The organism is Streptomyces sp. H27-H5, from assembly GCF_026627505.1.
In the GTDB taxonomy this organism is placed as follows: Bacteria; Actinomycetota; Actinomycetes; order Streptomycetales; family Streptomycetaceae; genus Streptomyces.
This window is the reverse complement of record NZ_JAPNLK010000027.1, coordinates 1-57,671: the sequence shown is the minus strand read 5'-3', so window position 1 is coordinate 57,671 and position 57,671 is coordinate 1. Positions and strand designations below refer to the sequence as shown.

38 protein-coding genes (1 of these 38 running past the window's edge) are annotated in these 57,671 nt (G+C 72.9%); 7 read left to right on the top strand and 31 right to left on the bottom strand.

What is annotated here, in order from left to right:
* The 6 genes from OTB19_RS15950 to eccD all read right to left on the bottom strand — a co-directional run.
* Nucleotides 1–1,324, bottom strand: partial view of an AAWKG family protein gene (locus OTB19_RS15950; RefSeq protein ID WP_267798870.1) — the start only. It extends 2,117 nt beyond the left edge of the window; 1,324 of the gene's 3,441 nt are visible here — the first part of the coding sequence; it begins with the start codon at nucleotides 1,322–1,324; its stop codon lies off the left edge, out of view.
* A gap of 92 nt (nucleotides 1,325–1,416) precedes the next feature.
* Nucleotides 1,417–1,884: a type VII secretion system-associated protein gene (locus tag OTB19_RS15945; protein WP_267798868.1), complete on the bottom strand. Its 468-nt coding sequence runs from the start codon at nucleotides 1,882–1,884 to the stop codon at nucleotides 1,417–1,419.
* A gap of 173 nt (nucleotides 1,885–2,057) precedes the next feature.
* On the bottom strand, nucleotides 2,058–2,378 hold the full coding sequence (locus tag OTB19_RS15940) for a WXG100 family type VII secretion target (RefSeq protein WP_150521411.1): 321 nt from the start codon (nucleotides 2,376–2,378) through the stop codon (nucleotides 2,058–2,060).
* A 100-nt stretch (nucleotides 2,379–2,478) separates the two neighbouring features.
* Nucleotides 2,479–2,814 carry a hypothetical protein gene (locus OTB19_RS15935; RefSeq protein ID WP_150521410.1) on the bottom strand — a complete coding sequence of 112 codons (336 nt, stop codon included), beginning with the start codon at nucleotides 2,812–2,814 and terminating at the stop codon, nucleotides 2,479–2,481.
* Between the two features lie 262 nt (nucleotides 2,815–3,076).
* On the bottom strand, nucleotides 3,077–4,552 hold the full coding sequence (eccB, locus tag OTB19_RS15930) for a type VII secretion protein EccB (RefSeq protein WP_267798865.1): 1,476 nt from the start codon (nucleotides 4,550–4,552) through the stop codon (nucleotides 3,077–3,079).
* A 17-nt stretch (nucleotides 4,553–4,569) separates the two neighbouring features.
* Complete coding sequence (gene eccD, locus OTB19_RS15925; protein WP_267798864.1) at nucleotides 4,570–5,970, bottom strand: type VII secretion integral membrane protein EccD; 1,401 nt, start codon at nucleotides 5,968–5,970, stop codon at nucleotides 4,570–4,572.
* Between the two features lie 180 nt (nucleotides 5,971–6,150).
* Here eccD and eccCa point away from each other — a divergent pair, with 180 nt between their 5' ends.
* Nucleotides 6,151–10,107, top strand: coding sequence for a type VII secretion protein EccCa (gene eccCa / locus OTB19_RS15920; RefSeq protein ID WP_267798890.1), 3,957 nt, complete (start codon nucleotides 6,151–6,153; stop codon nucleotides 10,105–10,107).
* Between the two features lie 13 nt (nucleotides 10,108–10,120).
* Here eccCa and OTB19_RS15915 read toward each other — a convergent pair whose 3' ends face one another.
* Nucleotides 10,121–11,302: a S8 family serine peptidase gene (locus OTB19_RS15915; RefSeq protein WP_267798862.1), complete on the bottom strand. Its 1,182-nt coding sequence runs from the start codon at nucleotides 11,300–11,302 to the stop codon at nucleotides 10,121–10,123.
* A gap of 196 nt (nucleotides 11,303–11,498) precedes the next feature.
* Here OTB19_RS15915 and OTB19_RS15910 point away from each other — a divergent pair, with 196 nt between their 5' ends.
* On the top strand, nucleotides 11,499–14,798 hold the full coding sequence (locus OTB19_RS15910) for a right-handed parallel beta-helix repeat-containing protein (protein ID WP_267798860.1): 3,300 nt from the start codon (nucleotides 11,499–11,501) through the stop codon (nucleotides 14,796–14,798).
* Between the two features lie 42 nt (nucleotides 14,799–14,840).
* Here OTB19_RS15910 and OTB19_RS15905 read toward each other — a convergent pair whose 3' ends face one another.
* From OTB19_RS15905 to OTB19_RS15875, 7 genes are all read right to left on the bottom strand, one after another.
* Nucleotides 14,841–15,383 carry a DoxX family protein gene (locus OTB19_RS15905; protein WP_267798858.1) on the bottom strand — a complete coding sequence of 181 codons (543 nt, stop codon included), beginning with the start codon at nucleotides 15,381–15,383 and terminating at the stop codon, nucleotides 14,841–14,843.
* 148 nt (nucleotides 15,384–15,531) lie between these two features.
* Nucleotides 15,532–16,557: a pyridoxal-phosphate dependent enzyme gene (locus tag OTB19_RS15900; protein WP_267798856.1), complete on the bottom strand. Its 1,026-nt coding sequence runs from the start codon at nucleotides 16,555–16,557 to the stop codon at nucleotides 15,532–15,534.
* On the bottom strand, nucleotides 16,478–17,542 hold the full coding sequence (locus OTB19_RS15895; RefSeq protein ID WP_267798855.1) for a GHMP kinase: 1,065 nt from the start codon (nucleotides 17,540–17,542) through the stop codon (nucleotides 16,478–16,480). The genes OTB19_RS15900 and OTB19_RS15895 overlap by 80 nt, the downstream gene beginning before the upstream one ends.
* On the bottom strand, nucleotides 17,539–18,387 hold the full coding sequence (locus OTB19_RS15890; RefSeq protein ID WP_267798889.1) for a Rossmann-like domain-containing protein: 849 nt from the start codon (nucleotides 18,385–18,387) through the stop codon (nucleotides 17,539–17,541). Before OTB19_RS15890 ends, OTB19_RS15895 begins: the two co-directional genes overlap by 4 nt.
* Before the next feature lie 38 nt (nucleotides 18,388–18,425).
* Nucleotides 18,426–19,217, bottom strand: coding sequence for an ABC transporter ATP-binding protein (locus OTB19_RS15885; RefSeq protein WP_267798853.1), 792 nt, complete (start codon nucleotides 19,215–19,217; stop codon nucleotides 18,426–18,428).
* Nucleotides 19,214–20,374, bottom strand: coding sequence for a FecCD family ABC transporter permease (locus tag OTB19_RS15880; protein ID WP_267798851.1), 1,161 nt, complete (start codon nucleotides 20,372–20,374; stop codon nucleotides 19,214–19,216). Before OTB19_RS15880 ends, OTB19_RS15885 begins: the two co-directional genes overlap by 4 nt.
* Nucleotides 20,364–21,404 (bottom strand): ABC transporter substrate-binding protein, encoded by a 1,041-nt coding sequence (locus OTB19_RS15875; RefSeq protein ID WP_267798850.1) that lies wholly within the window; start codon nucleotides 21,402–21,404, stop codon nucleotides 20,364–20,366. The genes OTB19_RS15880 and OTB19_RS15875 overlap by 11 nt, the downstream gene beginning before the upstream one ends.
* Nucleotides 21,405–21,602: 198 nt before the next feature.
* Between OTB19_RS15875 and OTB19_RS15870 the strand changes: the two genes are divergently transcribed.
* Complete coding sequence (locus OTB19_RS15870; protein ID WP_267798887.1) at nucleotides 21,603–22,838, top strand: MFS transporter; 1,236 nt, start codon at nucleotides 21,603–21,605, stop codon at nucleotides 22,836–22,838.
* Between the two features lie 290 nt (nucleotides 22,839–23,128).
* On the opposite strand, the gene OTB19_RS15865 is transcribed toward OTB19_RS15870, so the two are convergent.
* The 3 genes from OTB19_RS15865 to OTB19_RS15855 all read right to left on the bottom strand — a co-directional run bounded on the left by OTB19_RS15865 (nucleotide 23,129) and on the right by OTB19_RS15855 (nucleotide 25,504).
* Nucleotides 23,129–23,491, bottom strand: a complete 363-nt coding sequence (locus tag OTB19_RS15865; protein WP_324289631.1) for a transglycosylase family protein — start codon at nucleotides 23,489–23,491, stop codon at nucleotides 23,129–23,131.
* A 253-nt stretch (nucleotides 23,492–23,744) separates the two neighbouring features.
* Nucleotides 23,745–24,707, bottom strand: coding sequence for a sensor histidine kinase (locus tag OTB19_RS15860; RefSeq protein ID WP_267798848.1), 963 nt, complete (start codon nucleotides 24,705–24,707; stop codon nucleotides 23,745–23,747).
* Nucleotides 24,704–25,504: an MEDS domain-containing protein gene (locus OTB19_RS15855; protein ID WP_267798847.1), complete on the bottom strand. Its 801-nt coding sequence runs from the start codon at nucleotides 25,502–25,504 to the stop codon at nucleotides 24,704–24,706. The genes OTB19_RS15860 and OTB19_RS15855 overlap by 4 nt, the downstream gene beginning before the upstream one ends.
* A 496-nt stretch (nucleotides 25,505–26,000) precedes the next feature.
* On the opposite strand from OTB19_RS15855, the gene OTB19_RS15850 reads away from it, so the two are divergent.
* Nucleotides 26,001–26,471, top strand: coding sequence for a hypothetical protein (locus OTB19_RS15850; RefSeq protein WP_267798846.1), 471 nt, complete (start codon nucleotides 26,001–26,003; stop codon nucleotides 26,469–26,471).
* A gap of 60 nt (nucleotides 26,472–26,531) precedes the next feature.
* Here OTB19_RS15850 and OTB19_RS15845 read toward each other — a convergent pair whose 3' ends face one another.
* Nucleotides 26,532–27,758 (bottom strand): PP2C family protein-serine/threonine phosphatase, encoded by a 1,227-nt coding sequence (locus tag OTB19_RS15845; protein WP_267798845.1) that lies wholly within the window; start codon nucleotides 27,756–27,758, stop codon nucleotides 26,532–26,534.
* A gap of 127 nt (nucleotides 27,759–27,885) precedes the next feature.
* Between OTB19_RS15845 and OTB19_RS15840 the strand changes: the two genes are divergently transcribed.
* A complete protein-coding gene (locus tag OTB19_RS15840; RefSeq protein WP_267798844.1) occupies nucleotides 27,886–28,140 on the top strand; it encodes a LapA family protein in 255 nt (84 codons plus the stop codon).
* Between the two features lie 91 nt (nucleotides 28,141–28,231).
* Here the strand turns inward: OTB19_RS15840 and OTB19_RS15835 are convergent, their stop codons facing one another.
* Nucleotides 28,232–28,993 carry a maleylpyruvate isomerase family mycothiol-dependent enzyme gene (locus tag OTB19_RS15835; protein WP_267798843.1) on the bottom strand — a complete coding sequence of 254 codons (762 nt, stop codon included), beginning with the start codon at nucleotides 28,991–28,993 and terminating at the stop codon, nucleotides 28,232–28,234.
* A 290-nt stretch (nucleotides 28,994–29,283) separates the two neighbouring features.
* Between OTB19_RS15835 and OTB19_RS15830 the strand changes: the two genes are divergently transcribed.
* Nucleotides 29,284–29,874, top strand: coding sequence for a TetR/AcrR family transcriptional regulator (locus OTB19_RS15830; RefSeq protein WP_267798884.1), 591 nt, complete (start codon nucleotides 29,284–29,286; stop codon nucleotides 29,872–29,874).
* A 102-nt stretch (nucleotides 29,875–29,976) separates the two neighbouring features.
* Here the strand turns inward: OTB19_RS15830 and OTB19_RS15825 are convergent, their stop codons facing one another.
* The 3 genes from OTB19_RS15825 to OTB19_RS15815 all read right to left on the bottom strand — a co-directional run bounded on the left by OTB19_RS15825 (nucleotide 29,977) and on the right by OTB19_RS15815 (nucleotide 31,776).
* Nucleotides 29,977–30,561, bottom strand: a complete 585-nt coding sequence (locus OTB19_RS15825) for a hypothetical protein (RefSeq protein ID WP_267798841.1) — start codon at nucleotides 30,559–30,561, stop codon at nucleotides 29,977–29,979.
* 47 nt (nucleotides 30,562–30,608) lie between these two features.
* A complete protein-coding gene (locus OTB19_RS15820; protein ID WP_267798840.1) occupies nucleotides 30,609–30,956 on the bottom strand; it encodes a VOC family protein in 348 nt (115 codons plus the stop codon).
* Between the two features lie 79 nt (nucleotides 30,957–31,035).
* Nucleotides 31,036–31,776, bottom strand: coding sequence for a 4'-phosphopantetheinyl transferase family protein (locus OTB19_RS15815; protein WP_267798839.1), 741 nt, complete (start codon nucleotides 31,774–31,776; stop codon nucleotides 31,036–31,038).
* A 92-nt stretch (nucleotides 31,777–31,868) separates the two neighbouring features.
* Here OTB19_RS15815 and OTB19_RS15810 point away from each other — a divergent pair, with 92 nt between their 5' ends.
* Nucleotides 31,869–32,309, top strand: a complete 441-nt coding sequence (locus tag OTB19_RS15810) for a VOC family protein (protein WP_267798838.1) — start codon at nucleotides 31,869–31,871, stop codon at nucleotides 32,307–32,309.
* Between the two features lie 79 nt (nucleotides 32,310–32,388).
* Here the strand turns inward: OTB19_RS15810 and OTB19_RS15805 are convergent, their stop codons facing one another.
* The 9 genes from OTB19_RS15805 to OTB19_RS15765 all read right to left on the bottom strand — a co-directional run.
* Nucleotides 32,389–33,969, bottom strand: a complete 1,581-nt coding sequence (locus tag OTB19_RS15805; RefSeq protein WP_267798837.1) for an MFS transporter — start codon at nucleotides 33,967–33,969, stop codon at nucleotides 32,389–32,391.
* A gap of 42 nt (nucleotides 33,970–34,011) precedes the next feature.
* A complete protein-coding gene (locus OTB19_RS15800) occupies nucleotides 34,012–34,827 on the bottom strand; it encodes a thioesterase II family protein (RefSeq protein WP_267798836.1) in 816 nt (271 codons plus the stop codon).
* The gene (locus tag OTB19_RS15795; protein ID WP_267798835.1) at nucleotides 34,824–35,996 is read right to left on the bottom strand and encodes a class II histone deacetylase; all 1,173 of its coding nucleotides are present in this window, start codon (nucleotides 35,994–35,996) and stop codon (nucleotides 34,824–34,826) included. Before OTB19_RS15795 ends, OTB19_RS15800 begins: the two co-directional genes overlap by 4 nt.
* On the bottom strand, nucleotides 35,993–36,301 hold the full coding sequence (locus OTB19_RS15790; protein ID WP_267798834.1) for a hypothetical protein: 309 nt from the start codon (nucleotides 36,299–36,301) through the stop codon (nucleotides 35,993–35,995). Before OTB19_RS15790 ends, OTB19_RS15795 begins: the two co-directional genes overlap by 4 nt.
* Before the next feature lie 85 nt (nucleotides 36,302–36,386).
* Nucleotides 36,387–40,415, bottom strand: a complete 4,029-nt coding sequence (locus OTB19_RS15785; RefSeq protein ID WP_267798833.1) for a bifunctional SDR family oxidoreductase/pyridoxal phosphate-dependent aminotransferase family protein — start codon at nucleotides 40,413–40,415, stop codon at nucleotides 36,387–36,389.
* Nucleotides 40,412–41,533: a DNA alkylation repair protein gene (locus tag OTB19_RS15780; RefSeq protein ID WP_267798832.1), complete on the bottom strand. Its 1,122-nt coding sequence runs from the start codon at nucleotides 41,531–41,533 to the stop codon at nucleotides 40,412–40,414. The genes OTB19_RS15785 and OTB19_RS15780 overlap by 4 nt, the downstream gene beginning before the upstream one ends.
* A complete protein-coding gene (locus tag OTB19_RS15775; RefSeq protein WP_267798831.1) occupies nucleotides 41,523–47,825 on the bottom strand; it encodes a type I polyketide synthase in 6,303 nt (2,100 codons plus the stop codon). Before OTB19_RS15775 ends, OTB19_RS15780 begins: the two co-directional genes overlap by 11 nt.
* Before the next feature lie 41 nt (nucleotides 47,826–47,866).
* The gene (locus tag OTB19_RS15770) at nucleotides 47,867–57,100 is read right to left on the bottom strand and encodes an SDR family NAD(P)-dependent oxidoreductase (RefSeq protein ID WP_267798830.1); all 9,234 of its coding nucleotides are present in this window, start codon (nucleotides 57,098–57,100) and stop codon (nucleotides 47,867–47,869) included.
* The coding region (locus tag OTB19_RS15765; protein ID WP_267798829.1) for an acyltransferase domain-containing protein at nucleotides 57,097–57,671 on the bottom strand (575 nt) is incomplete at its 5' end. The genes OTB19_RS15770 and OTB19_RS15765, both read right to left, overlap by 4 nt.

The following is a 57,671-nucleotide window of genomic DNA, read 5'->3' as shown; positions in this document are numbered from 1 at the left end:
CCTGCTTGCGTGCGGCGTCCGCCGCGGCCTTCGCGGCGTCCGCCTCCTTCTTCTCGTTCTTGTCCTCGGTGTAGGAGCTGGTGAGGTCGCTGCCACCGCGGGTGCGGACGGAGCCGAGGTCGAAGTTCTTGGTGCTCCAGCTGTTGTGGACCTGGCGGATCGCCTCGTTGGCGGGCACCTCCAGGCTCTCGATGACGGACGCCTGCCAGTTCTGGACGGCCCGCTCCCCCACCTTCTTCCAGGTGGTGAGGTCATCGAGCTGCCCGAAGTTGTCACCCATTCCGAACCGGGTGGCGGTCTGATCGAAGCCCGAGGTGGCGTGATAGGTCGTGGTGGCTCCGTACCGGTTGGCATGCACCTTGTAGGTGATCATCTTGATGTTGCGTTCCCACACGTGGTCGGTGATCTCCACGAGCAGGTCGTGCAGCCACCGCAGCGGGTTGCCCTCCATGTACTCCCAACGGGCCCAACTGCGCTGGAGGGTGGATGCGGCGTTGCGGAAGTCCGTCTTGGCCTGCCGGAGTTCGTCCCCCTGCTTGGATCCCGTCGCGCCGGAGGGACGCATGTCCTTGGCGTAACCGTCGTACTGCTTGCCGAGGGTGTGGACGAGGTTCCAGAAGACCCCGGCCGCCTGACCGCGCCAGGCCTCGTTCTGCTCGACGCCGATCCGGCGCTCCCACTCCTCCACCGCGTCACGGCGGTCGACGAAGAACTGGGCGGTCCGGTCGAACGCCGAAGCCGCGGTGTCGAAGGAGGTGAGGGTGACCGCCTGGTCGTTGGGGACGTTCTTGCCGTTCCAGTGGAAGCCGTGCGTGCCGTCCCGGTCGTTCAGCAGCGCCTCCAGTGCCCGACCGGTCCCGTAGCTGTACTGGGTCAGGGGCTGGGTGGTCCAGACGGCGGCGTCCCCCGTCAGGCCCAGGTGGTTGTCGTACTGGCTCTTGAACTCCCCGCCCTCGACCACGCCACCGGCCGGGGGGCCGTCGCTGCCCTTGTTTCCCAGCAGGGTGATCCGGGCCTTGTACATGGAGACCTGGTCGCCGCTGGACGGGTTGTCGCCGCCGGTGAGGTAGAAGGGGATGACGAAGTCGGTGTTCTCGATCCGCCACCCCGCGTTCTCCACGCGCCAGTTGAAGTCGTTCGGGTCGGCGTAGTCGACGTGGGACTGCTTGCTGATCTCCACCTTCATCTGCGGGATGCCCGCGTTGCCGGCGAGTTCGTCGAAGAGCGTGTGGCGCAACGGCGCGTCATAGCCGGTGAAGAGTTTGACGGCCTGGTGCCAGGCATCGTTGTCCGAGGTCAGCGGCTTGATGTTCTCTTCACGCACGGTCGGGCTCCGGGGAGTCGGGCGGACGGGAGGCAACGCGGCGAGGTGCCGTGCCGGGCGCCGTGACACGGTGAACCTTTCCGGTCACAGCACTAGTCGTCGTCCTCGTCATGGCCGCCGAGGGATCCGTCGACGTCGGAGAAGATGTCGAGGAACTTGTCCCCGTCGATCTTGGCCAGATTGTCGCCCTGGGCCTTGAGGAGGGTGTCGATGCTGGTGCGCAGATTGTCGTCGATGTCATCGAAGAGGAGTTTCTGGTCCTCCAGGACGGTGGTCACGGACCCGATGAGGTCTTCGACCGCCTTCTTGATGTGTTGGCCATTGGTGGCGCCGTCCTTGGCCATTCCCCCGATGGTGAGGGGAAGTTCGGCGCCCGGCAGCACCCAGTCGCCGTGGGCTCCCGTGGACAGCAGGGCGTCCAGCGCCGGTACCACCGCACCGTCCGGGCCCACGCCGTCGCCCATGATCTTCTTGATCTCGGCGATGAAGTTCGCGATGTCGTTGTTGAGGAAGTTCTCCAGCCAGGCCTTGTCCAGGTTGACCGGGGTGTTCTCCGCCATGTCCCGCTCCTGATCCCGCTCTTGCTCCTGCCGGCGCTCCGGCCGGTGTAGCCGGTCCGGCCGCCGGGTCCGCCGGGTCGTCCGCCGGCCCGGCCGCCGGGTCGCGGGGAGCGCTCTCTGCGCGCCCCGCGGACCTGTGGGCCCGTGCCGGCTTCGGGGTTTCGAGGGCCGGGTCAGCGGCCGATGCGCACGTCTCCCCACATCTGGGTGAGGGACTTCTCGCTGTACTGGTAGTTGTCGGACACGTCGGTCAGCAGTCGGGAGTGGTTCGCCAGCAGGTTCTTCATCGCCTCGACGGCGTTGTCCCACGCCTGCTGCTTGGTGTTGTAGACCTGACGGTCCTCGCCTTCCCAGGTCTGCTTGAGCTCCTGGAGCTCGGCTTCGAGGTTGGCCAGAACGCCGGCGATCGCCTTGGTCTGGGTGACCATGTCGTCCGCCGCGTTCGACATGTGCCGGTAGTCGACGTAGATGTGACCGTCGGTGAAGTCGCTCATCGTGGGGCCTCGTCTCACAACTGGAGGGGGACAGGAAGGGAGTCGGTCCTCGCGGTACCGGGCCGGCCGGAAGGCGGTCCGGTCCGACAGAATGGCCTGATCAGCCGCTGAGCGTGTCGAACACCGACTGCGACTGGTTGTACGCGGTGGTGATGCTCTCGTTGTTGGACCCCTGGGTGAGTCCCTGGGTGCGCAGCGTCTCGTTCAGGGTGTCGACCATGTCCCGTACGTTGCGCGAGATGATCTCCGCCTGGTCGTCCCACAGCTTGAGCAGGTCCTGGAAGGCCTTGCCGTCGGAGCCTTTGAGGCCGGAGGACAGGTTGAACTTCATGTTCTCCACGTCCTGTCGGCAGTTCTGCACGCCGGTGAACGCCTGCTCCAGTGCCATGATGCCGTTCCGGGTGGCCTGTTCCTGTGACTGCTGGAAGCCTGCCATGTGCCGCACCTCCTGGTGATGGTCACCGCCGAGTCCCGCAGGGACGCCGGGGGCGGCGCCTGCGGACGGCCGTCGTCAGTCGACAAGGTACTCAACCGGGCTGACAAGAACCGCAGTTGTCGTCTGCTGCAACATGGCCGCAACCTGGATTCTCAGTGATGCCATGTCAAGAATCCAGCTTCGTAGGCCACGGACCCTGCATTTTGCGTCATCTACACGGACAGGACGCCTGTTCCTCCCGGACGGTTCTCCGACGCGCCGCTCACGGTCGCCGCGCGGTATCGGATACGGCGCCGCCGGCCGGGCAGGGCGTCGCGGTGGTGGTTCCGCGACCGGCCGCGGCGGCCCCCGGGCTGAGGTCGGGTCCGGTGGGGAGCATCGCCAACAGCGGTGAGGGCAGTCCCCGGGCCTGACCCCCGGCGTAGCCGAGGGCGGTGAGCGTGTCCGCCCCGACGATCCGGTACTTCATTCCGCTGTCGGTCACCAGGTAGAGCGTGGAGCCGATCTCGCCGCCGCCGGCGCCCAGCGCGCGCACCAGGGCGCCGCCGCCCGGCCGGACCGTGATCCGCTCGACGGCCGTGCAGGCCGGGGTCAGGCCGTCCGGGGCGGGCTGCGCGGCCGGGCCGAGGCCGGCCGCCGGGGAGAGCGCGACGCTCACCCGGCTGCCCGCACCGCCCGACTCGATCCGGACACACGCCGTCGACCCGGTCGCGGGGACGACCGCCCGGGGCGGCGCCTCGGGCAGATCGGTGGCGGCGCCCCGGGCCGGCAGGGGGGCGGTACGACCGTCCAGGGCGTCGGCGCCCAGCTCGGCGGCGGCCGGGGCGGCGCCCTCGTACGCCGTGAGGCGGGTCCGCGGATCGCCCAGGACCAGGGCGGCGCCCGTCGCGGTGAGCGGGGCGAGGCCGTCTTGGCGCAGCAGGTAGTAGCGGGCGGTCGAGCCGGGCACCGTGATCCGGAAGACCTGGCCGACGCGGGTCTCGCGGCCGGCGAGCCGCGGCCCGGCCGTGCCGCGGCCGGTGACCTCCGGCGGGGTCAGGTCGGGCCCCTCGGGCAGGGCGTTGAGGAAGGCCGCCGAGACCCGTGTGCGGGGCCGGGCGTCGTACCCCAGGGCCTGCGCGGCCTTGGCCTCGTCGCCCAGGCGCAGCCGGCTGCCGCGCCACACCAGGTACTCCGCCCGGTCGGGGCCGACCACCAACAGCGCCTCGTCGTCGCCGAGCCCGCGGCCGCCGGTGGGCGCGCCGACCGCGAGGACGGTGGTGGCGGGGCCGCCCGGGGTGCCGGAGCACACCTGCCAGGGCCCGGTGTCCAGGCGGTCGGCGGTGGGCAGGGTGTCCGGTGCGCCGGCGATGCCGGCGGGCGCGCCGCGCGGGGTGTCGGCGAGGGAACGGCTCCCGACCGAGGTGACCTTGAGGTCGGCGCCGGCGAGCAACCGCGCGGAGGTGTAGTTGCGCACGGGCCGGAGCCGGCCGTCCAGGTAGAGGTAGCGCGAGCCGGTCTCCTTGGCGACGACGAGGGTGCCCGGCTGCCGCCAGGAGTCCTTGGTGCCGGGTTTGAACAGGCCGAACACGAACGCCCCGGCCGACAGCAGGACGGCGATGACCACGCCGATGGCGATGCCGCGGTTGGTGCGTCCCTGCGGGCTCTCCGGGGCGTCCGGGTCGCTGCGGAGCATGGCGGAGGTGAGACGACCCATGACGAACATGTGGGCCTGGACCTGGTCGCGTTTCGACTGCACTGTGCCGCTCCCCCGGATCAGCCGTTGAGGGACCGAAGGGCCCCGTAGACGCCGAGCACCCACAGGACCAACGGCAGCAGGGCGATGGCCGCCGCCGAGTGGAACAGTTCCGCGGCGCGGCCCCAGTACGGCACGAGCCGGCGGCCGGGCACGGTCCAGGAGGCGATGGCGAGCGCGGCGGCGCCGGCGAGCAGCCCCACCACGAGCAGGAGTCTGCCGGACGGTGTGTGGGACGCGGCGGCGGCCCACACCAGCAGGACCGGTCCCCAGATGCCCGGCACCACCAGGGACATCCGCTGCCACACGTTGCCGAGTCCGCGGGAGTGCAGCAGGAGGAGCAGCGCGAGTACGGCCGAGGTGCACACTTCCGCGAGCCCGGTGTGGCGGGCGAGCACCGTGAGGCAGCCGGTGCAGACCAGCCCGACCGCCCCGTACAGGGAACTCATCCAGCCGTCGGCGAGCACCGACCGCGCGGTGACCGTGCCCGTCGGGTGGGGTTCGATGCCCTCCTGGAGCTGCTGTGCGTTGGTGGGGAGCGGTGGCATCCGCAGGCCCGCCATCCGGAAGGAGAGCGAGGGCACGAACGCGCCGAGGAGGACGGCGAGGAGGGCCGTCACCGCGACGGCCTCCCCGAGCGGCAGTCCGGCGACGAGCATCACGGCGCCGGTCAGCGCACCGAAGGCGGCGAGCACGGCGGGGGCCAGGAAGAGCGCGGCGTACGCGGCGACCGCGGCCAGCGCCAGGACCGTTCCGCCCGCTCCGGCGACGGACGCGGCGAGCAGCCGGGCGGCCAGCCCCTCCTGGCCGTGCGGGCCGGTGACGGCCCCGCCGGGCAGGAGCCATCCGGCGAGCGCGAGGTAGGGGCCGGCCATCAGGCCCAGGGCGGCTCCGGCGCCGCCGTCACCGACGGCGCGGGCCGCCGCGGCGGCGCCGGCGAGGAGCAGCAGCGCCGCCACGGCGGCGCACACGGCGCGCGTGTCGCCGGAGCCGCCCGGCAGGGCGAGGACCGCCAGGCCGGCGAGGAGCGCGGTGACCGCGGAGGCGCGCAGCAGGGCGCGGGCGGCGGCGGGGGTCCACCCGTGGGGTTGCCGTTGGAGCGCCGTGGCGATGCCGTCCACCAGGTCGTCCAGATGCACTTCGGGCAGGGCCTCGGTCCGGGGGCGCAGGTAGAGGGTCTCGCCGTCGCGCAGGTCGAGGGAGTCGAGGGTGCGCTCCTCGTCCAGTGGCTCGCCACCCAGGCGTTGGAGCACCCAGCCGCCGTGGTCGATGCCGGCTTCCGCCAGGTCGTCCCCGGCGTAGCCGAGGACGGCGGGCAGCAGATCGGCCACCGGGACGTCGGCGGGGACGGCGAGGTCCACGGTGCGGGCGGGGGCGCGTACGGTCAGGCGACACAATCCGGCCACCTGGTTGTCACTCATCGGTCTGGCTCACGCCTCTCCGGGTTCGATCGGCAGGCCAACGGGCGCCGACGGAGCGCTGGTTGGGCCTTGGGCGGTCAGCACGAACGATCGTAGTATCACTCACCTGTCCGAGGTATTCGCCGTCTGTGCGTGTGGCGACGCCCGCGACCCCTGGTGCGAGGAGTCCGTTCGGTGAGTGTGGTGCTGTTCCGAAGGCCGGCCCGCAGGCGTGGCCCGGAGATGCCGGACGGGGAACTGACCCTGCAGGAGCCTCCCGTGCTCCCGGAGGTGGTGCCCGACTCGTCGGCCGTGTGGACGTATCTGCCGATGGCGCTGATGTCGGTGTCGATGATGCTGATGTTCATCCGGCCCGGGGCGGCCGGTGGCGGCGGGTTCATCTACCTCGCGCTGGGGATGATGGTGATCGCCTCGGCGGCCATGATGCTGGGCCAGGTCATGCGCCGCAACAGCGAGCGCAAGCAGCGACTGAAGGGCGAACGACGCGACTACCTGCGCTATCTGACCCAGACGCGGCGCAAGGTGCGGGCCGCCGTCATCGACCAGCAGCGCGCCCTGGCCTGGCGGCACCCGGACCCCGCCGCTCTGTGGTCCGTGGTCGGCACCACCCGCCTGTGGGAACGGCGGCCGCAGGACGAGGACTTCGGCGAGGTGCGGGTGGCGGTCGGCGACCAGAAGCTGGGGCTGCGGCTCAACCCGATGGCGACCAGTCCGGTCGAGGACCTCGAACCGCTCGCCGCCCACGCGCTGCGCAGCTTCATCCGGGCGTACGCGACCGTGCCGGACCAGCCGATCGCGATCAACATGCGGGCGTGGGCGCGGGTGTTGTTCCGGGGCGACGAGGAGCACATACGCGCCCTGGCCCGTGCGCTCGTCGCGCAGTTGGCCGCTTTCCACTCCCCCGACGACCTGTGGATCGCGCTGTGCGTGTCCGACGAACGCCGCCCGGAGTGGGAGTGGGCGAAGTGGCTGCCGCACCATCTGCATCCGCAGGAGACCGACGGGGCGGGGCCGGCGCGGATGACCGGTTCGGCGCTCGGTGAGCTGGAGGACCTGCTGGGGGCGGAGTTCCTGGAACGTCCGCCGTTCGACCCGGAGTCGCTGCCCGGCCGGGAGGAGCCGTTCACGGTGATCGTGGTGGACGGCGGCACCGTCCCCGGCGGGCACCGGCTGGACGGGCCCGGGCTGCGCAACACGGTGGTGCTCGACCTGACCGGGGCGCTGAGTTGGCGTCCGGGCCGGGTGACGCTGCGCTTCGAGGTGGCCGACGGCGACTTCCGGCTGGTGCGCACGGACCGTGACCGCAAGGAGCAGGTCGCGCCCTTGGGCCGTCCCGACGCCTTCGGTACGCGGGGCGCCACGGCGCTGGCCAAACGTCTGGCGCCGTACCGGATGGGCATCGGCACGGACAGCGCCGAACCCCTTTCGACCGACGTGGAGTTGACCACGCTGTTGGGCATCTCGGACCTGTACGGGCACGTGGCGGACACGCTGTGGCGGCGCGGGACGGGGCCGAGCCGGCTGCGGGTGCCGATCGGGGTGGGCGCGGACGGGGTGCCGGTGGAGCTGGACATCAAGGAGTCCGCGCAGGGCGGCACGGGTCCGCACGGCATGCTGATCGGTGCGACCGGCTCCGGCAAGAGCGAGCTGCTGCGCACCCTGGTGCTGGCGTTGGCGCTGACCAACTCCTCGGAGACGCTGAACTTCGTCCTGGTGGACTTCAAGGGTGGGGCGACCTTCCTCGGTCTGGACGAACTGCCCCACACCTCGGCGGTGATCACCAACCTGGCGGACGAGGCGGCACTCGTCTCGCGCATGCAGGACGCCCTGCACGGTGAGTTGATCCGCCGCCAGGAGCTGCTCAGGGCCGCCGGGAACTACACGTCGGCGTTGGAGTACGAGAAGGCGCGGGCCGCCGGGACCCCGCTGGCCCCGTTGCCGAGCCTGTTCGTGATCGTCGACGAGTTCAGCGAACTGTTGGCCGCGCACCGGGAGTTCATGGAACTGTTCGTGATGATCGGCCGGCTGGGCCGCAGCCTCGGCGTGCACCTCCTGCTGGCCTCGCAGCGCCTGGACGAGGGCCGGATGCACCAGCTGGAGAGCCATCTCTCGTACCGGATCGGGCTGCGCACCTTCTCGGCCATGGAGAGCCGCGGGGTGCTGGGGGTACCGGACGCCTACGAACTGCCGTCGGCCCCGGGCGGAGGCTTCCTCAAGTCCGGGGTCGACGCGCTGACCCGGTTCCGGGCGGCGTACGTGTCCGGGCCCTACCGGCACCGCAGGGGCGGCGCGAGCCAGGCGCGGGCCGCCGGCCAGACCGTGCCGTGGAGCACGGGGTACGTGGTGCCGCGCACGGTGCCCGACCTGCCGGCGCCCGAGCCCGAGGCGGAGGAGAGCGGCGACTCGCTGCTGTCCGTGGCCGTGGAGCGGCTCCTCGGCGCGGGCCCGCCCGCGCATGAGGTGTGGTTGCCGCCGCTGGACCTGCCGGCGACGCTCGACCAGATCCTGCCGCCGCTGACGCCCGACCCGGAGCGCGGTCTGACCACGGCGGACGCGCCGGACCGGGGGCGACTGAAGGTGCCGATCGGCATCGTGGACCGGCCCTTCGACCAACTGCGCGACCTGTTGACCGTGGACCTGTCCGGGGTCGGCGGGCACATCGCCGTCGCCGGTGGCCCGCAGAGCGGCAAGAGCACCATGGTGCGCACCATCCTGGCGTCCCTGGCGCTCACCCACACTCCGCGCGAAGTGCAGTTCTACTGCCTGGACTTCGGCGGCGGCACCCTGTCGGGGCTGGCCGGGCTGCCGCACATGGGCGGTGTCGCGGCGCGCATGGACGGCGAGCGGGTGGGCCGGACGATCGCCGAGGTGACCACGCTGCTGGCGGCCCGGGAGAAGTTCTTCCTGGAGCACGGCATCGACTCCATGGCCACGTTCCGGCGCCGCAGGGCCGCCGGCGAGTTCCCCGCCGAGGACCACGGCGACGTGTTCCTGGTCATCGACGGCTGGTCCACGGTGCGGCAGGACTACGACCGTCACATCCCGACCTTCGGCGCCATCGCCGCGCGCGGCCTGAACTACGGCGTGCACCTCATCGTGACCACGGCGCGTTGGGTGGAGCTGCCGTCGGCGGTGCGGGACCAGGCGGGCACCCATCTGGAGCTGCGGATGGGCGACGCCATGGACTCCGAGATCGACATCCGGCGGGCGGCGACCGTGCCCCGGGTGCCCGGCCGGGGGCTGACCCGGGAGGGCAAGCTGCACTATCTGACCGCCCTGCCCCGCATCGACGGCGGCGAGCGGACCGACGACCTCACGGAGGGCGTGGCCGGTCTGGTCGCGGCCGTCCGGGAGAGCTGGAGCGGGCCGCCGGCCCCGCAGGTACGGATGCTGCCGACCGAGCTGCCCGTGGCGGAGCTGCCGGCCCCCGAGGGGGACTTCCGGGTGCCGCTCGGCCTGGAGGAGGACGAGCTGGCCACCGTGTGGCACGACTTCAGCGAGAGTCCGCACATGATCGCGGTCGGGGACACCGAGAGCGGCAAGACCAACCTGCTCCGGCTCGCGGCCCGGGCCATCATGGACCGGTACACGCCGGCCGAGGCCAGGATCATGGTGGTGGACTACCGGCGCGAGCTGGTGGAGGCGGTCCCGGACACCTACCGGCTGGGGCACGCGGTGTCCATCGACGCGCTGAAGGACCTGGTGGACGGCGCGGCCCGCGCGGTGCGGACCCGGGTGCCGGGGCCCGACATCGCCCCGGCCCGGATGCGGCTCGCGGACTGGTGGACTGGTCCCCGGCTGTTCATCCTCGTCGACGACTACGACATGGTGGGCAGCAACCCCGCGAACCCGCCGTTCGAGCCGCTGCTGCCGCACCTGTCGCTGGGTTGGGAGGTGGGCCTGCACCTGATCGTCGCCCGCTCCGCGAGCGGCGCCGGGCGAGGCATGGGCGACGCGCTGATGCGCCGCCTCCAGGAGGTCAACACGCCTTCCCTGCTCTTCTCCTGCCCGCCGTCCGAGGGGTACGTCCTCGGCAACACCAAGGGCCGGCTGCTGCCGCCCGGACGCGCCACCCGCATCGCCCGGCGCCGCACGGTGCAGATCCAGACGGCGTTCCTGGGGGACCCGGAGTCCTGAGGGGGGCCCCCGGTCAGCCCGTGCCCGGGGGGCGCCACCGGCGGGCCCGTCCCCGGGGGACCACCACCGCGGCGGCGGCGACCAGGAGCACCAGGCCCCCGCCCGCCGCGGCGACCACGAGGGCCCGCTGCCGGGGTGCGGCGGGCGCCGGGTCCGGCACCCGGGCGGGTTCGGGGCGCGGGCCCGGGGCGGCGCGGTCGGTCAGTACGGCCGTCAGGGCGGCGTACGGGTCCAGTCGTGGCGTCGTGTCCGGATAGCCGGACACGACGAGCCGGTCGCGGACCTGGTCGGCCGTCAGCTCGGGGTGGCGCGAGCGGACCAGGGCCGCCGCCCCGGCGACGTGGGCGGCGGCGAGCGAGGAACCGGACCCGAGGTAGTGGCCCGGGCCCCGCGGTCCGGGGCCGACCACCGTGTCCCCGGGCGCGGCCAGGTCGGCGCCCACGGCCGTCGGCGCGCGGTCCGGGCGCCCGCCGCCGGGCCCGTAGTCCATGACGGACAGGGCGTGCGGGGCGGCCGCGGGCCAGTACCAGGGCTGCGCCGGGGGGCTCGCGCCGCCGGCCTCGGGGGGCAGGTCGGGGGCGAAGGGGGCGACGACGAGGGCGTCCTTGCGTGCCGCGTACGCGACCGCGTCCGTGAGGACGTCCGCTCCGGTCGCCAGCGCGGAGGCGACGTACACCACCCCGGCGCCCTCGTCGGCGGCGGCGCGGATGGCGCCGGCCAGCGACTCCGGTGTGGCGGCGCCGCGTTCGTCTGTGCCGCGCACCGCCAGGAGGCGCGCCGCGGGCGCCACGCCGACCGTGCCCACGCCGGGCAGTGGCGCGCCGGCGATCAACCCGGCGGCGAAGCTGCCGTGGCCCACGCAGTCCTGGTCCGCCGGGCCGAGGTGGCGGACCCGGCCGGCGAGCGACGGGACCCCGGCTCCCACCCCGGTGTCGACCACCGCGACGGTCACCCCCGCGCCCTCGGACACGCGCCCGGCGCGGGCCAGGCCGAGCGCCCGCACCGGCCAGGGCTCCACCTCGGCGACCTGCCCGGAGGCCGCCGCGCAGGGTTCGTCCGCCGTCAGCGAGGAACGGACCACGGGCAGGGCGATGGGGTCGGAGGCCGCCACAGCGGGCGCAGGCCACGCCGCGGAGAGCATCACCGCGGCCAGTGCCGCCGCCGAGGCCGGTGCACGGGAAAGCGCGTGTCTCATGGCGCGCATCCTAGGCGGTGTGCCCTGTTGCGCAACGCGCCGCCCGACAGGGCACATTCGGCCCGCATCCGATGGCCGCGGCGTGAACTGGCCTGCTCCACCTGGTAGATCACCGTCCCCCTCACGTAGCCTGCAAGCGGTGCGTCGCGTCGTCCCCACAGGGGGCGGAGACGACGTCGGAGCGAGGAGGACCAGCGTGTCACGGCAGTTGCTCACCGTCAGCCCGGAGGAATCCCAGGGGTTCCGGACCATCGGTGAGGCCTTGGCACAGGCCCGCACCGGAGCGGTGATCCGCGTACGACCCGGCCGGTACCCGGAGAACCTGACGGTCCGCAACCGGGTCACGATCGTCGCCGACGGCGAGCGCGGCAGCGTCGAGATCTGCCCGCGCCGCGGCAGCGCCGTCTCCCTGATCGCCGACGCCGTGATGCTGACCGACCTCACGCTGCGCGGCGGCACGGAGGACGTGCCGGTGGTGGACGCGGTGCGCGGCCAGGTCGCCATGGACGGCTGCATCGTCGTCGGCTCCGGCTGGACGGCCCTGCTGGCCCGGGAGTCCGGGTCGCTCGCGGTGCGGGACTGTCGGATCAGCAACCCGGTCGGGGCGGGTGTGGTCGACACCGCGCCGACCGGGACGGTGGTCGCCGGCTGCGTCATCGAGAACCTGGGCACCTCGGGCGTGGTCATCGGCGAGCAGGGCCGCACCACGGTCCGCGACTGCCGCATCCGCGACGCCCGGGGCAACGGGGTGCTCGCCAACGGCGAGGCGCAGGGAGTGGTGGAGGACTGCGAGATCACCGGCACGGAGAAGCCCGCCGTGGCCCTGGAGGGCAGTAGCGCCACCCGTGTGCTGCGCACCCGGATCCACGGCGCGGCCGTGGGCGTCTACGTGACCAGCGACTCCCGGCCGGTGCTGGAGGAGGTCACCGTCTCCGACACCAACGGCCCGGGCATCGTGGTGGCTTCGGGCGCCGCCCCGGAACTGGTGCGCTGTCGCACCTCGCGGACCAAGGGGAACGGCCTGGCCGTCACGGAGCGGTCCCGGGGCGTGTTCCGGGAGTGCGAGTTCGACACGGCCGGCGGCCCGGCCGTCCGGGTCATCGGTTCCGGCGCGCCCTCGTTGACCGACACCACCGTGCGGGACTGCGCCGATCCGCTGGGCGCCGTGGTGTTGGACGAGAACTCGGCGGCCGAGTTCGACCGTCTGCACGTCGCGGACGCGGCCGGCACCGGGATCCTGATCCGCGGCGGCGCCAACCCGCTGCTGCGGCACGCCCGCGTGACCTCCGCGGGGGGCCACGGCGTGGAGGTCGTGGACGAGGGTCGCGGTCGGCTGGAGCTCTGCGAGATCGACGGGGCGGGGGCGTGTGGGGTGCGGATCGCCTCCGGCGGCAACCCCCACCTGCGGGACACCGCCGTCCGCGCCTCGGCGGACACGGGCGTACGGGTCGGTGCGGACGGGCTGGGCACCGTACGGGACTGCCGCGTGCACGGTTCCGGCGCGTCCGGTGTCGGGGTGGACAAGGGCGGTGAACTGTCGCTCCTGCGTACCGAGATCACCGACTCGGGAGCCCATGGGGTGATGGCCTCCGACGGCGCCCGGCTCGCGCTGGACGCCTGCCTCGTGAGCGGCAGCCTCGGCGACGGCATCCGGGTGGACAGCGCGGAGCCGATCACCGCGACCGGTTGCGCGGTGCGGGACAACCGGGGCGCCGGCCTGAAGCAGACCCGGGCCGGCGACCGACTCACCGTGGAGAACCTGACCAGCGCGGGCAACGGCACGGCCGACGCGTGGGGCGCCGAAGCGGCCGGGGTCGGGGAGTCACGGGGTCCGTCCCGTGTCGCTCCGCGCGGTCCGCAGGAGGAGCTGGAATCGCTGATCGGCCTCGCGGACGTGAAGCACCAGGTGAAGACGCTGGTCAACCTGAACCAGCTCGCGCAGCGCCGGTCCCGGCTCGGCATGCCGATGCCGCCGATGAGCCGCCACCTGGTGTTCTCCGGGCCGCCCGGAACGGGCAAGACCACGGTGGCCCGGTTGTACGGCGGCATCCTCACCGAGTTGGGGGTGCTGCGTTCCGGTCATCTGGTCGAGGTGTCCCGGGCCGATCTGGTCGCCCAGGTCATCGGCGGAACGGCCATCAAAACGACGGAGGCGTTCAAGGAGGCCCTCGGCGGGGTGCTGTTCCTGGACGAGGCGTACACGCTGTTGTCCGACGGCAAGGGCGGCGGCGCCGACTTCGGCCGGGAGGCCATCGACACCCTGCTGAAGCTCATGGAGGACCACCGCGACGAGGTCGTGGTCATCGCGGCCGGCTACACCGACGAGATGGCCGCCTTCCTGGACTCCAACCCGGGTCTGGCGTCCCGTTTCACCCGCACCATCGACTTCGCGAACTATTCGGTGGAGGAACTGGTCACCATCACCGAGCGGATGTGTGAGGCCCACCACTACGCGCTGGACCCGCGCACCCTCGACGCCCTGGCCGGCCACTACGGCCGGATGGAGCGGGGCGCCGCCTTCGGCAACGGCCGTGCGGCGCGCCGGGTGTTCGAGGAGATGGTGGATCGACAGGCCTTCCGGTTGGGCTCGATGGCGGATCCCGCCGAGAGCGACCTGTCGCTGCTGCTGCCCGAGGACGTGGCCGTCGAGCAGGGGGGCGCCGCACGGGACGCCGACAGCTCCGAGGAACTGCTCACCCGTCTGGAGGGCATGATCGGTCTGTCGGCGGTGAAGCGGGCGGTGACCGATCAGGTGCATCTGCTCGCCACCGCCCGGCAGCGGCGGGCCGCCGGGCTGCCCGCGCCCAGGATCAGCCAACACCTGGTGTTCTCCGGCCCGCCCGGGACCGGCAAGACGACGGTGGCCCGGCTGTACGCGGGCATCCTGCACTCCCTCGGGGTGCTGCCCAAGGGCCAGTTGGTGGAGGTGGCGCGCACCGATCTCGTCGGCAGGTACGTCGGCCACACCGCGCAGCTGACCAAGGAGGTCTTCGAACGGGCCCTGGGCGGTGTGCTGTTCATCGACGAGGCGTACACGTTGACCCCGGAGGGTTCACCGTCGGACTTCGGGCGGGAGGCGGTGGAGACGCTGCTCAAGTTGATGGAGGACCACCGCGACGAGGTCGTGGTCATCGCCGCCGGGTACACCGCCGAGATGCGCCGGTTCCTGGACTCCAACCCCGGGCTGACCTCGCGCTTCACCCGCACGGTCGAGTTCGAGGACTACACGGTGGAGGAGCTGGTGGGGATCATCACCGCGCAGGCCGCCGACTCGGGTTACGACTGCCCGCCGCCGACGGTGGAGGCGCTGCGCGCGTACGTGGCGGCGCTGCCGCGCGATCGTTCGTTCGGCAACGCCCGCACGGGACGCATCCTGGTGGAGGAGATGATGACGCAACAGGCCCGCCGGCTGGGTGCGTTCACGGCTCCGGGCCTGGACGATCTGCGGCTGCTCCTCCCGGAGGACCTGCCGGGCTCCCGGCCGACGCCGGTGTGAGGCGACGCGGCCGGGCGCCGCGCGCCCCGGTCCGGTGGGGTGTCAGTCCCGGACGAGCAGGACGACGAAACCCACGACGACCCCCAGCACCAGCCCGAGGACGGAGTACCGGGGCCTGGACTCGCTCAGCACGGGAAGGAAGCGGTCGACCGAGAAGCGGCCCGGCCCGGTGAGGGTGAGGGCGACGACCCCGGCCAGCAGGGCCAGTTCGAGTTCCACTCCCCTGGGGGCGAAGAAGCTGTTCACGCCGCGAACGGCGAGGATGTTGACGAAGGTGCCGATCAGGACCGCTCCGGCGAGCGGGGTGAGCAACCCGAGGGCGAGGCCGAGGCCGCCCAGGGTCTCGGAGAGACCCGCGATGACGGCCATGGCGTCGCCGGCGGGGTAGCCGCTCATCGTGAAGCCCTTGCCGGTGGCGGTGAGACCGGGACCGCCGAACCAACCGAAGAGTTTCTGCGTGCCGTGGCCGGCCATGGTGAGACCGACGGTGAGCCGCAGGACCAGCAGGCCGACGTCGTGGGTGGCGGTGGTGGCGGGAGCCGGGAGCGTGCGCAGGTTCCCGTAAGCCCGTCGTTCGTAGGCCATGAACGTCCGTTCTTCGTCTCCGGCGGGTGGCTGCCACCCTATGCCTCCCGTCCGGAATGTCCTGGTAGTGACGTCGCCGCTGTCGGCCGAAAGTGCCGGCGGCGCGGCGCCCCCGGCCCCGTGCCGGTCGCCCCGCGCGTCGTCCCGGTCATCCCCGCCCGGGGACGCCGCTCGCCCGCGCGTCCGCCGGGGCCCGCTCCCAGTCCATCCGGCACCAGGGAAGGACGAGGTCGGCCTGCGCCGTGACCGGCCGGGGGGCCAGGGAGTCGATCGCGACGGCCTCCCGGTGGCGGGCGTACACGGTGTCCACGTAGCGGTGGCCGGTGTCGGCCGCGACGAAGAGGACCGTACGCCGCGGGGACCGCGCCCGTTCCCAGCGGGCGGCGAGGTAGGCCGCCCCGGAGGACAGCCCGGCGAACACGGCGTGTCTGCGCAGCAGGTCCACACTGCCGGCGAGGGCGGCGTCGAAGGACACCCAGTGGAGCGTGTCGTAGGACGCGTGGCCGACGTTCCCGAAGGGGATGGAGCTGCCGATCCCCGCGATGATGATCTCGGGGTCGCTCACGTGACCGGCGCCGAAGGTGACGCTGCCGAAGGGCTGGACGCCGACGAGCTCGACGCCGGGCGAGTCCTCGCGCAGGTAGCGGGCGAGCGCGCCCGTGGAGGCGCCGGATCCGACGCCCCCGACGACGGTGAGCTCGTCCGTGCCGGTGGACTCCCGGATCAGGCCCGCCACGGCGCGGTAGCCCAGGTAGTGGATGTCGTCGTGGTACTGCCGCATCCAGTGGTACTCGGGGTGTTCCGCGAGGATCTCGTGGATGCGCTCGACCCGGCGCTTCTGGTCGAGCTTGAGGTCGTCGCAGGGCTCCATCCGCTCCAGGGTCGCCCCGAGCACGGCGAGCTGGGTGCTCAGCGTGTGGTCGACCGTCGCGGAGCCGACGATGTGGCAGCGCATCCCGTGGCGGTGGCAGGCCAGGGCGAGGGCGTGGGCGTAGATGCCGCTGGAGCTGTCCACCAGGGTGTCTCCGCGCCGCACCGCGCCGGTGTCGAGCAGGTGGCGTACCGCGGCGAGGGCGGAGACGACCTTCATCGTCTCAAAGCGGAGACAGACGAGCCGGTCGTCGAGGCGTATCAGGTCGGGTCGGCCGATCGACTCGGCGATGTGCTGGTCCACTGCGGAACTCCTTGGTCGCGGGCAGGGTGGTGGGGGTGGAGAAGACGCGGGTGGTGGGAATCGCCCGGTGTTCCAGGGCCCGTACGCAGCTGCTGATCCGGCGCCGGAGGCCGGGGGCGGCCGGGTCGAAGAGCACGCCGGCGACGGCGCCGCTGTGCGCGATCTGGACGCCCGCGGCCCCGAAGCGCGCGGCGACGTCGGTGAGGCTCTCGAACTCCGGGTGGCACAGGACCTCCTGCCCTCGCCGGGCGCTGGCGGTCGCGACCTCGCCGAGCAGGGCGACATCGCCCGTGGCCACGGCCTGCCGCAGCAGGACGCGCAGCCGTTCGCAGGCGCGCACGTCGCCGTCGTCGTGGGCGCGGACCGGCAGGGAGAGCGTGTCCACGGGTGCGCCCGCGCCGAGGGCGCAGCCCACGACGACGACGGATGGCAGGGCGCGGCCGAGGACTTCCAGCACCCGACCCTCGCGCTGGGCGAAGAGCACGGGGCGGCCGTCGAGCATCAGCGGATCGCAGGCCAGCTCCGCCCGGACGGCCAGCCGGGCGATCGTCTCGGGCGGCAGGCGCGTTCCGTAGGAGTCCGCGACCGCCCGCACCACGGCGACGACGTCGCTGCTGGAGCTGCCCATGCCGAGGCCGACCGGGATGTCGCCGGTGATCCGCAACTCCCCGCCGCAGGGGGGTTCCGGGTGCCCGGGCGCGCACGCGGCCATGGCGAGGGCCGCCGCGCGGGCCGCCTTGGTGCGGTCGGCCGGCACCACGGTGAGCTGCTGCGGGGAGGTGCCCGGGCGGCGGGTGAACTCGGCGCGGCTGCCCGGTCCGGGCAACGGCAGGGTGACCAGGCCGGCGCAGCGTCGCCCGGTGTCGTCGAGGAAGACGCCTTGCAGGATCTCGCCGTGGTGGCCGGGGGCGTGTCCGGTGCCGGTACGGCGGGCTTCGGGACGCCGCCCGGTGCCGGGCGTGCTCCGGCGGGCCGCGGGGGTCATGCCCCGGCCTCCGCGCGGTAGCGGTACAGGGCGGTGGGGTCGGCGCTGAACTGGGAGAAGGGGAAGGGTTCGGCGGACAGGGCGGTGACCCCGGAGCCCAGGAAGGCGCGCGCCACGGCGCTGCCGCTCTGCGCGTACACGACGAGGGGCACGCCCCGGGTGCGGCAGCGGTCCAGGATGGTGTCGAACGAGCCGTTGCCCAGGGTCATTCCGGTGGCGACGACGACGTCGGCGCGCTCCAGTACCTCGTGCATGTCGCCGGTGACGGGATCGCCCCAGCGGGTGGCCTTGAGGTTGAGGTCGCACGGCAGCGGGTCGCCGCCGCGTTCGCGGATCGCCTCGACCAGCGGGTCGACCACGCCGATGAGGCCGACCTTGGCGCCCTCCTCGATGGTGAGCAGTCCGGCGATCGCCGCGTCGCGGGCGCGCGCGCGGACTTCGGGGGTGCCGGCGGGGAGGACGACCCGTTCGGCGCCCGTGCCCTGTCGGGTGTCCGGGTCGGCGTCGTTCGCGTCCGCCGCCTCGCGGTGCGGGCGCCGCTCGGCGAGGTAGGCGTCGAGGGCGGCGATCCTCAGCGGGCGTGGGCCCTCGCGGAGCAGGACGTCGAGCGCGGTGCCCGAGGCGTCGCGGCAGACCGACGAATCGATCTCACCGGCCTCGAAGGCGCAGGCGCCGAAGGAGCCGCCGAGGCGCACCAGGACGTACTGGTTGAGGTAGGTGGTGCGGCCGCCGGCCAGCCGGGTGCCGTGATGGGTCCAGAAGACGCTGGTCGCGACGAGGTCGGAGGGCAGTGGGCCGTGTTCGCCGTTCAGGACGGCCTCGACGAGGGCGTCGACGGACGGCAGGGGCGTGGTGGTCGTCGGGGTGGTCACGGGGTTCCTTGTCACGGGGTGGGTCGGGGTGTGGGGGCGGGGAGGGGGCCGTGGTAGACGAGCGCGGGACGGCCCAGCCGGTCGGTGGTCAGTTCGGCGTCGACCTCGAAGGTCTCGGCGAGGTGCTCGGGGGTGAGGACCTCGGCGGGGCTGCCGGAGGCGACCAGCCGCCCGGAGCGCATGAGCACCAGGCGGTCGCAGTACCGGGCGGCCAGCGAGAGGTCGTGCAGGGCGACGAGGACGGTCTGGTCGGTGCGGGACAGGAGTTCCATCAGCTCCAACCGGTGTTTCACGTCGAGGTGGTTGGTGGGCTCGTCCAGGAGCAGCGCGTACGGCTGCTGGGCGAGCGCGCGGGCGATGTGGGCGCGCTGTCGTTCGCCGCCGGACAGGGACTTCCAGGAGCGCCCGGCGAGGGCCGCGAGTCCGACGCGGTCCAGTGCGGCGCCGACGATCGCCCGGTCGGTGTCGCTCGGAGGGCGCCAGCGGTCCCGGAAGGGGGTCCGCCCCAGTCCGACGACGTCGGCGACGCGCAGGTCGGTGTCGAGTCCGCAGTCCTGCTCGACGAAGGCCAGCCGGCGCGCGATCCTGCGGGCGCTCCAGTCCCGCACGGGCAGGCCGTCGTAGCGGACCGTGCCGGCGTCGGGCGCGCGCAGCCCGGCGAGGCAGCGCAGGAGGGAGGACTTGCCGGAGCCGTTGGGGCCGATCAGTGCGACGCTCTCGCCGGCGGCCACGTCCAGATCGACGCCGCGTACGACGGGGGTGCCCGACGCCGACCAGCCCAGTCCTTCGGCGGTGATCCTCACAGGTCTCCCCTCCTGCGCAGGACGGCGAGGAACAGCGGTACGCCGATCAGGGCGGTGAGCACGCCCACCGGCACCTCCCGGGGAGCGAAGGCGACGCGGGCCAGGGCGTCGGTCCACACGAGGAACACGGCGCCCGCGAGCGCCGCGCAGGGGAGCAGCACCCGGTGCGAGGGGCCGACGAGGAACCGTGCCCCGTGGGGCACGATCAGCCCCACGAAGCCGATGGCGCCGACGGTGGCGACCGCGACCGAGGTCAGCACGGCCGTCACGACGAGCAGGAGCATCCGGGTGCGTCGTACGCCGATCCCCAGGGACGCGGCGGTGTCCGCGCCGAACGCGAGAGCGTCGAGGGCGTTCGCGCACAGCCACGCGGCGACCAGTCCCAGCGGTGTGACGATCGCGCAGACCACGACGGCGTCCCAACGGGCGGGGGCCATCGAGCCGAGCAGCCAGTGGGTGACGGCGCGCGTGGTGTCGGCGTCCGCCGAGGACATCAGGACCAGCGAGGTCAGAGCGGTGAAGAGCTGTCCGACGACGACGCCCGTCAGGACGATGCGGACCGAGTCCAGCCCCGTGCGGCGCAGCAGTACCGTCAGCAGGGCGAAGGAGAGGAGCGCCCCGGCGAGGGCGCCTCCGGTGACCCCGAGGGCGCCGACGCCGGCCAGGGGCAGGACGACCACGACGACGGCTCCGGTCGACGCGCCGGAGGACACGCCGAGCAGGTACGGGTCGGCGAGCGCGTTGCGGGTGACGGCTTGGAGGACGGTGCCGCAGACGGCGAGGGAGGCGCCGACGAGAGCGGCCATCAGGACCCGCGGCAGCCGCAGGTCCCAGACGAGCGAGTCGGTCAGCGGTGGCAGCGGCTCGCTGCCCAGGCCGAGGTGCGTGCCCAGGACGCGGGCGAGGTCGCCCCATCCCACGGGGGCGGTACCGATGCGCAGGGCGACCGCCACGGAGGCGGCCAGTACGAGGACGGCGCCGACCACCGGCCACGCCCGGACCGGTGAGGTCCGGCCCACCGGTGGCGGGGCGCCGGCCGTGGTCGTGCCGACGCCGGGCGATGTCGTCCCGGCGGCGGGTGCCGACGATTCCTCCCCGCGAGCGGTCGGGTGCAGCAGGTCCGACGGTCCCGGGGGGCCGGCGAGGTCAGCGGACATGCCCGAGGTCCTTCATGCCCTCGGCCAGCAGGCCCAGCGCGTGCACGGAGCGCACGGAGGGGTCCAGCTCGATGCCCGGCACCACGATGATCTTGTTGTCGCGTACCGCCGGCAGCTTGGACACCAGGGGGTCCGCGGCCAGCGCGGCCCGCTTCTCGGCGGCGCTGTCACCGGGGCGTCCGCGCTCGGACAGGTCGCCGATGACGATGAAGTCGGGCGCCCGCTTGGCGACTTCCTCCCAGGAGACCTCCGGCCAGTCCTCGTTCACGTCGTCGAAGGCGTTCCTGGCGCCGACGATCCGGCTCATCTCGCCGGGCAGGCCGGTCTTCCCGGCGACGTACGGCATGCCGTTGAAGACGGAGTAGAGGTAGACGACGGAGGGCTTCCTGCCGTCGCGGGCGGCGGCGGAGGCGTTCTCGCCGGCCTTCGCGACGGCGGCGCGCTGCCCCTCGGCGAGCTTCGCCGCCCGCTCCTCGACACCGAAGACCTTGCCCAGCCGCTCGTAGTCGGAGAAGAGCAGCTCGAAGGGGGTCTTCCCCGGCTCGTGCGACCGGGGGCAGTCCACTGCGCTGACGAAGGTGGGCACGTGGAGGGCGCCCAACTCCTCGCGGGTTCCCGCGCGGTCGCCGGTGTACAGGTCGGCGGAACCGGCCAGGACGAAGTCCGGCGCGGCGGCGCGGAGTTGCTCGCCGGTGGCGATCTTGGGGGCGATGACCGGGATCGCGGCGTACGCGTCCCGGTACCGATCGGGGATCTTCGTCTTGAGGTTGGCCGTCCCGGCCATCCGGTCCTGGAGTCCGAGTTCGAGCAGGGTCTCGGTCGAGGTCTGGTCCAGGGCGACGGCCCGCTTCGGGGGCTCGCCGAGGTCGAGCTCGCGCCCGCAGCTGGTGACGGACGCTCCCCTGGCAGGCGATGCGGGGTCGTCGCCCGCGGCCGCAGGATCGTCGCCGGCGGTCGAGCAACCGCCGGTCGCGAGAAGGAGGGTGAGGGTGGCCGCGGTCACGAGCCGGGCGCGGTGGCGTGGACGCATTCGAGTCTCCGATCGGAAAGAGGGCGTGGCTGTCGCCGTGCACTGCCGTGGTCGCCCACGGGGCAGGAGCACCACGTTCGAAGAGTACTGTAATGGTTATCGTTTTCATTAACACCCCCGGGGCGGCCTTCGTGAGGCGCGACCCGACCCCTGCCGACCGATGAGGAGCACCGCACCGTGACGACCACACCCGCCCCCATGACACCCAGGACCGCCCCGCCGCCCCCGCGTTCCGTCCTGCGCGACCCCGCCTTCCTGCGCCTGTGGGCCGGGACCACCGCGTCCGGACTCGCCACCTGGGCGTTGCCCTTCGTGTTGGGCCTGGCGGTCCTGCACCGCGAACTCGGCGCGGCCGGCCTCGGACTGGTCCTCGCCGCGCGCACCGCGGGGTTCCTCGGCGCCGTCGCCGTCGGAGGGGTACTGGCCGACCGTCACTCCCGCCGGGCGGTCGTGCTCTGGTCGGCCCTGGCGGCGGCGGTCGCGGCCCCTCTCCTCACGGTCGGCCTCGGCCGCTCACTCGTCCTGATGGCCGTCGCCGCGGCCCTCGCGGGAGCGGGTCAGGGAGCCTGCCGCCCCGCCTTCCAGGCCCTCACCGCCGAGGTCGTCGACGCGGATCGCCGACAGCGGGCGAACGCCGCCATGTCCCTCTCGGTACGGACCTCCACGCTGGCCGGGCCCGCCCTGACCGCGCTGCTCGCGGGCTTCGTCGACGTGCGGACGCTCCTGTGGGGGATCGGCCTGCTCTGGCTGGTCGCCGCCTTCGTGCCGGGCCGGGGAGCCTCTCCGGATCCGTCCACCGAGCGGCCGCCGCACGTGTCCTTCCGCGCCGAGTTCATCGACGGCATACGCGAGGCCCGACGCCACCCCTGGTTCCTCGCCGGGCTCGGAGCCCTGACGGCCGTCGTCGCGCTGGGCTACTCCGCCACCAGCGTCGCCCTGCCCCTGATCAGCCGCGACCGCTACGGCACGGAGTGGGTCCTCGCCGCGGCCATGACCGCCTACACGGTCGGCGCGCTCGGCGGCGCCCTCCTCACCACACGCCGGCGGCCCCGCTCCCCTGGCTGGATGGCGTTCGCCGGCCTGGCCGCCTACGGCTTCGCACCGCTGAGCCTGATGCTGCCGGTGCACCCGCTGGTGGTCATCGCCGCCTACGTGGTGGCCGGGATCGGGATCGAACTGTTCAACGTGCCCTGGTTCACGGCCGCCCAGCGCGAGGTCGCCCCGGACAAGCTGGCGCGCGTCTCCTCCCTGGACTTCCTCGTCTCCTACGGCCTGGCCCCGGTCGGCCTCGCCCTGATCGCCCCGGCCATCGACGTCTTCGGGGTCACACCGGTGCTCGCCGTCTGCGCCGCGGCCTGCTTCCTCGTGCCCGCCGCCGCGGCGCTGGCACCCACGGCCCGCCACTTCGGGCGCCCGTCCACGGCCGCCGACTGACCGAACGGCCCCGGTCGCCGTCCCGGCCGGGGCCCCGCCATCACCCGCGTCGGCGCCGACCGCGCCCGCGCGGCGATCCGTACGGGCCGGCGCGCCCCAACCCCGCCTGTTCTGCGCCGGGTCGACGCCCGTGCGGCGCAAGGCGGCGCAAGGCGGTGCGGTGGCAGGGAGGTGGCAGGGAGGTGGAGCGGTGGCTCGGTCGGGCCCGTCAACCCACGCCGGGCGTCGGCGTGTCCGGCCGAGACCTCCCCGACAGGGCGGCCCCCGCCGCCCTGTCGGGACCTGGGCCCTCAGCGGCGGCGTGCGCAGGTCCAGGCCCCCATGCCCTGCATCCTGGCGAGTCTCTTCGCCGTGGCGATCTGCTCCGCCTTCGTGGCGAGGTCGGCGCGTGGTGCGTATCTGCGGCCCCCTGCCGCGTTCCAACTCGACTGGGTGAACTGCAAGCCGCCGTAATGGCCGTTGCCGGTGTTCGTCCGCCAGTTCCCGCCGGACTCACAGCGGGCGATGGCGTCCCAGTCGGCGTTCGGTTTGGAGTGGACCGCAGCGGCATGAGCCCCGGAGACATCCAGGAAAGCCGCAGTCAACACGACTGCGGAGGCCAGTAGTTGGCCCATCATGCTCCGGCTTCGGAGGTTCTTCCGGTTGCGCGACATCAGTCCTCCTTCGCTGTTGGGGCGGACCTGCCACGAACAGCGGGCGGGCCCGCATACGACCGTCCTCGGGTCGTGGCCACAGCACAGCACAGGCCGGCACGCTTCCAGCGGTACTTGCGGTCGGCGAAAGAATGACGCCACCCGAACGGACGCTCCGGGCTCCCCGGTGAGGCCACCCCGGCGCAGAAACGTTCCTGCTTCCGAGGGGTGGCCGCGGGACCCGGCGGCGGGCGGCCCTCAGCCGTGCGCGACGCTACTTCGGTACGTCGATGTGGAGGCGGACCGTCGTGCCCTGCTCGGGGGTGGAGCGGATCTCCACGAGGTCGCACAACTGCTGCGCGAGCCAGAGGCCCCGGCCGCCGATCTGTTCCGGTTCGGGACGGGTGCGGCCGACCATCACATCGGGGATGTAGCCGGAGTCGCGGAACTCGCAGAGGAAGGTCGAGTCCTGGGCCCAGGTGCGCAGGGTTCCGTTGCCCCCGCCGTGGCGGATGCTGTTCGTCGCGATCTCCGTGACGGCGACGGCCAGCTTCGGCAGCCGGTCCGGCGGGACGCCCGCGTCGGACGCGCACTGGGACACCTTCGAGCGGATCGCGGCCAGGTCGCCGTGCGCGTAGCTGAGCTCCTGGAACGGATCGCACGGGTCGGCCAGGACCTCGAAGGGGTAGTCCTCGCCGGTGAGGAAGCCGTCGTTGCGCACGTACCGCCCGTCCCGGCGGATCAGCGGGTGACAGCGGGACAGGGACCGCAGGGCTTCCTCGTCCTCGTCCGCCGCGTCGTAGGGGCACAGCATCGACCAGGTGGAGCTGCGCGCGAAGGCCCGGTTCAGGAGCCACTCGTGGTGGCGCAGCTCCGAGAGGTGGGCGGCGTTGCGCGCCTGGCGCCAGGCGGTCTCGCCGATGCCCCGCACCGGCCGGTCGCCCTCGCCCCGCTCCCTCATCCACGCCGTCCAGGCGGCGACGAGCCGGCCGGGGTTCGGTCCGGCCGTCGTGGTGTCGACGAAGGTGACGGCGGGCTCGTCGGCGAGTTCGCCGCGCAGGAGTGACGCCTTGTCCGTGGGGACGGCGACGACCACCGCCTCACCGCCCTCCAGCGCCTCGTGGATGAAGCCCAGGGTCCCGGACAGGAACTCCGCGTCCCCGCGATAGGGGTACAGCTCGTGGTGGAACGGGTCGCCGTCGCGGTCGGACGGCTTCGAGGGACGAATGGTGCTCATGCGGCCATCACCACCGGCACTCCGGGGGCCGCGTAGCCCGCGAGTTCCCAGCACAGGCGCACGGTCTCATTGGCGCCCTCCACCAGAATACGGCGGTCCGGAAGGTGGCGGGCGGCGTCGACAAGTGCGTGCATCCCGGCGGCGTCGATCATTTCGAGCGTGTCGAAGCGAAGCCTGATCTTCGGCGTGTTCCGTACAGCGGCCCGCACCGCGGCGTTGAACGTTGCCGCGCAGTCTGAATCGATCACTCCGTCCACGCTCCACCCGTCGGCGCCTGTGCTGAACATCCGGAAGGTCGGACGCTGTGCGCGCGTGCCCATCTCGTGCGGATGCACGCACGCGATCCGCTCCAACGCGGCCGCGTCCCACAGCGAGGGTCTGAAGGCGCAGACGACGATGGCGCCGCTCTCCGCGGCGAACTCGTCGAGCCGCAGTTCCTGCGCCAGCAGGTCCTCGGCCCCGTCGGGCGCCGACGCGGGCACGCGCTCGGTGAGGACGCGTACCGAACGGAATCCCTGGCTCGTGGCGGTACGGACCTCCCGACGGACCGCGGCGAGGATCGACTCGGAATCCGCCGCCCTGGGGAAATCGAGGATCACCGCGGCGGACGGCAGGGGCTTCGCGGAACGCGGGAAGCCGGTGGGGCCGATGACCAGGACCTTGTCGCCGTACAGGGCTCCGTCGGCCACGTAGGCCCGCGCGTCCGAGAGCAACGTCGCGGAGGGCCGCATGAGCCGGCAGACATGGTCACCGAGCTCGACCTCGTCCAGCGTCGCCAATGTCCGCGCCGCGCGCACCTCGCCCCCTTCTGGTCTTCCGACCCGTCCCACCGACCTGAGTACCCCACATTACCGGGCGTCCGTGACGACGAACGGTGACCGACCGACTGCGGGACGGCTTACACCCCGCCGCTCGACCGCTCCCGACCGCTCCCCGCGCACCGGGCGCCGACCGGGACGTGCGCGCGTGGCGTTGCTCCGGGTGAGGACCGAGGGGCGTGGGTGCGCCGGCAGGTGCCGGTGCGGGGCAGCGCGACGACGTCGCGAATGCCGAATCGATTCATCTGACACCTACGTCAACACTGCGTGAAATATGCGGGGTTGAAGCGAGATCCGGTTGCGAGCCCCGGGGGTGCGCGGATCACGGAACCGACACCACGGGACACCGTGCGCCGGGAAGGAAGTGGTTGCCGTGCGTAGTTTTGAAGCTGCACATTGTGATCACCTCCTCGGTCTCGTCACGTCGGGAGTGATCTCTCGACCCGCCCCGTCACCACCTCGATGAGGGAGTGTCATGCCCCGGTCAACGGCGCGCGATGTACTGGCGGTGGCCGCCCAGCCCGTCCTGCTGCTCGCCGCCGTCGGTGTCTTCGCCCTCACCGAGTGGCGCGGAGGGGAACCGGGCATGGCCACCTTCCTCTTCCAGTTCCCGGTACTCGGCCTTCTCGTCGCACTGGAGTTCCTGATCCCCTACGCCCCCTCGTGGCGACCGGACCGGCGGGAGTGGGGGTACTACGCCGTGTACTACGTCCTCACCGCCATCGGGGGCGCGCTCGGGCAGAACCTGGTGCTCCTCGCCGTCGGCGCGGTGGCGACCTCGCACCCGCCGCTTCCCCTGTGGGCCGAGATCCCGCCGGCCCAGACGGCCCTGGAACGGGTGACGGCCCGACTGCCGGGCCTGCGGCCGGCCGTGCCGCAGGAGGAACTGCGCTGGCGCTCCAAGGAGTTCTTCAGCGGTCTGCGGTTCCTGCCCGTCACCTGGTAGGGACTGCGTCGCGCGTCGCGGCGTGGGATCACGGGCGGCTCGTCGCCGTCGGCGCCGCGTTCAGAGTCGGACGACGACGAGGGCGGTGTCGTCGGTGGAGCCCCCGGGCGGGAGGAGGTCCAGGAGGATGGCGTCGGCGAGGCCCTCGGGGTCGCTGCCCCGGTGACGGGTGAGGGCCCGGGTGAGGCGGGCGAGGCCGACGTCGATGTCCTCACGGCGACGCTCCACGAGTCCGTCGGTGTAGAGGACCAGGGTGTCACCCTCGCCGAAGCCGGTGACGGCCTGGGGACGTGGCACGTGTTCCGGGCGGGCACCGAGCGGGGGGTCGGTGGCCTGGTCGAGGAACTCGACGTCGCCGCGGAGGTGGAGCAGGGCGGGCGGGGGGTGCCCGGCGCTGCTGTAGGCGAGGGTGTGGGTCTCCCAGTCGACGTACGTCTCGACGGCGGTGGTGTTCTCGGCGCCCTGGACGGAGCGGGCGTACAGCCCGAGGACCTCCAGGGCCCGGGCGGGCCCGTCGGCGACGAGAGAGGCGGCACTGAGGGCGCTGCGGAGCAGTCCCATGACGCCGGCGGCGTGCAGGCCGTGGCCGACGACGTCACCGACGGCCACCGCGATGCGGTCGCCGGGCAGGTCGACGAGGTCGTACCAGTCGCCGCACACGTTGAGGGCGCCGACGGCCGGCCGGTAGCGGACGGCGGCGCGGTGGTGGCCGACGTCGCCGGGGGCGGGCAGCATCGCCTCCTGGAGGACGAGGGCGACCTCGCGTTCGCGACTGTGGGCCTGGCGCAGGCGATCGTTGACCTCCTGCAGTTCGCGGGCGCGGGTGTACAGCTCGGCTTCCAGGACCCGGGCGCGACTTCCGTCGGGGGCGCCGCGCGCCACGATGAGCTCGGTGACCTCCGCCACCCGGTGCACGATCAGGACGACCCGGCCGTCGGAGTCGAGGACCGGGGCGTTGACCGGGCTCCAGTACCGTTCCTGCCACTCGCCGGGCCGCTCCGAGGACTCGACGTCGTAGCGTTGCAGGGCCATGGTGTCGCGCTCACCGGTGGCGAGGACCCGCCGGAGCGAGGCGTGCAGGTTGTGGGCGCCGCTGGCGCCGACCTGGTTCGGGTTGTCGGGGAACACGTCGAACAGGTAGCCGCCGATCACCTGCTCGCGGGTGCGACCGGCGGTGCGCAGGAACTCCTCGTTCGCGTCCAGGAACACCAGGTCGGGGCTCAGCAACGCCACCATGCCGGGCAGCGTCTGGAACACCGCCGCGTAGTCGATCTCCGGATCCGTCATGCCCAGCCCGCCTCAGCGCCGGCCCACCCCCGGTGATCCCCACGATAGGGCCCGGCCGATGTTCGCGCCGCCCCGCGCTCGCGGGTGTCCCGTCGATCAACCGGACCCATGGCCCGATACTGGACCCATGACGCGGAAAAGCGGCACGTCACACGGTCCGCCCACGCTGACCGTCAAGGGCCGGGACCTGCGGTTGCGCACCCTCGGCCTGCTCCTCCTGGTCGCCCTCGTGATCTGGTTCATCGCGGCCGATACCGGATCCGTGACCGTCAGGATGTGGATCCCCACGGTCACGATCCCCCTCTGGGCCGTACTCACGGTGACGCTGCTCGCGGGCATCGTGCTGGGCCTGCTCATCGCCCGCCGCCGGGCCAGACGCTGAAGCGCGCGTCCCCGACCGGAGCGCCCCGGCGCGGGAGCGCGGCGACGGCTTTCGACTGACGGCCCGCGTGTGAAGGGCCGGGGCTCACGACCTAGAAGGCCGAGTGGGCGAACCAGTGGGCGGGCAGGTCCGCCTCGCCGAGCAGGTGGAACGCCGCGCTTCGATGGTCCAGACGCCCGTAGAGGGCCAGCAGGAGGTCGGCGGCCGATCCCCGGACCGTGGCGTCCGCCGCGCGGGGCTCGGCGTCGTCGGCCACCAGGGCGAAGCCGTCGGGGCGCAGCCGGACCGTCCAGGCCTCGTCGCCGTCCGTGCAGCTGAGACGAAGGGTCCGGTCGGCGGCGCGCAGTCGGGCCGTCAGCGGTGCGAAGGGGAAGGCGAACGGGAGGTTGGTGAGGAACTCGTCGATGCCGTCGACGGCCAGGGCGCGGTCGACGTGCGGGGTGAGACCGAGTGCGAGTTCGGCGTCGACCCGGTGGACGAGGGTCTCGAAGAGCATCCGCCGGACCCAGAAGCGGGCGTGCTGGTCGACTCCCCAGGCCCACATCGGTGCGTCCGGGTCGGTGGCGGCGAACACCTCGGCGGCCTCCGCCGCGCTCGCGGCCAGCCAGTCCGGGAGGGCGTCGGGGTGCTCGGGCAGGCGCAGGTCCACCTCACGGTTGGTCGGCGGCTGCTGAATGCGCCGGCGGAGCAGCTCGGTGAACCAGCGGTGCACGCTTCCGACGTGCCGCGTGAGGTCCTCGAGTGTCCAGTCGGGGCAGGTCGGTACCGGGGTGGAGAGGTCGGCCGCCGTGATCGTGGTGACGAGTGCGGCGGTCTCGGTGGCGACGGCCGCCTCGTGCTGGGCCGGGTTCATGCCGTGCGCCTTCCCTCGGGTGATGCTGCCCCGACAGTGAGGATACTTGAGAGGATTGATAGTTCATGGTGTGAAGCATATTGAACCTAATGCGCGGACGTCGAGGGTGTCAACTTCCGGTGAATGCCCCACGCCCGTGCGGGGCGGATCCACCGCGCCGCCACACCCGTGACCCCCGGGGCGCCCGCGGAGTGGGACACGGTCACGGGCGCACACCTGTCGCTCGCCCCGGTGGCGGCGAAGTACCGTGTGCACGTGGCTTCAAATGGCCGAAGACGGGGGTCGTGGCGATGACGAGCGGGGTTCGGGCGCAGCAGCGGGAGCAGACGCGACTCACTCTGCTGCGGGAGAGTCGGCGCCTCTTCTCCACCTTGGGGTACGCCTCCGTGGGCCTGTCGGAGATCGTCCGGGCCGCCGGGGTGACCAAGGGCGCGCTGTACCACCACTTCGACAGCAAGGCCGACTTGTTCCGGGCCGCGTTGGAGCAGGTGCAGCAGGAGGTCGCCGCGCACATCGCGGCGACGGCGGACGCCCAGGAGGATGCCTGGGACCAACTGGCGCACGGCTGCCAGGCGTTCATCAGCGCCTCCACCGATCCCGCGCTCCAGCGCATCATGCTGGTCGACGGGCCGGCCGTGCTCGGCTGGCGGGAATGGAGGGCCATGAACGAGGCCACCTCGGGCCGTCACCTCACCGAGGCGCTCACCCTGCTCATCCACGAGGGCACGATCCCCGCGCAGCCGGTCGCGCCACTCATGCACCTGCTCTCGGGGGCCATGAACGAGGCGGTGCTGTGGCTGGCCGCGTCGGAGGAATCCGCCGATCTCACGGACACGCGGCAGGCGTTGGCACGGATGCTGGAGGCGCTCCGCGCGAGGTGACCCCGGGTGCGCACCGGGCGCCCGGCCGTGCGGGCCCGGTCCGGGCCGGCGCGCCGGGCGTCGACGGAGCGGCGCGCCCCGGACTCCGCCCCGATGCCGCGCCTATCGGGCGCGCCTCGCGCAGTTCAGGCAACCGCCCTGCCCGCCGCGGATGTTGTCGAGGGTCGGTGCGCCGATGTGGCCGCACCGCAGACACCGGCACTTCCACGGGTCGCGCACCCGGCCGGCGAAGGGTTCCAGCGGCTGCATGCCGATCGCGCGCATGTCCGCCTCGGCGACCGTCGGATCCACCGGTGCGCGTCCGGCGCAGACCAGACAGCCGCTGCCCGCCCGTATCCCGAACAGCCGCGGGTGGACGACCCGCCCGCAGGCCAGGTGGCGGCTGCGCCATCGTGCTCCGGCGCCCGGATAGGGGTCGAGGGGCTCGAACCCGGCACCGCGCATGTCCGCCTCGGCTCGTTCCCGACCGGCGGCCAGTCTTCGCTCGTCGGCGGCGGCCCGGCCGCACCGGCGACAACCGGAGGTACGGCCGGAGCGCACCGAGCCGAGGGTGGACGCGACCGTGTGCGCGCTCTTCAGACAGCGGCAGTTCCAGGCCGTGTGCGACCCGGGGTAGGGCTCCAGCGGTTCGAGTCCGGCGGCACGCATGATCGCGGCCGCCACGGCGGGATCGATTCTTCCGGGCACGACTCGGCTTCCCCCTTCGACGAGCGGCCCCCTCGGCCGGCGACCGGTCAGTTCGGTGCGACGACGTCGATCCAGACCCCGTTGGGATCCCTGACGACGAGATGTCCGCCGTCCGGGGACCGCCGCGCCCCGAGGGCGGCCAGTCGCTCCCACTCCCCCGCCCGGTCGTCGACCTCCAGGGTGATCCGCACCGCACGCACCGGCGTGCGGAACTCCTCGGGCAGTGCGGGATGACCGTGGTCGACGAGGGCGATTTCGTGGTGCCGCCCGGGCCGGCCGAGGCCGGCGTACCACTCGGTCGGGTGGGTGGCGGTGAAGCCGAACAGCCTGCTGTAGAACGCGCGGGATTCCACTGGCCGTGAGGTGCAGATCACCGGACAGAAGCTGATCAGCATGGGGGCCATCTCCACTCACGTACCAACGGTATGCGAACTGAACCTAATGACATACCGTTGGAATGTCAACGCGACCCCGCTACTCCAACGAGGCGGTACGGCCCGGGACATGCCCGTACGCCGACCAGTTCAGCTCGCACGGCCCGGTGGGTGTCCGCACCCCCGCGGGAACGGCCACGGCTGCGGCATGCGTGCCGTCCTGGGGGCCGCAGGACAGATTGACGACGGTCCAGTCCGGGAGCCGCCCCGCGCTCGCGTCCCCGAGGTAGTCGCGGTGCAGTCCCCGACCGAGCCCGGTACCCAGCGCCTTCAGGTACGCCTCCTTGCGCGTCCACAACCGGCAGAAACGCAGGGGACGTTGTTTCCCGGGGGTGCGGAGCAGCTCGTCCCGCTCCCGCGGATGCAGCCGCGCCAGGCACAGCTCGACCGTCCGGTGGCCGGGCAGTCGTTCGGCGTCGACCCCGACGGGCGCGTCGGCGAGGGCGACGAGCGTGATGCCCGCGCAGTGGGAGAGGGAGAAGTGCAGGGTGTCCGGACCGCCGAGGAGGACCGGCCGGCCGTGCTGCCCGCCGCAGTGCGCGCACCGGTCCCGGCCGAACCGTATGTCGCGGGGGTGGATCCCGAGCCGGTCGCCCAACACCAGCCGCAGTCCGGCGTGCGCCGCGAGGTACATCGACCGGTCGCGCCGGTGGGTGAAGGAGTCCGCCCTGGCCCGTTCCCCCGCGTCCAGCAGGGAGAACGAGAACCCTTCCGGCCAGGGGGGCTCCCGACGCACCGCCCAGATCCGGACCTCGCGCAACGGGCTTTGTGTCGATGCCATGTCCGCCTGCCTTCGATGCGGCGGACGTGACGCCCGGGCCCGTGCCTCGTTATGAGGAAATGACCGTATGCCCGCCTCTGAACGGTGTTGTGATGACGTCTTCGGCCCTGACCGGCTTCTATCCCGTGCTCTGTACCGAGCGGCTCGATGAGTCCGTGGCGTTCTACTGCACCCTGTTCGGGTTCGAGACGACCTACACGAGCGACTGGTACGTCAGCCTGCGGCAGCCGGCGCCTGCGCACCACGAACTCGCCTTGGTCGCCGCGGGGCACGAGACCGTGCCGGAGGCCTTCCGTCGGCCGGCGGGGGGCCTGCTCCTCAACTTCGAGGTGGCCGATGTGGACGCCGAGTACGAGCGACTCGTCACGGGCGCCGGTCTGAAGCCGGAACTGTCGCTGCGGGACGAGGCGTTCGGCCAGCGGCACTTCATCGTGGCGGCCCCCGACGGTGTGTTGATCGACGTCATCACACCCATCGCACCCGCGGCCGCCTATGCCGCCTGCTACGAGGACGGGTCCGTCCCCGGGGCGTGAGCGGTGTGGCCCCGCGTCCGCGACACGGGGCCATACCCCACCGCCGTCCGCCCGCGCCGACCGGCACGGGCGGGGCGCGCTATCCCTCCACGGCGGCGGCGTTCAACGCGCCGTCGGTCGAGCCGTCGGAGTCGGCGGGGTCCCCGTCCCCGTCCCTGCCCGTGGCCGGAAGCTTGATGACCGCGGCCACCAGGACGGCCGAGGCGAGCGCCACGAACACCCCGATACCGCCGATGATGTTCATGCCGTCGGTGAAGGCCGCTCGGGCCGAGTCGAGCAGGGCCGTCGCCCCTTCCGAGGACAGGGGCTGCGCCGCCTCGACCGCCCCGGCGAGCGTGTCACCGGCGCTCTCCGGCACCCCCGCGGGGACATCCACCCCGCTGCGGTACACGGCGGCGCCGAGGCTGCCCAGCAGGGCCACGCCGAGCGCCATGCCGAGTTCGGTGCTGGTCTCCGAGATGGCCGCGGCCGATCCGGCCTGCTCGGGCTGGGCCGATCCGACGACGATGTCCGTGCCCAGGGCGATGAGCGGGCCGCCGCCGGCGTAGACGAAGGCGAAGCCCGTCACCACCTGGGCGACGCCCGACGAGCTGTCGGCCAGGCTCAGCATCAGGTGCCCGATGGCCGACACCGCCAGTCCGGCGGCGACGACGTACGCGGGACGGAACCTGCTCGCCGCCATCGGGGACACGACGGCCGTCACGATCAGCGCGAAGGCCGCGGGCAGCAGGTACAGGCCGGCCTTCATCGGGGACAGTCCGCCGACGAGCTGGAGGTACTGCGTCACCGTCAGGTACGTGCCGCCCGCCACGAGCATGCTGAGCAGCAGAGTGATCAGCGCCGTGCGGAAGGTGCGGTTCCCGAACAGCCCGAGGTCCAGCAGCGGGCTCGTCAGGGTGCGCTGTCGCCGGACGAACAGGACACCGACGACCAGGCCCACGACGAGCGCCAGGACCGGGATCGGGCCGACGCCGTCGTTGGCGATCTCCTTGAGTCCGTAGATGATCGGAAGGATGGCGGCGAGCGACAGTGCCACGCTCGTCAGGTCGAGCCGCCCCGCCTCCTCGTCCCGGTACTCCGGCAGCAGGATCGGTCCGGCCACCAGCAACAGCCCCATGATGGGCACGCCGAGCAGGAAGACCGAACCCCACCAGAAGTACTCCAGCATGGCGCCGCCGACCACCGGGCCGAGCGCGATGCCCACGGAGAACATGGTGACCCAGACGGCGATGGCGACGCCGCGCTGCCGGCCGTCGCGGAACATGTTGATGATCAGGGCGAGGGTCGAGGGCATCAGCGTGGCTCCGGCGATGCCCATCGCCGCCCGCGCCGCGATCAGCATGGCCGGGTTGTCGGCGAACACGGCGGCCAGGGAAGCGACGCCGAACGCGGCGGCACCGATCAGGAGCAGCCTCCGGCGGCCGATGCGGTCACCCAGGGTTCCCATGGTCACCAGGAATCCGGCGATCAGGAACCCGTAGATGTCGATGATCCACAGCATCTGGGCGGCGGAGGGGTTCAGGCCCTCGCTGATGTGCGGGACGGCCAGGTGCAGCACGCTCACATCGATGGACAGCAGCAGGGTCGGCAGCGCCAGTACGGCCAGGCCCAACCACTCGCGGGGTCCTGCCTGTTCGGTGGTGTCGGCGGTGGTACTCATTCGGTTCCTTTCGGGGGTGGTGCTGATCGGTGCCCGACGCGGTCATCGGGCGAGGGGGTGGGGGAGGAGCGGATCCGACCGGGGGTCGTCGGGGCGGGGCACCAGACGGGCGGCGATCGCCGCCGCGTTGGCGGGTGTGTAGAGGTAGAAGTGGCCGCCGGTGAAGCTCAGCCGGTCGAAGCCGCCGGAGGTCTCCAGCGCCCACAGGTGCATCCGGTCGTCGATGACGACCGGGTCGTCCACGGCACCGAGTGCCAGGATGGGGACGCCGGTGCCGGACAGCGGCCGGCGGTAGGTCTCCATGGCCTCCAGGTCGGCCCGGATCGCGCGGAGCGACGGCCGCATCAGGTCGGTGCGGTCCATCAGTCCCGGGGACATCCCGCCGATGTCCGTCAGGTGCTCCAGCAGCTCCGTGTCGCCGCGGAGGTGGGCGAACGGGGGCTCGCCGGGGAAGCACGGCGGCTGGCGTGCCGACACGGCCAGCAGGGTGGGAGGCAGTCCCTTCTGCTCCATGAAGCGGGTGAGTTCGTATCCGAGCACACTGCCGAAGCTGTGCCCGATGACCGCGTACGGCAGTGGCTCCAGCTCCGCGAGGCCTTGGCCGAGGGCGTCGACCAGCGGCTTGACGCGGGTCAGCGGCGGCTCGTTGATGCGCGCGCCGCGACCGGGCAGTTGGGCGACGACGCACTCCACGTCCTCGGGCAGCACCTGCCACCAGGACCGGAAGGCGGACGGCCACCCGCCGGCGTGCGGGAGCGCCACGATCCGGAACCGCGGTCGCGCCCGGGTCCCCGGGCCCGGGCCGGCGCCGGCCACCCGACGCGCGCCGTTGCCCACCGTCATCCACCAGCCGCTCATCCCGGCCCCCCGTCCACCGGCGAGGGCCGCCCGGAGGCGCCGGACCGGCCTGCCGCGGACGCCGTGCCGGCCAACAGCGGGTGGTGGGCCTCCAGGTGGGTGATCACCCGTTCCTGGTGCCGTTGGAGGCGCTGGCCGGGGAGGTGTTCGAGGGAGTGCAGGAACGGGTCCTGGGGCGCCGGCAGGCCGGCGATCGCACTGGCCGTGCCCAGCACCAGCATCGGCTGGTACCAGGCCGAGTAGCCGCCCTCGTGGGCGAAGACGATCCTGCCGCCGGACAGTTCGTCCGCGAGCCGGCACATCGCCGCCGTCATGGCGTGGAAGGTGCGGCTGGTGCACAGCATCCGACCCATCGGGTCGTGGCCGCTCGCGTCGACGCCCGCCGCGACCAGGATCAGATCGGGGCCGAAGGCGCGGGCCGCCGGTGCCACGATCCGTTCCGTCACGGCGAGGTAGGCGCCGTGGCCCGAGCCGGCGGGCAGCGGCACGTTGAGCGTGGTGCCCGCGCCCTCGCCGGCGCCGGTCTCCAGCACGAGACCGGACGCCGCCGGGAAGAGCCCCTCCTGGTGCACCGACACGTACAGCACGTCGGGGTCCTCGTAGAAGGTCCGTTGGATGCCGTTGCCGTGGTGGACGTCCCAGTCCAGGATCAGCACGCGGCGCGCACCGTGCCCCTGCGCGGCGCGGGCGGCCACCGCCAGGTTGTTGTACAGGCACAGCGCCATGGCCCGGTCCGGCTCGGCGTGGTGGCCGGGCGGCCGCACCAGGCAGTACGCCCGGTCGAACCGGCCCTCCATGACGCCGGTGGCCGCCTGTACGCAGGCCCCGACGGCGAGCCGCGCGGCGTGCGCACTGTGGTAGTTGACGTGGGCGTACACGCCGGCGTCGCCCGCGCCGGCCGCCGAGGCCGCCTCTACCCGCTCGATGTGTTCGGGTACGTGCACGAGCAGCAGGTCCTCGTCGGAGGCGGGCGTCGGGGTGAGGCCGGTGAACCGGTCCATCACCCCGGACGCCTTGACCAGTCCCTCGGCACGCCGGAGGTCGGGGTCGACCGCGAACTGGCGCAGCGGCTCGACGCCCGGCCCGACCGGCACGTACCCCGACCCGGGACCGGGGTCGTGCCAGAAACAGATCTCGTGGCTGTACCACGCGAGGCGGGAGGTGTTCACCAGCCGGACACGCCCAGCGAGGCCCGGCTGATCCCGGCGACCTTCTCGATGTACTGGAAGTAGTACTCGCGCTCCTCGTCGGGCGTGCGCTTGGTGCGCATCGTCGTCTCCAGCAGGCCGAGCACCTCCCCCGCTTCGGTGGAGGTCAGCCGCCGGTCGCCGACCTCCTTCTCGAACGCGCGGATCCGCGCGGTGGGCTCCACCACGCCCGACGCGAACTCCGTCTGGTCGGTGCCGTGGTTGCGGGTCGAGGCGATGGTCTTCAGAACGGCCCCGAAGAACGCCGTGGTGTCGACATCGGTCATGTTCGATTCCCCCTTGGTTGCCGTGCGGCCATCGGCGCACGGTGGTGTCCCGTCGGTCCTGTGGAGCGCTCCGCCCGGTCAGTGCTCAGTGGATGAGGCCACAGGCACGGCCGGCCTTCTCCAGCGTCACGACGGCCGCGTCGAGGTCGGCGTCGGAGTGGCTGAGGTTGACGATGGTCCGCAGCCGGGGCAGCGTCCGCGGCACGGCCGGGTAGACGATCGGTTGGACGAAGAGCCCGTCGAGCTGGCAGAGCCGGGCCATCTCCCCCGCCTGGTCGGCGGTCGCGCAGATGATCGGCACCACCGGCGTCTCGCTCGCCAGGGTGTCGAAGCCCAGGGCGCGCAACTGCTCGCGGTACCGGGTCGTCTTCGCCCGCAGCTGCCGGGTGAGGGACGGGGCGGCCGCCATCACCTCGATCGCGGCCTTGGCCGCCGCCACCTGGGCGGGGGTCGCGGCGGCCGAGAACATCCAGCCGCGGGCGTTGTTCTTCAGCGCGAAGACCAGGTCCCGGGACCCGGCGACGTAACCGCCCGCGCTGGGCACCGTCTTGGAGAGCGTGCCCATCTTGACGTCGACCCGTTCCGGGTCGATGCCGAAGTGCTCGGTGATGCCGCGGCCGGTGTCACCGAGGACGCCCAGGCTGTGCGCCTCGTCGACCATCAGCGGTGCGTCGTGACGCTCGCACAGTTCCACGATGCCGGGCAGGTCGGCCACGTCTCCGTCCATGCTGAACACGGCGTCGGTGACGACCAGCCGGCCCGCGTCGCCGGCCTTGCGCAGGGCGCGTTCCAGGTCGGCGAGGTCGTTGTGGGCGTAGGTGATGACCGACGCGCCGGAGAGCCGGTAGCCGTCCAGGATGCTGGCGTGGTTGTAGACGTCGCCGATGACGAGGTCGCCGGGGCCGACGAGGGCTCCGACCGTGGCCACGTTCGCCATGTAGCCGCTGGAGAAGACGATGGCGTCTTCGGTGCCCAGGAAGCGGGCGAGCGCCAGTTCCAGCTCCCGGTGCAGGTGCAGGGTGCCCGCGAGCAGCCGCACCCCGTGCGCGCCGGTGCCGTGCCGCTCGACGGCACGCAGGACCTGGTCGTCGATGTAGTCGTGACCGATGAGTCCGAGGTAGCTGTAGGAGGCGAAGTTCAGGAACCACCGGCCGTCGAACTTGATCCGGGAGCCCTTGGCCTCCTCGATCACGGGCTCGTAGAAGTACTCGTCCTTGGCGACGATCAGACGGTCCTCGGCCGACAGCGCGTCGATACGGCGGTCGAGGAACCGGCCGTGGGGTGCGTCGGCCAGTCGGCCGGGCAGGGTTCGGCGCGGTATGCGGTCGGTCGCCGGGGCGGGGTCGGGCACGGCGGCCGGAGCCGGGCCGCCGGCCCGCGGCGGGACGGGGGTCGGCGTAGCGGCCGGGGTGGGCGGGGCCTGCGGCACGTCCCTGAAGCGGTCCCAGTCGGGGACGAACGAGGCGCCGGTGGCCCGCTCCGGAACGGCCGACGGCCGGTACTGCTGCTGCTGAGGTGCCGCGCCGCGCGACCTGTCCACCGGGGCCGGCGCGCGCACCTCACGGATCGGGGCGGGGGTGGGCGCGGGGGTGGGAGCGGCCCTGGGGGTGGGGGCCTGGTCGGGAAGGGTGCGCGGGAGCGATTCGAGGTGGGCGAGCAGCGCGCCGACGTGGGTGCGCTCGAAGAACACCATCGGGTCGATGTCGAGCCCGTCGGCGGCCAGCGTCGCGGCCAGCTCGACCGCCATCATCGAGTCGAGGCCCAGTTCCAGCAGGTCGTCCTCGGCGGCCACGTTGTCGACGAGCAGGACCCTGCCGATCGCGTGGGTGAGCGACGGCCACAGTCCGGTTTCGGGCGTCACAGCGGTCATGGGTGCATCCTTCGCTTTCGCGGCGGCGGACAGGACGTAGTGCGCGGGTGGTTGGCCCAGGGCCGTACGGAGCAGGTCGATGCCGTCGCCCGCGGTGAGGGCGGGGACGCCGTGCGCGGCGGCTTTGGGGGCGATGGACTCGCCCATGCCGACGGTCCACAGGCCCCAGCCGAGGCTGTACCAGGGCCGGCCCTCGGCGCGTTGGCGGGCGGCGTAGCCGTCCAGGTAGGCGTTGGCCGCGGCGTAGGCGCTCTGGCCGAGGTTCGCCCGTACCGCCGCGACCGAGGAGAACAGGGCGACGAACGCGGGCTGTTCGTACCCGGACACCAGGTCGGCGAGCGCGTGCGCCCCGCCGATCTTGGGTTCCAGGACGGCGTCCACCTGATCTGCGGTCAGGCCGCGTGCCAGCCCGTCGCGCAGGACTCCGGCGGCGTGGAACACGCCGTCGTAGCGCGGGGCGCCGGAGAGTGCCTCGCGCAGCGTGCGGACGTCCGCCGCGACGATCTCCAGGTCGCAGCGTGCCGCCAGTCTGTCGAGGCGCTCTCGGGCCTCTCCCCGGTCCGGGACGGTCCGTCCGACCAGTGTGAGGTGGGCGCAGCCCGCTTCGGAGAGGTACTCGGCGACACTCAGGCCGATGCCGCCCATGCCGCCGGTGATCAGGAAGCGGCCGCCTCGGTGGGGCGCCTCATCGGTGGCGGCCGTCGGCGGGTGCGGCCGTAAGGAGGGTGCGTACCAGGTGTCGCCGCGTCGGGCGAGTTCCGGCCGGTCCTGACCGAGCGCCTCCCACACCGCGGCGCGACCGTCGCCCTCCGGACCGGCGGGATCGCCGGGGTTCATGTCGGAACGGTCCGGGTTGATGTCGAGATTGGGGTCCGGGTCGGGGTTGAGGTCGAGCAGGCGGATCGTGCTGCGGGGATGTTCGACCCGCAGCGTGCGGCCGAGACCCCACAGGGCGGTCATGAAGGGGTCGACGGTGTCCTGGGCCGTCACCTGGTGGGCGGCGGTGGTGACGATCAGCAGGGAGGGCGTCGGCGGCCGGCCCAGGAGCCGGCGCACCACCGCGAAGGCTTCCCGCAGCCCCCGCGACACCTGCGCCTCGCCGGTGAGTCCGCCCGGTGCCACGTACACCACGTCCCGTAAGACGGTGTCCGCCGGCAGGGTTTCCAGGCCGCCCGCGACGAGTTGCTCCGGCGTCAGGTGCAGGACGTGCCGGGCCGCCGGGGGACGGAGGGCGTGGTCGGACACGACCAGCACGGGGCCTTCGGTCGCGGGTGCGTGTCCCGGATCCGGGTCCGCCCGGTGCCAGACGACGGTCTCGATCGAAGCGGTCGCCGGCGGCGCCTGCCCGGCTTCGACCCGCCGGGCGGGTGCGGCGGGCCGAGGCCGGGCAGGGGTGGCCGCCGTGGGCTCCGGGGACGTCTCGAACCCGGGGGGTGCGGCGGCCTCCGGGGAAGTCGTGGGTCGGGCAGCCTTGAGGGTGATGCGGTCCAGTTCGAGCAGGACCTCCCCCTGCTGGCTGCAGACCAGGGCACGCCCTCGTACGGCGCCTCCGCCGCCCTCGGAGGGGCCCGGCTCGTCCCGTTCGACCAGGGCGATCACCGTGCCGGACATACGGCGGCGGGCCTCCAACCGGCCGATGTACCAGGGCAGGCAGGCCCCGGCGGCGCCGTCGTCGAGCATGCCGAGCGCCTGGAAGACGCTGTCGAGCAGCGGCGGCGGCACGAAGGGGGGCGCCGACGCCGGGTTCGCCTCCTCGGTGGCCCGGAGCATCAACAGCATGCAGCCCGGGCCGCGGTGCGCCGACCGGATCGCCCGGTACGTCGGCCCGTACGTGATCCCGCTCGCCTCGCGCCACGCGGCCACCTCGGACAACGGCACCTGCTGCGTGCAGCCGGCCCGCAGCGCGGCCACGTCGACGTAGCGGGGCGGCGGCAGCGGGCTGCCGGTGGCCCGGGCGGTGCTGTGCTCGACGGGTACGCCGTCGTTGCCGGGCGGAACGGAACGGAGGGTGCACCGGCCGTCCTCCGCCGTATGGACCTCGATCTCGGTCCCGGCCCCCGTGACGAGCAGGGGTGTCCGGAAGGCGACCTGTTCCAACACCCATTGGTGGTCGGGTCGCGCGGTATCGCAGGCCGACAGTACGGCGTCGATCTGCGCGGCGGCGGGGGCGACCGGGACGCCGCCGATCCGGTGGTCGCAGACGAGCGGGTCGGCGGCGCCGAGGAGTGATCCGACGGCGCTCATGTGTGGAGGCCGAATCGTCCGGTGGCGAGGGCGAGGCCGTTCACCTGGATGTCGACGGTGTGCTCGCCCGTGTAGTAGCGGCGGGTCTGGATCTCCTTGATGGTGTGCGTCTTCTCCAGGGACCGCCGTTCGCCGGCGCCGAGTTCGAGGGTGGTCAGCTTGAAAACCTTCGGAATGCTGCGCCCGTTCTTGCGCACGTGGTGCACCACGTAGTCGACGGCGATGCTGTGCGGCCGGTCGTCGGTGTTCTCGATGTCGAAGTCGATGACGAGGGTGTCCCCGATGGTCACCGCCCCGGGGGTGATCCGCAGCCGGGGCACCTTGACGTGCTCGCCGCCCGTGGCCCCGAGGATGGCGAGGGCCTGCTGGTCGCCCTTCTTCACGAGGGTGCGCAGCCCTTGCTTGACGATCCAGTTGGTCTCGGGGGTGGGGCTCTCCTCCAGCCAGCGGAGCGCGGTTGCGAGCGCGAGGTCGGGACTGTCCTTGGAGATGTCGTTGAGGTTGTTGGCGACGGACTTGCGCACGTACTCCGAGGGGTCGCTGCGCAGCGGTTCGAGGATGTCCAGGACCGGCAGCGGGTCCTTGACGAACACGGTCAGGGTCCGGGCCCAGGGCAGCCGGGAGCGGATGCCCTCGGTCGCCAGCCGCCGCACGTTGTGGCTCGGGCTCTGGGCCCACAGCGCGACGCGCTCCATGGTCGGCGCGTAGTGCTGTTCGACGTAGGGGCGGATCGCGTACTCGCCTGTGTGTCGCCTGGTGATCTCCTCGATGGCGTCGAGTGACGCCTCGGGGTGGTCCAGGCCGTACTCCTCGACGAAGCGGGCGACCGGCATGAGGAACCAGCTGGTGTTGAACATGCCTTCCCCCTCGGCGAGTTCGTCGCCGAGCACGGACAGCAGGATCGGCAGGGCGTCGGGGTATTCGGCGGGGAGGCGGGTGCGCAGCCCTTCGGCCAAGACGAGGACGCGGTCCTTCAGTTCCTTGTCGGGAATGCGCGCCTCGACCTCTGTCGCATAGTCCTCCACGTCGAATGCGGGGTGGACGGTGCGGATCTTGTCACCGATCAGGCGTGCCGCTTCGCCGTTGAAGTGTCGCTTCAGTCCGTATTCACTTGCCATGGTTCCGGTGCCTCTTCGTCTCGTTCTCGATGTTCTTGTTCGTCGTGTGGTTGGGGCCGGCGGATATCCAGAACCGCTGCCGGTTGAAGGGGTAGGTGGGAAGGGTGATCGTCCGTTGCCCCTTCCCCGCATGCACACCCGACCAGTCGAGATCCCCCGACGTCGCGTTCACATACGCCGCCAACGACCCATGCACCTCCGCCTGATCCACCCGATCCCGACGCAACGTGCCCAACCACACCGGCTGCTCACCCACCCACGAAGCACGCGCCAACGACGTCAACTGCGGATGCGAACCGATCTCCCACACCACCCCCGCACCCAACCCACTCACCGTCGCGACCGCCTCACCGAAACGAACCGGCTCACGAATCGCCCGACCCCAATACCCCGGATCCACCACCGAACCCGCCGAATGCCACCCACCCGACACCGACGACACAAACCCCACCACCGGCGCCGACAACCCCACCCCCGCCACCGCCTCCACGAAAGGCGCCACCGCACCCTCCATCAAAACCGAATGAAACGCATGACTCACCACCAACGGAGAACACCGCAAACCCGACCCCGAACAAAACTCCGCCACCGAATCCGCCGGCCCCGAAACCGTCACCACCCGCGGCCCATTGAAAGCCGCCACCTCCACACCCACAAACCCCGCCAAAGCCTCCACCACAGCCCCGACATCCCCATGCACCACAGCCATCGCACCCCGACCCGGCTGCCCCTCCATCAACTCCCCACGCAACACCGTCAACCGCAACAGATCCGCCAACCCCAACACACCCGAAGCCCACGCAGCCGTCAACTCACCCAGACTGTGACCCACCACCGCATCCGCACGAACCCCCACCGACTCCAACCACCGCACCAACCCCACCTGCACCGAAACAATCCCCACCTGCGCATACCGCGTCCGATCCAACCCCCCACCCACACCACCGAACAACACATCCAACAAAGGCACATCCAAATGCCCCACCAACAAAGCCGCACACTCATCCAACGCAGCCCGAAACACCGGCTCCGTCACATACAAACCCCGCCCCATCCCCACATACTGCGAACCCTGACCCGTGAACATGAACACATTCGGAACCGAAACACCCCCCTTACGAGACACAGCAACCCGACCCTCCGCCACATCCCGCAAACCGGCCCCCACCACACCCGCGTCAACACCCGACACCACCGCACGAAAACGATGCCCCGCACGCCCCACATTCGCCGAGAAAGCAAAATCCCCCAACACCTCGGCAGAAACACCCACCAACCCATCCGCATACACGCCCGCCAAAGAACGCAACGCGGACTCATCAGCCCCACTCACCCGCACCACAAACGAATCCTGCGACAACACCTCACGCCTCGACGGAACAGGAGGCTCCTCCACGATCACATGCGCGTTCACACCACCCATTCCGAACGCACTCACCGCAGCCCGACGAGGGCCGCCGTTCCGCGGCCACTCCACCGCACGGTCGGCCAGATAGAACGGCGTTTCCTCGAACCGGATGTGGTCATTGGGCCGCACCACATGCAGCGACGGTGGAACCGTCCCATGCTCCATCGCCAGGAGCACCTTCACCAGACCCGCCAACCCAGCCGCCGGCTCCAGATGACCCACATTCCCCTTCAGGGAACCGATCGCACAGAACTGCGACCTGTCCGTCACCCCACGCCACGCACGCGTCAACCCCTCCACCTCGATCGGATCACCCAGACCCGTCCCCGTCCCATGCGCCTCCACCAGACCGATCGAATCCACCGACACCCCCGCGTCCCGCAACGCCGCGGTGATGACGTCGGCTTGGGCACGCGGGCTGGGTGCGGAGTAACGGCTCGTGCGTCCGCCGTGGTTGACGGCGGCTCCCTTGACCACGCCCCGGATCCGGTCGCCGTCGCGCACGGCGTCGTCGTACCTCCGCAGGACCACGGCCACGGCGCCTTCTCCGGGAACGAAGCCGTCGGCGGTGCTGTCGAAGGCACGGCTGCGGTGCCGGGGTGACAGGGCCATGAGGTCGCCCATCGACCGGAAGTACTCCGGGCTGATGCCGGCGTGCACGGCCCCGATCACCGCCGTGTCGATGTCACCGGTGCGCAGGTGTTGGAGTGCCGAGTGCAGGGCGACCAGCGAGGAGGAGCAGAGGGTGTTGACGAGACCGCTCGGGCCGTGCCAGTCCATCAGGTACGACAGGCGATTGGCGATCATCGCCTCCAGGCCGAGGCCCCGCCCTTCGGCCACGCCGTGGCGCACGCGTTCCTCGTGGTAGTGGTCGTGGCTGTAGGCGATCCACAGACCGGTGCTGCCGTGGGCGCGGGCGCCGATGCGGCCGCCGTCCTCCAGGGCTTCCCAGATCGTCTCGTAGACGATGCGTGCCTGCGGATCGATCAGGGGGGCTTCACGGGCCGAGATCCGGAAGGGAGCCGGGTCGAACTCGTCCACGCGGTCCAGGAACGAGGCGTGCGGGACCGGTCCTTCCGCGTTCTGCCATCGGCCCTCGGGGAGCGGGCGGACCGTGTCACGGCCTTCGACGAGCAGCTCGGCGAAGGCGACCAGGGAGCCGGCGGTGGGCAGCCGGACCGCGGCGCCCACGACGGCCACGTCGCGCGGCCGGGAGGCCGGGGCGGCCTCGGAGTGCGCTTCCGCGTGGGCGGCGTCGGCGGCCTGGGCGGCGTCCTCGGCATCGGCGGCGACCGGGCGCGGGGTAACGGTGGCGGTTGCCCGCGCCTTCGGTACGGGCTCCGTCGGAGCTTGCTCCGTCAGCGCGTGCTCCTTCAGCGCGGCCGGGACTTCGGGTTCCGCGGTCGCCTCGGGATCCGGAGTGGCCACGGGCGGCGGGTCGGTCGGGGTCGCCTGCGCGTCGACGAGCGCGGGCGCCTCCTCCGCGAGGAACTCGGCGAACTGCCGCGGTGTCGGGTACTCGAAGAAGACCGTCGGGTACAGGGACAGGCCGTGCTCCTGGGAGATGCGCTCGCTCAACGTGACCAGGCCGACCGAGTCGAAGCCGGCGGACAGGAACTCCGTGTCGGCGTGTTCCTCAGGGGTGCCCGTCAGCGCCAGGAACCAGGCGAGGGCCCGTACGGGCCTGGAGGTGGCGGCGGGCGCCGCGGGCGCCCGCGGGGCCACGGGGCGGGCGGGTGTCGGAGCCGGCGCGGGACGGACGGATGTCGCAGCGGGTGCGGGCGGCTGCGCTGCGATCGGCGATGCGGGCTCGACCGGCGCGGGCGGGCGCGCTGCGATCGACGTCGACGCCGGGGACTCGGCCGGCGCGGGCGCCTCGCCCGCGGTGAAGGCTTCGACGGGAACCCGCTTGGACGACATGTCGCCGAAGACCAGCAGGGGTGTGCCCGCCTCGTCGGTGACGGTCTGGGTGACCCGGCAGGCCTCGTCGTTCCAGAAGGCGATCTCCGTCCGTACGTAGGCGGCTTCGTCGAGCGGCCCCAGGACGTCCAGTCGACCCACGGAGAGCGGGATGAACGCGGTGGCGTCCGCCGCGCCGAACACCGGGTTGGCCGGGTCGATCGCCGCGACCGTCACGCTGTCCAGGAGCCCTGGGAACAGGTGCACGCCGGGCGGGTTCATCTCCTGCTGTCGGGCGCCCTCGATCCGGGCGAGGGTGCCGCCGTCGGGGAGGCTCGCCACCCAGGAGATGTTCCGGTAGTACCGGCCGTGGTGGTAGCCGATCCGGCGGAGCCACCGGTAGAGGCCGGAGCCGGCGTGCACGGTGGAGCGGGCGCAGTCGGCCAGCAGGCCGGCGAGGGGGACGGGGAGCGGCGGCTCGGACGGATGCGCGTCGGCGAGCCGGCCGGTGACGTAGGGTTCCCCGCTCTCGGCGTCCTCGATCCGGAACCGGCCGTCCGCGACGACCCTGCCGATGATCCGGCGGGCCCCGGACGCGATGAGCGGGCGGTGGAAGAGGACGTCCCGGGCCCCGTGGAAGGGTTCGCCGCGCAGGGCGGCGCCCTCGCGCAGGAAGTCGAACCAGGCGACTCCCGGGAGCATGAGCGTGCGGTACACGGCGTGCTGGGCGATGGGGGCCTCGGCCGGGCCGAAGACGCGGGCGTACGTGTACCCGGCCGTCCCCTCGTCCGACACCAGCTCCGCGGGCGATCCGGGTTCGGCGGAGCGCAGCGGCTCGGCGAGGTTCAGGGCCCGGCCGCGCGGTTGGGCGTGGGGCAGCAGCCGCTTGTTCCACGCCGCGCCGGTGGCCTGCTGGAACGCCGGCCAGTCGATGTCCCGGCCGGCCCGGAAGAGCTCCGCGGCGATCGTGGCGAGTACCCGGTCGACCTCCCGCTCGTCGCGTGCTGCGGCGAGCATCTCGCCGACGTCGTGACCGGCGGGGCCGACCCGGGTGTCGTGGTCGGGATCGGTGGCTCCGCGCAGGACGTCGGCCAGGGCCCGCTCCAGCGGAACGCGGCCCCAGGTGAAGTCCCCGACCGCCTCCCAGCCCGGAGGCAGGTCCAGGGCCCCCTCGGGCACACCGCGCTCGCGCAGGGCGATCGCGAGGGCGACCGCGGACAGGATCCGCAGCAGTTCGCCGGAGAACTCGGCCGACGACGTGCCGGTGGCCGCCTCGAAGAGGCCGACGACCTCGTGCACGGCCGGTGTGGAGCGGTCGAGGGCGAACAGCCACGCGGGCGGTGCCGCGGCGGCTTCCGGACGTATCGATACGACGGTGTGGGGACGGCCGAGGGTGTGGGCGGGCGGGGTGGCGGGCGTCAGGAGCCAGGCGCGCAGCGCGGCGGCGAGTTGATCGGCGTCCGCGCCGACGACGGCCGTCCGCTCCGCGCGGTGCGGTCGTGCGAGTCGGGCCGTGGCGCAGGCGTCGCCGAGGCCGCCGGGCTGGTCCGCCAGGGTGGGCAGGAACTCCAGCCACTGCGCGGCCAGTTCGCGCAGTGCGTACGGGCTGTCGGCGGAGAGCGGCAGTACGTGGACCGGCCGGGTCGGCGTGTCGGTCGCCGCCGGTCCGGCGGGGACGCCGGCCGGGTCGGGGGCGGCCTCGACCACGACGTGGGCGTTGGTGCCGCCGAATCCGAATCCGCTCACGGCGGCCCGGCGTACGGGCGCGCCCGGCCACGGATGGGCGGTGTCGGGGAGGTGGAAGGGGCTGTCGGCGAGGTTGAGGCGCGGGTTGGGCGAGTCCACCGCCACGGCCGGGACGGTGCCCTCGCGGAGCGCGAGGATGATCTTCGCGAGTCCGGCGAGGCCCGACGCCGAGTGCAGGTGGCCGATCCGGCGCTTGACGGAGCCGAGCGCGACGGAGTTGCGCGGGACCCCGTGTCGGGTGAACACCTCGGTGAGCGCCCGTACTTCGATCGGGTCGCCGATGGCGGTCCCGGTGCCGTGCGCCTCCACGTACTGGACGGTGGCCGGGTCGATCGTCCGGTAAGCCTTGCCCAGCAGATCGATCTGGGCCTCCAGGCTGGGCGTGGTGACGCCCATGGTGCGGCCGTCGTTGTTGACCGCGACCCCGCTGACGGCTCCGAGGATCACGTCGCCGTCGGCCAGCGCGGCCGGCATCGGCTTCAGCACGAGGGCGGCGGCTCCCTCCCCGGGCACATAGCCGTCGGCCCTGCTGTCGAAGGTGTGGCACAGCCCGTCCGGGGAGAGCGCCCCGGTACGGGAGAGGAGGACGAACGTCAGCGGGTCGATGAGCAGGTCCACCGCGCCGACCAGGGCGAGTTCGCAGGTCCCGGCCGCCAGGCTCTGACAGGCGAGCCATACCGCCGACAGCGAGGACGAACAGGCGGTGTCCACCACCAGGCTCGGGCCCGCCAGGTCGAAGCGATCGGACAGCCAGGCCGCGGTGAAGTTCTGCGACCGTCCCCACAGGGCGGCGGGCCCGGGCTCGCCGGCGGAGCCCGGCGTGCCGGGCGGAACCAACCCCCGGCCCCGGTCGAATCCGTACCCGTTCATGCGCGCGCCGACGAACACGCCCGCGTCGAGCCTGCGGCGCACCCCCAGGTACCCCGCGTCCTCCAGCGCCCGGGCGCCGACCTCCAGCATCACCCGCTGTTGGGGGTCGAGGAACACGGCGTCCTCGGCGGTCATGCCGAACGCCTCGTGGTCGAAGGAGAACGGGTCCACCAGGAACGCGCCGCGGTGGTGCGTTCCCTGGTGGGTGCCCTCGCCCCGGTACAGTTCGCGGGCCCACCGGCTCGGCGGGACCTCGCCGACCTCGCTCCCGTCGCGGCTCAGCAGGGCCGTCAGGTCGACGGCGTCCTCGGCGCCCGGGAGTCGTACCGCGAGGCCGATCACGGCGATGCGGGTGTCGAGCTCGCTCACGGTTGTCCTTTCGTTCGACCCACCGGTCGTGCCCTGCCCGGTCATCGCTGCCCGTCCCGCTGGAGCAGCGGGCGCAGCAGGGCGCTCAGGGCGGACGCCGACGGGTCGTCGTGGTCGGGGGTGGGCGGGTCGTCCCGGTCGGAGGTGGGCGGTCGACGGTCGGCCGGCGTCTCCTGGGCGGCGAGTCCGGTCGCGATGTCGTCCGCCGTACGGGCCCGCATCAGCAGCGACGGGTCGACGGTCAGGCCACTGCGTTGTTCGAGCACCGTGGTCAGCTCGGCGATCATCAGGGAGTCCAGGCCCAGCCCGGGCAGCGGGCGCTCCCCGGGGTCCTCCCCCAGTACGTGTACGAAGGCGTCGCGGACCCGGGCCCGCATGCCGGCGCGATCGTGGCCGGCGCGGATCGGTGCGGGGAGGACGACGGCCTCGGGCCGCGCCCCCCTCGGCGCGGACGCGGCGGCATCCGACGCGGCGGGCTCGGCGGGCTCGGACCCGGCGGGCTCCACGGGCCCTGCCGGGCCGGCGGTGGTACTGCCCGGGAAGATCACGGCGCCGCCCGACCGCAGGTGGTCGACGAAGGCGTCCTGAGCCTGTTCGGCGCCGATGGAGTGGGCGGCGGAGAAGGACGCGTCCGCCTTCATGCCGATGCCCGTCCAGTTGGGCCACGCGTGCGCGGTGACCGTGGTGACGGCGTCGTTCTCCCGCTCGGCAAGGGCCAGTTGGTAGGCGTTCGCGAGGCCGTAGTCGACGAGCCCCCGGCCGGCCAGGGCCTGGCTACCGGCGATCGAGGACACCAGGACGACGAAGTCCGCGCCCTCCTCCTTGGCCAGCCGTACGACGTTCAGCGAGCCGGGGACCTTGGGGGCGAGCACCTTCTCGGCGTCGCTCCACGGCCGGCGGTGCATCGCCCCGAACGGGTTGACCCCGCCGGAGGAGTGCACGACGCCGACCAGCCGCCCCCAGCGCCGACCCCACCGCCCGGCGACCGCGGCGAGCGCCTCGGGGTCGGACACGTCGCAGGACACGTAGTCGACCTCGGCGCGCGCCGCCAGCTCCCGCAGGGGGGCGGAACCCGCGGGATCGAGGACCGATCGGCCGATGATGCCGATGCGCTTGGCTCCCCGGTCGATCAGCCGCTCGGTCAGACGCAGCCCCACGGCGCCCAGTCCGCCGGTGACCAGGCAGTACCCGTCGGTGGGCAGGGCGTACGGCGCGCCGGGCGTCGCGGGCAGGGGGTGCGGGGTGTACCGGACGCCCCGACGGTGGGCGACGACGACCGTGCCGCCGTCGCCGTCGGCCTCGCCGGCCGGCCCGGCCGCGAGGGCGGCGTACTCGGCCACCAGGCGGTCGGCGAGCGTCTCGGCCGGTTCGGTCGGGTCCAGGTGCACGACCGCGGTGGCCTTCCGGCTCTCGGCGCCGGCGGCCCGTACGGCCATGGCCATGGCGGCCCGCTCGGGGATCAGGCCACCGCGCTCGTCGGAGTGCACGGCGGCGGCGTGAAAGCCGGCCCACAGCAAGGCCCCGCGGGCGGGCAGCGCCACCATCAGGGCGCTCAACTCGGTCCAGAAATCTCTCAGTTCGCGGGAGTCGCCGGTCCGGCCGGCCCGGGCGTCGATCACGATGGCGCCGTCCGCCCGGTGGCCGGGCTCGGCCACGGTCACGCCCCGGCTCCGGAGGGCCGTCGTCAGGGCGTGTTCGAGCTCGGGGTCGGCGGTGACCAGGCGTACCGTGCCCGAGCCGGGAGGGGTGGCGGGGGCCGGCTCCCGGACGCGCCACTCGACGCGTACCGCCTCGGCCGCCGCGAGGGGCGGGCCTGAGGCGGCGACCGCCGGGCCGGTGGTGTGCCAGTACGCCCCTCGTGCGAACGGATAGGTGGGGAGCTCCGTTACACGAGCATCCACGGCGGAGAGAGCGGGCCAGTCGATGTGCGCGTAGCCAGCGCCGGCCAACTCGGCGGCGCCGACGGGTCCGTGGGGGGCCGCGAGCGTCCCGGAGCGCAGCGCCGCCGCTTCGGCGGTGAGGTCGATGTCGACGCGTGCGGGGGGCGTACGGCCGGCGGCGACGGAGCGCAGGGCGGTGGCGAGTTCGGCGGCCGTCCGTCCGTGGACGGCGGTCTGGAACTCCATTGGGGTGCGGCCGGTGTTGGCGGTGTGGCAGAGGTCGGCGGTCTCCCAGGCGTCGCGTGCCGCGTCGAACCGGTCGGCGTACGCGCCGGCCAGCGACCGCAGCGCCGACTCGTCGGCGGCACTCACCCGCACCACGAAGGCGTCCTGGGACAACACCTCACGTACCGCGGGAACGGGGGGCTCTTCGACGATCACGTGCGCGTTCACGCCACCCATTCCGAACGCACTCACCGCAGCCCGACGAGGGCCGCCGTTCCGCGGCCACTCCACCGCACGGTCGGCCAGATAGAACGGCGTTTCCTCGAACCGGATGTGGTCATTGGGCCGCACCACATGCAGCGACGGTGGAACCGTCCCGTGCTCCATCGCCAGGAGCACCTTCACCAGACCCGCCAACCCTGCCGCCGGCTCCAGATGACCGACGTTCCCCTTCAGGGAACCGATCGCACAGAACTGCGACCTGTCCGTCACCCCACGCCACGCACGCGTCAACCCCTCCACCTCGATCGGATCACCCAGACCCGTCCCCGTCCCATGCGCCTCCACCAGGCCGATCGAGTCCACGGACACGCCCGCGTCCCGCAACGCCCGGGAGATCACTTCCTGTTGCGCCGCACTGCTGGGAACCGTCAACCCACTGGTGCGACCACCGTGGTTGACCGCACTGCCCTTGATCACACCCCGGATCCGGTCACCGTCCCGCACCGCGGCCCGGAGCGGCTTCACCACCACCGTCACCACACCCTCACCCGGCACGAACCCGTCCGCCCCCGCATCGAACGGCCGGGAGGCGCCCGAGGGTGACAGGGCCCGCAGATTGCGCATCGCGACGTAGTGCAGGGGGGACATGCCGACGCGAACACCGGCCACGATCGCCTGCTCGCACTCTCCGTCGCGGATGCTGCGCACCGCCGTGTGCAGGGCGACCAGCGACGACGAACACAACGTGTCGATCGTCATGCTCGGCCCGTGCAGATCGAGGAAGTAGCTGACCCGGTTCGCCAGGAACGCGTTGTGGTTGCCGAGACCACTGGGGGCGTCCAGCTCCGGCGCGATGTTGTAGTCCTTGTAGTGCTGGTAGCTGGCGCCGACGAACACGCCGGTGGAGGAGGCCAGTTGTCGAGGCGGCAGGCCGGCCGACTCCAGTGCCTCCCATGCGGTGCGCAGCAGCCAGCGGACCTGCGGGTCGAGGACCTCCGCCTGTTTGGGGAAGAAGTCGAAGAACCGGGCATCGAACTCCTCCACATTGTCGAGGAATCCGCCCATGTCGGGCTCATGACCGCCCGCGTACCGTCCCCAGCGATGAGCGGGGGCCGGGCGGATCTCCTCGCCGGCCCCGGCCAGGAGCGACCAGAACCGTTGCGGGTCCGAGGCACCGGGAAGCGCCAGAGCGAGGCCGATGACGGCCATGTCCTCGCCGGCCGACGTGACTTCGGGGGCCCTCGGGATCGCGGTGGCAGAGGTGGTGTCGGGTGCGGCCGGCGCCTCGGGAGCCTTGACCGGGGCCGGGGCGGGGGGCTCGGCGGAGGTCGGGGGCTCGGCCGGGGTCTGCGCCGGTGCCTCGGCGCGGGCGGGGGCCGGGGCCCGGGCCGGGGCCGGGGCGAACGCTCCGTCGGCCGCCAGCTCCGCGACGTGTGCGGCGAGGGTTCGGCAGTCGGCGGCGTCCAGGACGTCCGTCGGGCTCAGTGGCACCCCGTACTCCGCCTCGACGTCGGCCGCGATGGCCGTCGCCAGCATGGAGTCGAGGCCCACGGCGGAGAGCGAGGTGGTCGCGGTGACGCCCGGGTCGTGCAGGACGTTCCGCACCACCGCGACGATCGCCGCCTCCGACGCCGCGACCTGCGGTGTGCGGCGGGCGGGCCGGGAGGGCGGCGCGTCGTCGCCGTTCACCGTCCGGTACTCGACCTCGTCGAGCCGGACCAACACCCGGCCGTCGGCGGCGAACAGGGTCGCGTCACCGCGCCGCGTGCCGTCGCTCGCGGGCTCGGCGCCTTCGAGCAGTACGAACGCCGTCCGCGCCGGATCCGCCCAGCGCGTCGCCCGGCCGATGGAGACCGGCAGGTACGTGGCCGACGGGGCCGCGGGGTCCGCCAGCGTGAGGACGGCCATGGCCTGGAGGGCGGCGTCGATCGCGACCGTCTGCGCCTCCAGCGGGCTGTCGGCGCGCACGTCGATCCGTACGAGCACCCGACCCGGCCCGTAGTGCACCTCGGCGATGGAGCGGAGCGGGGCGGCGAGTTCCATGCCCTTCGCCGCGAACCAGGCGTAGAGGCCGTCCGGTTGCAGGGTCCGACCGAGGCCGGCCCGCAGGGTGTCCAGGTCCGCGGCGGCGGGCGCCGGGCCCGCCGGGGTGTCGGCGGTGGCGAGCCGGGCGATGACCCGGTCGGCGTGCCGGAAGGCGGCTGGCCCCGTACGGGCGGGGTCGCCCAGGTCGCTGGTGAGCGGGTGGGTTCCGGTGCCCCGGCCCGTGAAGACGATCCTGCGCAGGACGCCGCTCGACCGCAGCCCGAGGGCCACGGGAAGCGCCCCGGGCAGTGTGTCCTCGCCCAGCACCCGGTGGGCGGGCGCGAGCCGCCGTGCGACGGCGGCCACGTCCTCCGCGGTCGGCGCCGCCGGTGGGACGGGCGCGGAGGACACCGCGGCGTCGCCCGGCGCCCTGAACGGGTAGGGCGGCAGGGCGCGGTGCCGCGCCGGCGGGCCCGGGTACAGCGCGGCCCAGTCGACGGCGCCGCCGCCGACGTAGCGCAGGGCCGGCCCGCCGAGACCGGTCGGGGCGCTCTCCACCGGCGTGTCGCCGCGCAGGACGGTGCCGGGTGCCCGGTCCGCCAGGTGTAGCGCCCTGGCCAGGCCGGTGCTCAGCTCGTCGGCCGTGGTTCCGAGGAACGCCACCCGGTGGGCCCGGTGGTCGCGTCCGACGGCGCTGGAGCGGCACAGCGCGCCCAGGTCGTCGGCGGTCACCCGCAACAGCAGCGGTCGGAGGTCCGCCATGCGTCGGAGGAGGGCTTGCGGGGTGTGGGCGGACAGCACCAGCAGGTGCTCGTCGTTGTCCGAGACGGCTGCGGAGGCCTCGTCGCCGGGCGGCCGATGCCGGGGTTCCCCGGTGTGTTCCCGCGCGTACTCCTCGACGACGATGTGCGCGTTGGTGCCGCCCATGCCGAAGGCGCTGATGCCCGCCCGGCGCGGTCCGTCCGAGATCCACGGCTGGGGCGCGACCGGGATCACGAACGGTCCGGTGGACAGGTCGAGGTGGCTGCTGGCGGTCTCGAAGCCGGCGACGGGCGGTATCTCCCGGTGCCGCAGGGACAACAGCACCTTCAGCAGGCCGGCGAGTCCGGCCGCGGGCTCCAGGTGTCCGATGTTTCCCTTCACGGTCCCGAGGTGGCACGGGCCGGTGCGGTCCGGGTCGCCGCCGAACACCTCGGTGAGCGCGGCGATCTCGATCGGGTCGCCGAGGCGGGTCGCGGTGCCGTGCGTCTCGATCAGGGAGATGTCGGCGGGCGCCAGTCCGGCGTCGGCGAGCGCGGCCCGGACGACCGCGGCCTGGGCTTCGCTGCGGGGCACGGGCAGGGCGCTGCCGCGGCCCCCGTGGTTGACGGCCGTACCGCGGACGACGCCCCAGATCCGGTCGCCGTCCCGCTCCGCGTCCGTGAGCGGTTTCAGCATCACGGCCAGCGCGCCCTCGCCGGGCAGGAATCCGTCCGCCCGCTCGTCGAAGGGCCGCGGCAGGGTCTCTGACAGCGCGCCGAGCCGGCTGAGGCTGCGGAAGTACCAGGGAGTCAGGCCGACCTGGCAGGCCGCCACGATGGCGGCGCCACAGTGCCCCGCACGGAGCGCGGCGACCGCCTGCTGGATGGCGACGAGCGAGGACGAGCACAGGGTGTCGACGGTCTGCGAGGGGCCGGTCAGGTCCAGCGCGTACGAGATCCGGTTGGCCAGTACCGCGTTCATGGAGCCGAGCGCGGTGTGCGGTCCGACGGTCTCCAGCCCTTGTGTGTCGCGGTGGTGGGTGTAGGTGGCGCCGACGAAGACGCCGATGTCGCGGCGGTCGGCGAGACCGCTGTCGTCCCGCACCGTCCAGGCGTGTTCCAGCAGCAGTTTCTGTTGTACGTCCATCTCCTCGGCCTCGCGTACCGAGATGCCGAAGAAGCTCGGGTCGAAGCGGTCGATGCCCGAGACGAACGCACCGGTGCGGCAGTAGGTGCCCGTCATTCGGGGGCCGCGCGGCTCGAAGTGGGTGTCGATGTCCCAGCGTTCCGCCGGGACCTCGGTGAACGCGTGGCCGCCGGAGCGGAGCAGGTTCCACAGCTCCGCCGTACCGCCGGCCGCGCCCGGCAGGTCACCGGAGACGGCCACGATCGCGATGTCCGCGTCACGACCGCCTGCCGGAGTGCGCCGTCGCGGTGTGGGGAGCGGGCGGTCGGGGGCGACTGCCGGGAGCTGCTCGACGGTTGGGGTGGGCTCGGAGCGTTCGGCGGACTCGACCGGCTCGGCGGCCTCCGGCGTTGCGACCGCGACGGCCGCGCCGTAGCGGTCGGTCAGGGCCTGGACCAGCTCGGCGAACTCGCCGTACTCAAGGAAGAGCGTCGCCGGGAGGTGGATGCCCCACCTGCGGGACAGTTCCTCCGACAGTTCGACGCTCGTGATCGAGCTCATGCCGTAGTCCGACAGAGGGGTGTCGCGGTCGAAGGAGGCGACACCGAGCCGCTCGGCGAGGAACCGTTCCAGGGCGTCCGCGACGTGTTCCGCGGCGCCCGCACCCGACCCGGCGGACCCGTCCGACCCGTCCGACCCGTCCGACCCGCCGACCGTGTCGTGTACGGCGGAGGGGGCTTCGGTCTCCGCGGCCTCCGCCTCGATGACCTCGTCGTCGGCGTCCGGATGGGCGACGACGACCTGGCGGGGGTCCTCCTCCGAGCCCAGCACCGCGATGAGGGCGTCCAGGCCCTCCGCGGTGCCCAGCGGCCGGACCCCGCGCCGCCGCAACTGCTCCGCGACGGCCGTACCCATGCCCACCTCACCCCACAGACCCCAGGCGATGCTCAGCCACGGCGAACCGTGCGCCTGCGCGAAGGCGTCGAGGTAGGCGTTGGCCGCGGCGTAGCCGGCCTGGCCGAGGTTGCCGAACGTGCCGGAGACCGACGCGAACAACACGGCGAAGTCCAGGTCCTGCCCGGCCACCGCGGCGGCCAGCTCGCGGACCCCGTCGACCTTGGGCCGCATCACCGCGGCGATGTCCTCGGCGGTGGCGCTGCGGATCAGGCCGTCCTTGAGCGTGCCGGCGGCGTGCACGACGCCGTGCAGCTCGCCGTACTCCGCGCGGACCCGCTCCACCACGGCCGCCAGGGCGCCGGGGACGGTGACGTCCGCGCTGTAGGAGACGACCTCGCAGCCGTGTGCGCGGATCGCGGCCGTCCGCTGCCGGTCGGCGGCCGCCGCTCCGGAGCGGCTGACCAACGCGACGACGCCGGCGCCGTCCCGAGCGAACCGGTCGGCGACCTCCAGGCCCAGACCGCCGTGCCCGCCGAGGACGAGGTACCGGCCGCCCTGTCGTACGGGCCCCGGACGTGAGCGGGGTGCGGCGTGCGCCGCGCGGTCGCGGACCCGGACGGGTACCCGCCGGACACCCTGTCGGTAGCCGGTCTCGGTCGGGCCGTCGCTGTCGCCGAGTTCCGCCAGGAGCGCGCGGAGGGCGTCGTCGGAGGACCGGTCGACGTCGACGAGGCGCGGGCGCAGGCCCGAGTACTCGATGGCGGCGGTACGGACGAAGCCCCACAGGGCGGCGCGCGCGGGCACCGGCCGGTCTTCGTCCGAGACCGCCTGCCCGTCCCGGGTCACCACGAGGAAGCGGCCCTTGCGCTGCCGCTCACCGAGGGTCCGCAGGGCGGCCAGGCAGCCGTGGACGCCGAGGCGGAGTTCCGTCTCCTCCCCCTGGGCGCCGTCGGACACCTCGCCGGCGTTCCACAGGTGCACCACTCCGGCGATCGGGTCCCCGACGTCGTCCCAGAGCCGCCGGAACGCCTCCTCGTCCGGCTGCGCGAGCATCCGCAGGTCTCTGCCGCCGTCCCTGTTGCCGGCGCGTTCGTGGTCGCGTTCGCGGTCGTGGTCGTGCGCCTGCGGCCCGGACGGGCCGATGCCGACCTCCACCACGCGGGCTCCGTCGGCCCGCAGTCGCCCGGCGGCGCGCGCCCCGAGGCCGTCCGTGCGGGCGTCGTGCAGCACCACCCAGGTGCCGGTCACCGGCTCGGTCCGGGCGGGGTCCGTCGGTGCGGGACGCCAGACGATCCGGCTGACGGGCAGTGCGGACGGTCGTGCCGGGGTCGCGGTGGCGGTCGGTCGCGAGCCGGTGGTCGTTCGCCGCATGCGGAGGCCCTGGAACTCCGCGGCGACCTCGTGGGAGGGTCCCAGCAGAGTCGCGTCGGCGGTGGCGTAGGCGCCGTCGACGCCGGTGCGGCGGACCACGACGGTCGCGCCGGTCGACAGCGCGGAGAGGTCGGTGAGGACCCGGAGTCGGGCGATGCCGATCGGCAGCATGGGGTGCGGGCCGTCCGCTCCCGTGAGGTCCTGGAGCGCGCAGCTCACGACCTGGAACACCCCGTCCACCAGGAGCGGGTGGGCGTACCAGGGTACGGGTTCGGCGTCGGAGCGCAGCGTTGCCGTGGCCGTGCCGTCGTCTCCGACGGAGAGGTCCCGGACGGTGCGGAAGTCGGGCCCGTACCGGAGGCCGTCGCGGGCCCAGCTGTCGTACAGCCGGTCCCGGTCGATGGCCCGTCCGTCGCCGGCCCCCGGGCCGGTGGGGGATTCGGTGGTGGCGGCCGGGACATCGCCCGGGAGCAGCAGCCGGCCGGTACCGGTGGACAGCGGCTTGCGTTCGCCGGCCACGACGGTGCTCAGTTCGAAGCGGGTCGAGGGCCCGAAGGACACGTCGAGCCGGACGGGAGCCGTCGCGTCGTCGCTGAGGGTGAGGGGCCGCAGGAACGTCACGTCGGCGAGTTCCAGTGGAGTGAACGGCCTGCGTCGGGCGACTCCCACCATCGCCATCTCCAGCTGCACCGCGGCGGGCAGCAGCCCGACGCCGGCGGAGCGGTGTTGGGCGATGAAGGGCTCCTGGCCCGTGAACGTCTTCTCGTAGGTCTCGGCCGGGTACGTCACTGTCCCTCGCTCCGGTGCTCGTAGTGACGGTCGAACAGGGGGTGGCTGACGGTGGTCGTCGCGGCGCCGCCGCGGGGTGCGGCGGGCACGATCAACTCCTGCCGGTTGAAGGGGTAGGTGGGAAGGGTGATCGTCCGTTGCCCCTTCCCCGCATGCACACCCGACCAGTCGAGATCCCCCGACGTCGCGTTCACATACGCCGCCAACGACCCATGCACCTCCACCTGATCCACCCGATCCCGACGCAACGTGCCCAACCACACCGGCTGCTCACCCACCCACGAAGCACGCGCCAACGACGTCAACTGCGGATGCGAACCGATCTCCCACACCACCCCCGCACCCAACCCACTCACCGTCGCGACCGCCTCACCGAAACGAACCGGCTCACGAATCGCCCGACCCCAATACCCCGGATCCACCACCGAACCCGCCGAATGCCACCCACCCGACACCGACGACACAAACCCCACCACCGGCGCCGACAACCCCACCCCCGCCACCGCCTCCACGAAAGGCGCCACCGCACCCTCCATCAAAACCGAATGAAACGCATGACTCACCACCAACG

Bases quoted from the DNA above. Each gene is read 5' to 3' on its own strand.
- OTB19_RS15945 (WP_267798868.1), bottom strand. From the start codon at position 1,884: ATGGCGGAGAACACCCCGGTCAACCTGGACAAGGCCTGGCTGGAGAAC.
- OTB19_RS15940 (WP_150521411.1), bottom strand. From the start codon at position 2,378: ATGAGCGACTTCACCGACGGTCACATCTACGTCGACTACCGGCACATG.
- OTB19_RS15935 (WP_150521410.1), bottom strand. From the start codon at position 2,814: ATGGCAGGCTTCCAGCAGTCACAGGAACAGGCCACCCGGAACGGCATC.
- eccD (WP_267798864.1), bottom strand. From the start codon at position 5,970: ATGAGTGACAACCAGGTGGCCGGATTGTGTCGCCTGACCGTACGCGCC.
- OTB19_RS15915 (WP_267798862.1), bottom strand. From the start codon at position 11,302: ATGAGACACGCGCTTTCCCGTGCACCGGCCTCGGCGGCGGCACTGGCC.
- OTB19_RS15905 (WP_267798858.1), bottom strand. From the start codon at position 15,383: ATGGCCTACGAACGACGGGCTTACGGGAACCTGCGCACGCTCCCGGCT.
- OTB19_RS15895 (WP_267798855.1), bottom strand. From the start codon at position 17,542: ATGACCCCCGCGGCCCGCCGGAGCACGCCCGGCACCGGGCGGCGTCCC.
- OTB19_RS15880 (WP_267798851.1), bottom strand. From the start codon at position 20,374: ATGTCCGCTGACCTCGCCGGCCCCCCGGGACCGTCGGACCTGCTGCAC.
- OTB19_RS15875 (WP_267798850.1), bottom strand. From the start codon at position 21,404: ATGCGTCCACGCCACCGCGCCCGGCTCGTGACCGCGGCCACCCTCACC.
- OTB19_RS15870 (WP_267798887.1), top strand. From the start codon at position 21,603: ATGACACCCAGGACCGCCCCGCCGCCCCCGCGTTCCGTCCTGCGCGAC.
- OTB19_RS15865 (WP_324289631.1), bottom strand. From the start codon at position 23,491: ATGTCGCGCAACCGGAAGAACCTCCGAAGCCGGAGCATGATGGGCCAA.
- OTB19_RS15860 (WP_267798848.1), bottom strand. From the start codon at position 24,707: ATGAGCACCATTCGTCCCTCGAAGCCGTCCGACCGCGACGGCGACCCG.
- OTB19_RS15850 (WP_267798846.1), top strand. From the start codon at position 26,001: ATGCCCCGGTCAACGGCGCGCGATGTACTGGCGGTGGCCGCCCAGCCC.
- OTB19_RS15845 (WP_267798845.1), bottom strand. From the start codon at position 27,758: ATGACGGATCCGGAGATCGACTACGCGGCGGTGTTCCAGACGCTGCCC.
- OTB19_RS15840 (WP_267798844.1), top strand. From the start codon at position 27,886: ATGACGCGGAAAAGCGGCACGTCACACGGTCCGCCCACGCTGACCGTC.
- OTB19_RS15835 (WP_267798843.1), bottom strand. From the start codon at position 28,993: ATGAACCCGGCCCAGCACGAGGCGGCCGTCGCCACCGAGACCGCCGCA.
- OTB19_RS15830 (WP_267798884.1), top strand. From the start codon at position 29,284: ATGACGAGCGGGGTTCGGGCGCAGCAGCGGGAGCAGACGCGACTCACT.
- OTB19_RS15820 (WP_267798840.1), bottom strand. From the start codon at position 30,956: ATGCTGATCAGCTTCTGTCCGGTGATCTGCACCTCACGGCCAGTGGAA.
- OTB19_RS15815 (WP_267798839.1), bottom strand. From the start codon at position 31,776: ATGGCATCGACACAAAGCCCGTTGCGCGAGGTCCGGATCTGGGCGGTG.
- OTB19_RS15810 (WP_267798838.1), top strand. From the start codon at position 31,869: ATGACGTCTTCGGCCCTGACCGGCTTCTATCCCGTGCTCTGTACCGAG.
- OTB19_RS15805 (WP_267798837.1), bottom strand. From the start codon at position 33,969: ATGAGTACCACCGCCGACACCACCGAACAGGCAGGACCCCGCGAGTGG.
- OTB19_RS15800 (WP_267798836.1), bottom strand. From the start codon at position 34,827: ATGAGCGGCTGGTGGATGACGGTGGGCAACGGCGCGCGTCGGGTGGCC.
- OTB19_RS15790 (WP_267798834.1), bottom strand. From the start codon at position 36,301: ATGACCGATGTCGACACCACGGCGTTCTTCGGGGCCGTTCTGAAGACC.
- OTB19_RS15785 (WP_267798833.1), bottom strand. From the start codon at position 40,415: ATGAGCGCCGTCGGATCACTCCTCGGCGCCGCCGACCCGCTCGTCTGC.
- OTB19_RS15780 (WP_267798832.1), bottom strand. From the start codon at position 41,533: ATGGCAAGTGAATACGGACTGAAGCGACACTTCAACGGCGAAGCGGCA.